Annotated in this window: 46 protein-coding genes (2 of these 46 cut by a window edge); 29 read left to right on the top strand and 17 right to left on the bottom strand. The window is 52.4% G+C overall.

Translation table 11 applies throughout. The annotated features are described in order from the left end of the window. A protein-coding gene (locus FN808_RS05755) for an NfeD family protein (protein WP_142713606.1) crosses the window boundary here: on the bottom strand, positions 1-240 show its 5' portion. Its footprint begins 225 nt before the window's first position; 240 of the gene's 465 nt are visible here — the first part of the coding sequence; it begins with the start codon at positions 238-240; the stop codon falls past the left edge of the window. A gap of 315 nt (positions 241-555) precedes the next feature. On the opposite strand from FN808_RS05755, the gene FN808_RS05750 reads away from it, so the two are divergent. Both FN808_RS05750 and FN808_RS05745 read left to right on the top strand, forming a co-directional pair. Further along, complete coding sequence (locus FN808_RS05750) at positions 556-1,152, top strand: outer membrane protein (RefSeq protein ID WP_142713605.1); 597 nt, start codon at positions 556-558, stop codon at positions 1,150-1,152. A 168-nt stretch (positions 1,153-1,320) separates the two neighbouring features. Beyond that, the gene (locus tag FN808_RS05745; RefSeq protein ID WP_142713604.1) at positions 1,321-2,247 is read left to right on the top strand and encodes a ferredoxin reductase domain-containing protein; all 927 of its coding nucleotides are present in this window, start codon (positions 1,321-1,323) and stop codon (positions 2,245-2,247) included. Positions 2,248-2,292: 45 nt separating this feature from the next. Here FN808_RS05745 and FN808_RS05740 read toward each other — a convergent pair whose 3' ends face one another. Beyond that, positions 2,293-2,871, bottom strand: a complete 579-nt coding sequence (locus FN808_RS05740) for a DUF502 domain-containing protein (protein WP_142713603.1) — start codon at positions 2,869-2,871, stop codon at positions 2,293-2,295. 147 nt (positions 2,872-3,018) lie between these two features. Between FN808_RS05740 and alaS the strand changes: the two genes are divergently transcribed. The 8 genes from alaS (at position 3,019) to rfbB (ending at position 12,651) form a co-directional block, all read left to right on the top strand. Further along, positions 3,019-5,694 carry an alanine--tRNA ligase gene (alaS, locus tag FN808_RS05735; RefSeq protein ID WP_142713602.1) on the top strand — a complete coding sequence of 892 codons (2,676 nt, stop codon included), beginning with the start codon at positions 3,019-3,021 and terminating at the stop codon, positions 5,692-5,694. A 151-nt stretch (positions 5,695-5,845) separates the two neighbouring features. Continuing rightward, entirely contained in the window at positions 5,846-6,955 is a 1,110-nt protein-coding gene (pdhA, locus tag FN808_RS05730; RefSeq protein WP_142713601.1) for a pyruvate dehydrogenase (acetyl-transferring) E1 component subunit alpha, read from the top strand. An 84-nt stretch (positions 6,956-7,039) separates the two neighbouring features. Next, the gene (locus FN808_RS05725) at positions 7,040-8,023 is read left to right on the top strand and encodes a pyruvate dehydrogenase complex E1 component subunit beta (protein ID WP_142713600.1); all 984 of its coding nucleotides are present in this window, start codon (positions 7,040-7,042) and stop codon (positions 8,021-8,023) included. Between the two features lie 30 nt (positions 8,024-8,053). Further along, positions 8,054-9,298, top strand: coding sequence for a pyruvate dehydrogenase complex dihydrolipoamide acetyltransferase (locus FN808_RS05720; protein WP_142713599.1), 1,245 nt, complete (start codon positions 8,054-8,056; stop codon positions 9,296-9,298). Between the two features lie 142 nt (positions 9,299-9,440). Further along, positions 9,441-10,151: a sugar phosphate nucleotidyltransferase gene (locus FN808_RS05715; protein ID WP_142713598.1), complete on the top strand. Its 711-nt coding sequence runs from the start codon at positions 9,441-9,443 to the stop codon at positions 10,149-10,151. Continuing rightward, a complete protein-coding gene (gene rfbD / locus FN808_RS05710; RefSeq protein WP_142713597.1) occupies positions 10,148-11,014 on the top strand; it encodes a dTDP-4-dehydrorhamnose reductase in 867 nt (288 codons plus the stop codon). The genes FN808_RS05715 and rfbD overlap by 4 nt, the downstream gene beginning before the upstream one ends. A gap of 94 nt (positions 11,015-11,108) precedes the next feature. Further along, positions 11,109-11,660 (top strand): dTDP-4-dehydrorhamnose 3,5-epimerase, encoded by a 552-nt coding sequence (gene rfbC, locus FN808_RS05705; protein WP_142713596.1) that lies wholly within the window; start codon positions 11,109-11,111, stop codon positions 11,658-11,660. Continuing rightward, a complete protein-coding gene (rfbB, locus tag FN808_RS05700) occupies positions 11,653-12,651 on the top strand; it encodes a dTDP-glucose 4,6-dehydratase (RefSeq protein WP_142713595.1) in 999 nt (332 codons plus the stop codon). The genes rfbC and rfbB overlap by 8 nt, the downstream gene beginning before the upstream one ends. 44 nt (positions 12,652-12,695) lie before the next feature. Here rfbB and FN808_RS05695 read toward each other — a convergent pair whose 3' ends face one another. The 3 genes from FN808_RS05695 to FN808_RS05685 all read right to left on the bottom strand — a co-directional run bounded on the left by FN808_RS05695 (position 12,696) and on the right by FN808_RS05685 (position 18,089). Beyond that, the gene (locus tag FN808_RS05695; protein ID WP_142713594.1) at positions 12,696-13,916 is read right to left on the bottom strand and encodes an acyl-CoA dehydrogenase; all 1,221 of its coding nucleotides are present in this window, start codon (positions 13,914-13,916) and stop codon (positions 12,696-12,698) included. Positions 13,917-14,080: 164 nt separating this feature from the next. Next, on the bottom strand, positions 14,081-15,232 hold the full coding sequence (locus FN808_RS05690) for an acyl-CoA dehydrogenase family protein (protein WP_142713593.1): 1,152 nt from the start codon (positions 15,230-15,232) through the stop codon (positions 14,081-14,083). Between the two features lie 226 nt (positions 15,233-15,458). Continuing rightward, positions 15,459-18,089 carry an FG-GAP repeat domain-containing protein gene (locus FN808_RS05685; RefSeq protein ID WP_142713592.1) on the bottom strand — a complete coding sequence of 877 codons (2,631 nt, stop codon included), beginning with the start codon at positions 18,087-18,089 and terminating at the stop codon, positions 15,459-15,461. A 493-nt stretch (positions 18,090-18,582) separates the two neighbouring features. On the opposite strand from FN808_RS05685, the gene FN808_RS05680 reads away from it, so the two are divergent. The 9 genes from FN808_RS05680 (at position 18,583) to FN808_RS05640 (ending at position 28,428) form a co-directional block, all read left to right on the top strand. Next, positions 18,583-19,170, top strand: coding sequence for a hypothetical protein (locus tag FN808_RS05680; protein WP_142713591.1), 588 nt, complete (start codon positions 18,583-18,585; stop codon positions 19,168-19,170). Between the two features lie 48 nt (positions 19,171-19,218). Further along, complete coding sequence (hflX, locus tag FN808_RS05675; RefSeq protein WP_142713590.1) at positions 19,219-20,511, top strand: GTPase HflX; 1,293 nt, start codon at positions 19,219-19,221, stop codon at positions 20,509-20,511. A 43-nt stretch (positions 20,512-20,554) separates the two neighbouring features. Next, a complete protein-coding gene (locus tag FN808_RS05670; protein ID WP_142713589.1) occupies positions 20,555-21,223 on the top strand; it encodes a CBS domain-containing protein in 669 nt (222 codons plus the stop codon). Between the two features lie 284 nt (positions 21,224-21,507). Beyond that, positions 21,508-22,206: a sulfotransferase family 2 domain-containing protein gene (locus tag FN808_RS05665; RefSeq protein ID WP_142713588.1), complete on the top strand. Its 699-nt coding sequence runs from the start codon at positions 21,508-21,510 to the stop codon at positions 22,204-22,206. A 298-nt stretch (positions 22,207-22,504) separates the two neighbouring features. Further along, the gene (locus FN808_RS05660; protein WP_142713587.1) at positions 22,505-23,575 is read left to right on the top strand and encodes a Wzz/FepE/Etk N-terminal domain-containing protein; all 1,071 of its coding nucleotides are present in this window, start codon (positions 22,505-22,507) and stop codon (positions 23,573-23,575) included. 74 nt (positions 23,576-23,649) lie between these two features. After that, positions 23,650-25,182, top strand: coding sequence for a flippase (locus FN808_RS05655; RefSeq protein ID WP_142713586.1), 1,533 nt, complete (start codon positions 23,650-23,652; stop codon positions 25,180-25,182). 43 nt (positions 25,183-25,225) lie between these two features. Then, positions 25,226-26,128 carry a glycosyltransferase family 2 protein gene (locus FN808_RS05650; protein ID WP_142713585.1) on the top strand — a complete coding sequence of 301 codons (903 nt, stop codon included), beginning with the start codon at positions 25,226-25,228 and terminating at the stop codon, positions 26,126-26,128. An 18-nt stretch (positions 26,129-26,146) separates the two neighbouring features. Then, positions 26,147-27,376, top strand: coding sequence for an O-antigen ligase family protein (locus tag FN808_RS05645; protein ID WP_142713584.1), 1,230 nt, complete (start codon positions 26,147-26,149; stop codon positions 27,374-27,376). Beyond that, on the top strand, positions 27,373-28,428 hold the full coding sequence (locus FN808_RS05640; RefSeq protein WP_142713583.1) for a glycosyltransferase family 4 protein: 1,056 nt from the start codon (positions 27,373-27,375) through the stop codon (positions 28,426-28,428). The genes FN808_RS05645 and FN808_RS05640 overlap by 4 nt, the downstream gene beginning before the upstream one ends. Before the next feature lie 75 nt (positions 28,429-28,503). On the opposite strand, the gene FN808_RS05635 is transcribed toward FN808_RS05640, so the two are convergent. From FN808_RS05635 to FN808_RS05620, 4 genes are read right to left on the bottom strand one after another with little or no spacing between them, the layout of a single operon-like run. After that, on the bottom strand, positions 28,504-29,730 hold the full coding sequence (locus FN808_RS05635; RefSeq protein WP_185958270.1) for a type IX secretion system plug protein: 1,227 nt from the start codon (positions 29,728-29,730) through the stop codon (positions 28,504-28,506). 43 nt (positions 29,731-29,773) lie between these two features. Continuing rightward, the gene (dapF, locus tag FN808_RS05630) at positions 29,774-30,616 is read right to left on the bottom strand and encodes a diaminopimelate epimerase (protein ID WP_246068285.1); all 843 of its coding nucleotides are present in this window, start codon (positions 30,614-30,616) and stop codon (positions 29,774-29,776) included. Next, positions 30,613-31,836, bottom strand: a complete 1,224-nt coding sequence (locus FN808_RS05625; protein WP_142713581.1) for a DNA polymerase III subunit — start codon at positions 31,834-31,836, stop codon at positions 30,613-30,615. Before FN808_RS05625 ends, dapF begins: the two co-directional genes overlap by 4 nt. After that, complete coding sequence (locus FN808_RS05620; protein ID WP_142713580.1) at positions 31,833-32,501, bottom strand: heme exporter protein CcmB; 669 nt, start codon at positions 32,499-32,501, stop codon at positions 31,833-31,835. The genes FN808_RS05625 and FN808_RS05620 overlap by 4 nt, the downstream gene beginning before the upstream one ends. 157 nt (positions 32,502-32,658) lie before the next feature. Between FN808_RS05620 and FN808_RS05615 the strand changes: the two genes are divergently transcribed. The 4 genes from FN808_RS05615 (at position 32,659) to folD (ending at position 36,974) form a co-directional block, all read left to right on the top strand. Continuing rightward, positions 32,659-33,129, top strand: a complete 471-nt coding sequence (locus FN808_RS05615; RefSeq protein ID WP_142713579.1) for a PTS sugar transporter subunit IIA — start codon at positions 32,659-32,661, stop codon at positions 33,127-33,129. A 97-nt stretch (positions 33,130-33,226) separates the two neighbouring features. Beyond that, positions 33,227-34,624 (top strand): D-alanyl-D-alanine carboxypeptidase/D-alanyl-D-alanine endopeptidase, encoded by a 1,398-nt coding sequence (dacB, locus tag FN808_RS05610; protein ID WP_185958269.1) that lies wholly within the window; start codon positions 33,227-33,229, stop codon positions 34,622-34,624. A gap of 5 nt (positions 34,625-34,629) precedes the next feature. Continuing rightward, entirely contained in the window at positions 34,630-36,003 is a 1,374-nt protein-coding gene (locus tag FN808_RS05605) for a sigma-54-dependent transcriptional regulator (RefSeq protein WP_142713577.1), read from the top strand. A gap of 77 nt (positions 36,004-36,080) precedes the next feature. Further along, complete coding sequence (gene folD / locus FN808_RS05600) at positions 36,081-36,974, top strand: bifunctional methylenetetrahydrofolate dehydrogenase/methenyltetrahydrofolate cyclohydrolase FolD (protein WP_142713576.1); 894 nt, start codon at positions 36,081-36,083, stop codon at positions 36,972-36,974. A 7-nt stretch (positions 36,975-36,981) separates the two neighbouring features. On the opposite strand, the gene FN808_RS05595 is transcribed toward folD, so the two are convergent. Beyond that, the gene (locus FN808_RS05595) at positions 36,982-37,272 is read right to left on the bottom strand and encodes a hypothetical protein (RefSeq protein WP_142713575.1); all 291 of its coding nucleotides are present in this window, start codon (positions 37,270-37,272) and stop codon (positions 36,982-36,984) included. Positions 37,273-37,487: 215 nt separating this feature from the next. Between FN808_RS05595 and FN808_RS05590 the strand changes: the two genes are divergently transcribed. Next, complete coding sequence (locus FN808_RS05590) at positions 37,488-37,817, top strand: hypothetical protein (protein WP_142713574.1); 330 nt, start codon at positions 37,488-37,490, stop codon at positions 37,815-37,817. Between the two features lie 156 nt (positions 37,818-37,973). After that, positions 37,974-39,452, top strand: a complete 1,479-nt coding sequence (gene guaB / locus FN808_RS05585; RefSeq protein ID WP_142713573.1) for an IMP dehydrogenase — start codon at positions 37,974-37,976, stop codon at positions 39,450-39,452. A 21-nt stretch (positions 39,453-39,473) separates the two neighbouring features. Here the strand turns inward: guaB and FN808_RS05580 are convergent, their stop codons facing one another. Together FN808_RS05580 and FN808_RS05575 are read right to left on the bottom strand one after the other, a co-directional pair. Next, a complete protein-coding gene (locus FN808_RS05580) occupies positions 39,474-40,556 on the bottom strand; it encodes an LptF/LptG family permease (RefSeq protein WP_142713572.1) in 1,083 nt (360 codons plus the stop codon). Beyond that, positions 40,549-41,988, bottom strand: a complete 1,440-nt coding sequence (locus tag FN808_RS05575) for an LptF/LptG family permease (RefSeq protein WP_142713571.1) — start codon at positions 41,986-41,988, stop codon at positions 40,549-40,551. Before FN808_RS05575 ends, FN808_RS05580 begins: the two co-directional genes overlap by 8 nt. 331 nt (positions 41,989-42,319) lie before the next feature. Here FN808_RS05575 and sov point away from each other — a divergent pair, with 331 nt between their 5' ends. Continuing rightward, positions 42,320-49,411, top strand: a complete 7,092-nt coding sequence (sov, locus tag FN808_RS05570; protein ID WP_185958268.1) for a T9SS outer membrane translocon Sov/SprA — start codon at positions 42,320-42,322, stop codon at positions 49,409-49,411. On the opposite strand, the gene lnt is transcribed toward sov, so the two are convergent. Then, positions 49,395-50,984: an apolipoprotein N-acyltransferase gene (lnt, locus tag FN808_RS05565; RefSeq protein WP_142713569.1), complete on the bottom strand. Its 1,590-nt coding sequence runs from the start codon at positions 50,982-50,984 to the stop codon at positions 49,395-49,397. The genes sov and lnt overlap by 17 nt on opposite strands. Continuing rightward, a complete protein-coding gene (gene rsmI, locus FN808_RS05560) occupies positions 50,981-51,664 on the bottom strand; it encodes a 16S rRNA (cytidine(1402)-2'-O)-methyltransferase (protein ID WP_142713568.1) in 684 nt (227 codons plus the stop codon). Before rsmI ends, lnt begins: the two co-directional genes overlap by 4 nt. A gap of 294 nt (positions 51,665-51,958) precedes the next feature. Between rsmI and FN808_RS05555 the strand changes: the two genes are divergently transcribed. The 3 genes from FN808_RS05555 (at position 51,959) to dnaJ (ending at position 54,313) form a co-directional block, all read left to right on the top strand. Continuing rightward, positions 51,959-52,351: a VOC family protein gene (locus FN808_RS05555; RefSeq protein WP_142713567.1), complete on the top strand. Its 393-nt coding sequence runs from the start codon at positions 51,959-51,961 to the stop codon at positions 52,349-52,351. Between the two features lie 182 nt (positions 52,352-52,533). Beyond that, a complete protein-coding gene (locus FN808_RS05550; protein ID WP_142713566.1) occupies positions 52,534-53,130 on the top strand; it encodes a nucleotide exchange factor GrpE in 597 nt (198 codons plus the stop codon). Positions 53,131-53,158: 28 nt separating this feature from the next. Further along, positions 53,159-54,313, top strand: coding sequence for a molecular chaperone DnaJ (gene dnaJ, locus FN808_RS05545; protein ID WP_142713565.1), 1,155 nt, complete (start codon positions 53,159-53,161; stop codon positions 54,311-54,313). Positions 54,314-54,332: 19 nt separating this feature from the next. Here the strand turns inward: dnaJ and FN808_RS05540 are convergent, their stop codons facing one another. From FN808_RS05540 to FN808_RS05530, 3 genes are all read right to left on the bottom strand, one after another. Beyond that, positions 54,333-55,199: an ATP-grasp domain-containing protein gene (locus FN808_RS05540; protein WP_142713564.1), complete on the bottom strand. Its 867-nt coding sequence runs from the start codon at positions 55,197-55,199 to the stop codon at positions 54,333-54,335. Positions 55,200-55,307: 108 nt separating this feature from the next. Next, on the bottom strand, positions 55,308-57,533 hold the full coding sequence (locus FN808_RS05535) for a carboxypeptidase-like regulatory domain-containing protein (protein WP_221929935.1): 2,226 nt from the start codon (positions 57,531-57,533) through the stop codon (positions 55,308-55,310). Between the two features lie 72 nt (positions 57,534-57,605). Further along, on the bottom strand, positions 57,606-57,671 hold the end of the coding sequence (locus tag FN808_RS05530; RefSeq protein ID WP_221929934.1) for a hypothetical protein. It continues 591 nt past the right edge of the window; only the last 66 of its 657 coding nucleotides appear in the window; its start codon lies beyond the right edge, outside the window; its stop codon occupies positions 57,606-57,608.

The raw sequence follows: 57,671 nt of genomic DNA, 5'->3' as shown, positions 1-57,671 counted from the left end.
TTCGCCGCCCCAGTATTTCATCAGCAGCGGCCGCATCACCAGGATCAGCGCCACGGAGGTGAAAAGCCAGGTGATGACCGAGGCGGCAGGGTCTGCCAGGATCCCCAGCCAGCGCAACAGCCCCACGACCAGCCCGCTGAATCCCAGGAAAAAGGATACCCCGCCCGGGACCAGGGTTTCAAGAATCATCAGTGCAAATCCCCCGATAAAAAAAATTGTCGTCAGCGTTTCACCATCCATTGCGTACTCTTCTTCTTAAACTATGTATCCAAATAATAGATAAAATTCTGACCACTGCAAACTGGGAATATTTAATAAGCTTTCCGGCATAAAACCTTTGCCGGCAGGGCACTAGTCAGCTTTTCGGAGAAGGTTCTGCCAGGATAACAGCCCGAATGCAGGTCTGCGGGGGCAGGGCCGTCCGGCAGCTGGTTTCGCAAGGTCGGGCGGGTACAATTAAAATAGCCCGGCGACGAATATCGCCTTTCCGGGGAACAATTCCTGCAGAGGGGGTAGTATAACAGAGTGAACCGCAACAAGAATAAATAGACTATTATGAAGAAGTTATTACTGCTACCATTAGTTGCATTATTATTTACTCCTTTTGCAGCGCACGCACAAAGCAGCTCAGACGCTACGATCTCCAATACCCTCGGCGTTGGACCCCGCCTGGGATACTACCAGGCCGATGACGCCGATGAAGGGAGCTTCTACGGAGGCGCCCAGATCCGGGCCCGGCTGGGCAGAATCGTCGGTCTCGAGGGGGCCATCGACTACCGTACGTCCCAGGAATATGATCTGGGAAGCTATTCGGCCGACGTGCGGCAGATCCCGGTGACGGCTTCCGCTTTGCTGTACCTGCCGGTCAGCGAGCACTTTCAGCCTTATGGTGTTGCCGGGCTGGGAGCCTACTACGACATGGTGGATTTCAGTGAGGAGGCCGAGTCAATCCCCGGCGTGGAAGACGATCACAGCGTGGATTTCGGCTATCACCTGGGATTCGGCCTGGAACTGCCTTTTAACAGGAACACGGCCCTCAATGTTGACTACCGGTACATCTTCCTGGATCCGGGCAGCGACACCTTCGGAGACGTGGAAGATGCCGACTTCAGCGGTAATGTATTGTCAGCCGGTCTGATGTTCTATTTCTAACGGCATAAGTGCATGGCACACGAAGAGATCAGCAGGGGTCGCCGGCAACGGCGGCCCCTCTTTTTTTGAATGAAATACGGCAATTCTCACTTGTTTCTTTGCGTTAAGCTTTACAACTTCATAGGCATTTAAATTAGATCTAAATAATACGATTTACCTTTTAGCCTCATGTCTGAAATAAAGCTGCCGGAAGTTGAGCTGAATATCTATACGCCCCGGGAACCTGTTGAAGCAGTTATCGTTGAGAACCGCATCTGTACCAAGGAGAGCAGTCCCAATTTTGTCCGTCATGTGACCTTTGATATTTCCGGAACCGAGCTTGAGGGCCATGTGCAGGTGGGCCAGTCGATTGGTATTCTGCCGCCGGGTGAGGACGAAAACGGCCGGCCCCATAAACTGCGGCTGTATTCGGTATCGTCCCCGACGAAGGGGGAGGACGGGCAGGCGCACCTCGTTTCGACGACGGTCAAGCGGACCATTGAAGAGTTTGACAACAACGAGCTGTACCTGGGCGTCTGCTCGAACTACCTGGCCGACCTGCAGCCCGGCGACAAGGTGAAGATGACGGGGCCCAGCGGCCGCCGGTTTCTGCTCCCGGAAAATGCCACTGATTTCAACTATGTCATGTTCGCCACCGGGACGGGCATCGCCCCCTACCGCGGGATGATCAAGGAGATGATTGAGGCGGGTATCGAGAACGATATTGTCCTGGTCTTCGGCTGTCCCTACCGCACGGATCTGCTGTATGCGGATTACTTTGAGCCCCTGGCCGAGGAATACGACAACTTTCACTACCTGCCGCATATTTCCCGGGAAGCCCGCCGTGCAGACGGTACCAAGAAGTATGTGCAGACCTGCCTCTGGGATGCGGCTGAACTGATGGATCCGCTTCTGGAAAAGGAAAATACACTCTTGTATATCTGTGGATTGAAAGGGATGGAAGCGGGTATCTACCAGGCTCTGGGACAGAAAAAGCTGAATGAATACCTCGACATCCGGGAGCCCGCAGCCGGCAAGAAGCCGGAAGACTGGGATGAAAAGGACCTGAAGCGCTATGTGAAGCCTTCCCCGCGCACCTTCGTGGAAGTCTATTAGTATAGTGAGGCGGCAGGGGCAGCCGGTAATAGCCTTCCCCGGGCCTCAGGACGGGGGGGCTTCAAGATTGGTGATGCCGCCAGAGATAACGTACTTCATGGCATCGGCGGATTCCAGCTCCAGGGGCTGTACCTTGTCGACAGGCACAAAGAAGAGGTTGCCTGAGAAGTTGTAGGAGTGCGGACAGTACACGGCAACCTTGTCGCTCATCCCGAGGTCGGAGAGGTCTTCCTGCGTAATAAAGCCCATCCGCTGGACGGGGAGGTCCCCGAACTGCACGACGACTGGCTTGTCAAATCGTTTTTTGTCTCCGACAAAGGCTTCGGTGAGGTCTTTAAGGGCGGTGTAGATAATTTTAATGATGGGTACCCGTTTCAGCAGCCCTTCAAAGTAGGTTACGAGGGGACGGGTGAAGGTGAGGGAGAAGATATAGCCGATGATGGAAATGCCCAGAAATACGGTCACGATGCCCAGACCCGGAATATCCACGCTCAGCCACCGGAACAGCAGTTCGTTGAGCACATTGTTCGACCAGATGACGGCCGAGTAGATGATGTAGGCTGTAGCACCAAGGGGGAAAACCAGGAGCAGGCCGCGAAAAAAATTATTCAGTAAGGGACGCATAAGCTGTCGGATTGATTATGGGATGGTGTCAGAAGGAGCCGCCCGAAGGACCGCTCCCAAATTTGTAGGTTATGGAGATGAGTTCAACACTATTTTTTACTATTTTCAACGTCTGTAAAATTTGCAATTAAGTAAAAATTAATTTTCATGTCTCACAAGAGCTCTGCCCAGATACGCCAGGAATTTCTGGATTTCTTTAAATCAAAACAGCACCTGCCGGTTCCCAGTGCACCGGTTGCCCCCAAGGATGATCCTACGCTGCTGTTTACCAATGCGGGGATGAACCAGTTCAAGCCCATCTTCCTGGGCGAACAGTCCGGCTATAAAAAAGAGGGCGAGACCTGGCAGCGCGTTGTGGACAGCCAGCGGTGCATCCGGGTAAGCGGCAAGCATAACGACCTCGAGGAGGTGGGCCGCGATACCTATCACCACACGCTTTTTGAGATGCTGGGAAACTGGTCGTTCGGCGACTATTTCAAGCGGGAGGCCATTCGCTGGGCCTGGGAGCTGCTGGTGGATGAATGGGGGCTTGAGCCCGACCGGCTGTATGCAACGGTATTCGGCGGCGACGAGGACGACGGCCTGCCGGTGGACGAGGAGTCGATTGAGCTCTGGAAGTCGGAGACGGGCATTGAGGAAGATCACATCCTGAAATTTGGCAAGAAGGATAATTTCTGGGAGATGGGGGAGACCGGTCCCTGTGGGCCCTGCTCTGAGGTGCATGTTGATTTGCGGCCCGACGAAGAACGCTCCGGGAAGCCGGGGGCGGAGCTGGTCAATATGGATGACCCCAAGGTCATGGAGATCTGGAATCTGGTATTTATCCAGTTCAACCGCCAGGCCGACGGCTCGCTGGAGAAGCTGCCGGCCCAGCATGTGGACACAGGGATGGGCTTCGAGCGGATGTGTGCCGTGCTGCAGCAGAAGACATCCAATTACGACACCGATCTGTTTGAGCCGCTGCTGAATAAGATCGGGGATCTTGCGGGGGTCATCTATGGCAATGAAGAGCAGGTGGATATCGCCATGCGCGTCATTGCCGATCATATCCGGGCGGTGAGTTTCTCTATTGCCGACGGGGTATCGCCGGGCAACGACGGCCGGGGATACGTGGTACGCCGCATCCTGCGCCGGGCCATCCGCTACGGCTGGGACCGGCTGGAATTGAAAGAGCCTTTTTTCCACAAGCTGGTACCGGTGCTGGCCGAGCAGTTTTCCGAGGTCTTCCCGGTATTGATTCAGCAGCAGGAATATGTGGTTAATGTCATCCGTTCGGAAGAACAGAGTTTTCTGAATACCCTGGGACAGGGCATTGAGCTTTTTGAAGAGATGACCAGGGAGAGTGATCGGATTTCGGGGGCGGAAGCCTTTAAGCTGCACGATACGTATGGCTTTCCGATCGACCTGACGCAGCTGATGGCGCGGGAGCGGGGCGTCGAGGTAGACCAGGAAGGATTCCGGCAGCTGATGCAGAAGCAGAAGGACCGCGCCCGGGCCGCGGGTACGTTTACCGTCGACCAGTCCACGCAGGAAGAATGGATCACTGTCGTCGATACGGAGGATTTTGAGTTTACGGGCTATGACGAACTTATGTCTGAAGCCCGCATTAAAGCCCTTCGCCCGGCCGGGGACCAGAAGGCTCTCATCCTGGACCGGACGCCTTTCTATGCCGAGAGCGGGGGACAGGTGGCCGACACCGGCGTGATCAGCAACGGGGATGAGCATCTCCGCGTGTTGGATGTACAGCCGTCGCCCGATGGCCATGTGCATATTGTGGACAAGCTGCCCGAGAACCCGGAGGGAACCTGGGAGGCCATGGTTGACGGCGAGCGCCGCCGCGAGATTCGCAAGCACCACTCGGCCACGCACCTGGTCCACGCGGCGCTGAAGCAGGTGCTGGGAGACCATGTGGCACAGAAGGGCTCGCTGGTGGACGAGCATCACCTGCGGTTCGACTTTTCACACTTCGAGCAGATTACCCCTGATGAACTGGCACGGATTGAAGAGATCGTCAACGACAGGATCCAGGAGAACATCGTCCGCACCGAAGAGCGCGAGGTGCCTATAGAGGAGGCCCGGGAACGCGGGGCTACGATGCTTTTCGGAGAGAAATACGGCGACAGGGTGCGGGTCATTTCGTTTGATCCGGACTATTCGATGGAACTCTGCGGGGGCACCCATGTGGATGCAACGGGTGAAATTGGTTATTTCCGTTTTGTGGGCGAGTCGTCCGCGGCGGCCGGAGTGCGGCGTATCGAAGCGAAGGTAGGAAAAAGCGCCGACCATCTGCTGCGGTCGGAGCATGAGCTTATCGGGCAGATACGGCGGGAGATCGGACAGAGCGAGGATCTTGTGCATGATATCCGTCAGCTTAAAGAAGACCGGAAATCACTGGAGCGGGAGCTGGAGCAGCTGCAGCATCAGCAAAGCCTTTCACAGCTGAATGAATTGTTTGAACGGGCCACTGAACTGGAGGGGGATATCCGGCTGGTGAGGGGCGAAATTCCCCATGCCGATATGGACCTGCTGAAGCAGCTGGGATACGAGGCCCTGGAAAAAGCCGGGGAGTCAACGGTGACCATTCTTGGAGCGCGCGACGAGGAGGAAGGCAAAGTCTATGTTGCCGCTGCTGTTAGCCGGGATCTCATCAGTGAACGAAATTTGAAAGCCGGCGACCTGGTCGGCAGGATCGGCCAACTGCTCGGCGGCGGCGGGGGCGGGCAGCCCAACCTTGCCACGGCGGGGGGGCGGAAGCCGGAAAAACTCAATGAAGTGCTGGACCGGCTGCCGTCAATCATTACTGAAGTATTGAATCAAAGCTGAATCCTCTTTCTCCTTATATATTATATGGGCAAACGTTTTTTAACGTAAACAATCTGTAATATTCGAGAATTTTCAGTATATTTTGAAACTATAATTTCAAAATATTTAATATTAATAGTTGAAGCTACACTTGTTGGCATAATTAGTTACTATGGCTGATAAAAAGAACGAAGCGCAAGAAGAAATACAGTTTACTCCATCTGGAACGGGTATTCGCACCAACGGGCAGGTTGTACCAAGCACCGAGCTGCCATCGCCCACCAGGAAAAAACATAAATCACTTGGTCTTTCTGAAGATGATGTGGTTGATATGTTTGAACAGATGTACCTGCAGCGCCGTTTTGAAGAACGGGCCATGCAGATGTATCAGAAGGGGAAGTTCGGGGGGTTCCTTCACCTCTATATGGGGCAGGAAGCCATCTCCACCGGAACCGTGTACGCCCTGAATGACGATGATGATATTATCACGGCCTATCGCGATCATGGCTGGGGACTGGTGCGCGGCGTTTCGCCGAAAGCGGGCATGGCTGAACTCTACGGAAAAGTGACGGGCTGTTCGCGCGGGAAAGGAGGATCCATGCACTTTGCCAACGCGGAAGAACATTTTTGGGGCGGTCACGGCATCGTCGGTGGCAGCATCCCGCTGGGCGGAGGCATCGCTTTTGCCAACAAATATAAGCAGAACGGCCGGGTGACGGCATCCTTCATGGGTGATGGTGCTGTGGATCAGGGGGTGTTGCATGAGACCCTGAATATGAGCCAGAACTGGGGGCTTCCCTGCATTTTTGCCATTGAAAACAACGGCTATGCCATGGGAACGGCCGTGCACCGCCACTCGGTGGGCGAGCTGGTTGACCGGGCCAAGGGCTATGGCATGAAAAGCATGGTTCTCAACGGGATGGATGTATTCACCGTCTATGAAAAGATGAAAGAGGTAGCCGAGGACGTGCGTGAGAATTCCAACCCCTGGCTTGTTGAAATTCGAACCTACCGTTACCGGGGGCACTCCATGTCGGACCCCATGAAATACCGCACCAAGGAAGAGCTCCAGGAGTATGAGAAACTGGACCCGGTGGAGCGCATCAAGAATTACCTGCTCAATGAGGATATTATCGATGAGGACAAGATCGGTGAAATCGAGGATTCGGTGGAGGATACCGTCATGGAGGCCATTGATTTTGCCGAAGAGAGCGACTTCCCTGACAAGAGCGATCTGTACCGGGATGTCTTTGTAGAGGATGACTATCCGTTCCACACCTAATAGCGGTTTCCCGGCCGGCAGATCCGGCAACAGCAATTACAACAAGGTTAGATTTAATTTTAGCAATAATTTTGACATAGAAAAATGGCTGAACTACAATTCAGAGAAGCAATACGTGCTGCCATCGATGAGGAAATGGCACAGGATGAGAACATTTTTGTAATGGGCGAGGAGGTGGCCGAATACAACGGTGCCTACAAGGTAACCGAAGGCCTGCTCGATAAATACGGCCCCAAGCGAATGATTGATACCCCCATCGCCGAGCTTGGATTCGCTGGTATCGGGGTAGGGGCCGCCATGAATGGTCTGCGTCCCATTATTGAATTTATGACCTTCAACTTTGCTGTACTGGCCGCGGACCAGATTATCAACCACGCTTCCAAGATCCGGTATATGACCGGTGGACAAATTAAGATTCCTATTGTATTTCGGGGGCCGAATGCGTCTGCCGGACAGCTGAGTGCCACCCATTCGGTTGCCTACGACTCGATGTATGCCCACTTTCCGGGGATGAAGGTGATCTACACTTCCGAGCCGGAAGATGCCAAGGGGCTGCTGAAATCGGCCATTCGCGATGAAAACCCGGTACTTTTTATGGAGTCTGAGCAGATGTACGGACTGAAGGGAGAAGTAACCGACGAAGAGGATTTCACCATCCCGATAGGCAAAGCCAAGGTCAAGCGCGAAGGCAGTGATGTTACGGTGGTGGCTCACGGCAAGATGTATCACGTGGCAACCCAGGCGGCGAAGCAACTTGAAAAGGACGGGGTGGAGATGGAGATCATTGATCCGCGAACGGTCAAGCCCCTGGATATTGAGACGATCATAACCTCCATCAAAAAGACCAACCGCTGCGTTATTGTCGACGAAGCACATCCTTTTGGCGGTCTGGCGGCCGAAGTTGGTTATTTGATCCAGCGGGAGGCTTTTGATTATTTGGATGCACCGGTGCAGCGGGTTACCTTGCCGGATACCAGTGCGCCTTTTGCTAAAAATCTTTTTGACGAATGGTTGCCCAGTGCCAATGAGGTTATTGATGCTGTGAATACCGTCACCTATCGCAAGTAATCCAAACGTACAAATTTAACATACTTACTTATGGCAATTAAGGTTGAAATGCCCAAATTGAGCGATACCATGGAAGAAGGGGTTATCGCCAAGTGGAATGTAGAGGAAGGAGATTATGTGGAGTCCGGTGATATCATCGCCGAAGTAGAGACCGACAAGGCCACGATGGAGGTTGAGGTCTTCGACTCCGGAACCATTCTGAAGATACTTGCTGGTGAAGGGGATGCGGTACCGCTGGGCCAGGTCATGGCTGTCATCGGTGAAGAAGGGGAAGATATCAGTGAGATCCTGGCGGAAGCCGAATCGGGATCTGCTGAAGCCGAAGAACCGGCCGAGAAGGAAGAAGAGGCCGCTGGGCAGGAGAAAGAGCAGGAGGAAGATTATGATCCGGTTTTGGAAGATGTGGATAAAGAGACTGCCACTGCACCGGATTCCGACGGGCGGATCAAGGCGTCGCCGCTGGCCCGTAAGATGGCCGAGGAACAGGGGATTACCCTTTCCAATGTCAAGGGAAGTGGACCGCAGGGACGCATCGTAAAATCCGATATAGAAAGCTATGAGCCCGCAAAAGCACCGTCTGCGGCTGTGGTATCGCGCGAAGACAAGGAGATCCGCGTCTCCCAGATGCGCAAAACCATCGCTCGCCGGCTCTCCGAGAGCAAGTACAACAACCCGCATTACTACGAGACGGTTTCCGTGGATATGCAGCCAGTGTGGGATGCCCGAAAACAGATTAATGAGGTCAGTGATACCAAGATAAGCTTCAACGATATTGTGGTGAAAGCCAGTGCCGCTGCCCTGCGCAAGCACCCGGAGATAAACAGTTCCTGGTACGAAGATAAAATTGTGGAACACGGGGATGTGAATATTGCCGTGGCCGTAGCCGTTGATGAAGGACTCTTGACGCCGGTGATTGACAATACCGACCAGAAGGGATTGCAGCAGATAGGTATTGAGACGAGGGAGCTTGCCGAAAAAGCTCGTAACCGCAAGCTGCAGCCGGAGGAGATGGAAGGCAGCACCTTTACCATCAGTAACCTCGGCATGTTTGGCATCGATGAGTTTACAGCCATCATTAACCCGCCCAACGCCTGTATCCTGGCGGTTGGGGCTATCAAGGAGGTACCGGTGGTCGAAGACGGCGAGGTGGTGCCCGGAAAACGGATGAAGATGACGCTCTCGAGTGATCATCGTATAGTAGACGGCGCCATGGCGGCCAAGTTTTTAAATACGCTCAAGCAGATGCTTGAAAATCCGCTGGGCATGCTCCTGTAAACGGGCTGACCCGATTTCTAAAAAAGGTTCTGGATCGAAAGATTCAGAACCTTTTTTTATACATTTATATTCCTAATTCCGTTTGCAGCTTCCTATATTATCGCACTCACAGTGCGGATAAAATTATTAAATGGTTGATGTTATGAAAGGTATTATTCTGGCCGGTGGTACGGGCTCGCGCCTGTATCCTCTTACAAAAGTTACCAACAAGCACCTGCTGCCCGTTGGGGAACAGCCGATGATTTATCACCCGATTCGGAAGCTCACGGAGGTGGGCATTAGGGAGATCCTGATTGTGACCGGTACAGATCACATGGGGGATGTGGTTAACCTGCTGGGGTCGGGCAAGGACTTCGACTGCCGTTTCACCTACAAGGTGCAGGACGAGGCCGGGGGGATTGCCCAGGCGCTTGGACTGGCAGAAAATTTTGTGGGTGATGATACGATGACGGTGATCCTGGGTGATAATATCTTTCAGTCTTCCCTTCAGCAGGCCGTCGATCATTACCCGGGCAAAGGGGCCCAGATCCTGCTCAAGGAAGTGGACGATCCCCAGCGGTTTGGCGTGGCCCGGGTGGAGGGAAATAAGATTATAGGGATTGAAGAGAAGCCGGAACATCCGAAGAGCAACCTGGCGGTAACGGGCATCTACATGTACGATGCCCGGGTGTTTGATTACATCCGAACACTTGAGCCCTCGGATCGCGGGGAACTTGAAATCACGGATGTCAACAATCACTATATTGCGGCGGGACAGATGCACTTTTCGGTTATGGAAGGATGGTGGACCGATGCAGGCACGCAAAAATCCTACAAACGGGCCAATGAACTTGTAGACAGGCAGGAAGCATGATGATCATACTGTTGGGTGCGGGCGGACAACTGGGTCGGGAATGGCAGCACTTCCTTGAACGATCCGGGGAGGAGCAATATGACTTTATTCCCTATTCCTCGTCGGATCTGGATATCACCCGTTCCGATGAGCTGGCCGCAGAACTTGAAAAACGACAGGCCGATGTTGTTATCAACTGTGCAGCCTATACGAATGTGGACGGGGCGGAAAAGGAACGGGAACGGGCCCGCAAGGTCAATGCAGGCGCAGTCAGCCAGCTGGCCGAGCTAAGTACGGTACTGGGTTTCAAGCTCATTCACTATTCCACGGATTATGTATTTCCCGGCCGGGCGGAAGATCGATCGAAGTACCCGCAGGGATATGGCGAGGATCATCCCGCAGCGCCGGTCAATTTTTACGGGCAGACGAAGTGGGAAGGCGAGCAGGCCATACGGGCCAAAAGCAGTAATTTCCTCGTGCTCCGGGTTTCCTGGCTGTGCGGGGCCTATGGGGCTAATTTCATCAAGACGATGCTAAAGCTGGGACGGGAACGCAAAGCATTGCAGGTGGTCAATGATCAGTTGGGCAGTCCCACCTTCACATCCAGCGTCGTGCAGCACAGCTGGACCTTGTTGCAGGGGGGACATACGGGCACTTTCCACAGCACATCCGGGGGGCTGTTGACCTGGTATGACCTGGCTAAGTCGGTTTTTGAGGAAGAAGAAATGGAGGTGGAGGTAGAAGCGGTCTCCTCCGATGCCTTTCCCACGGCGGCCCGGCGGCCAAGATTTTCGAAACTGAATACGGGGAAGATAGCATCTCTACCGGGCTGCGAGATCATCGACTGGAAAGAGGGACTCCGGAGAATGCTTGAACAGCTGTGACAGCCGGGGGGCGTGCTCTGCAATTAAAAAAGGAAAATCCTATATTCACAATCAGGAAATTAACACCTTAAGCAACGTCACGAGACAGGACAGCATGAACATAACCCCCACCAATATTCCCGACGTACTTCTCCTGGAACCGAAGGTATACGAGGACGAACGCGGTTTTTTTCTGGAGACCTACCGGGAAGAGCATCTGCGCTCCCGGGGAATTGATGTACATTTTGTACAGGATAACTTGTCGAAGTCACAGAAGAATACGGTACGGGGGCTGCATTACCAGATTGACCAGCAGCAGGATAAACTGCTGATGGTCATGCAGGGCACGATCCTGGATGTGGCCGTGGACCTTCGCGCGGATTCTTCATCATTTGGGGAATACACGGCCGTGAAGTTGACGGGAGAGAACAAGCATCAGCTCTTTATCCCCAAGGGGTTTGCCCACGGTTTTTCCGTACTTTCTGAGGAGGCGCTGGTCTATTACAAGTGCAGTGCCTATTATTATCCGGAGGGTGAACGGGGCCTCAGATGGAATGACCCGGAGCTGGATATCGACTGGCAGGTGGAAGATCCCATTGTTTCGGAGAAGGATCAGCAGCAGCCATTATTAGACGAAATTTCCAAGGAAGATCTTTTTTATGGATAAGCGTATTATTGTTACAGGAGGGGCGGGATTTATAGGGTCTAATCTGTTGTGTTATCTGCATGAGAGGTATCCCGAAACTAATTTTTTGAATATCGACAAGCTGAGCTATGCCTCGGATCTCTCATACCTGGGAGCGATTAAGGATTCGAACCGTTACACCTTTAAAAAACTGGACATTGTTGACCGCAACGCAGTCAGGGATATCATCCAGACCTTCAAGCCCGACGGGGTCTTTCATCTGGCCGCTGAATCGCATGTGGACAACTCCATCAAAGGCCCCGAACCGTTCATCCAGTCGAATGTCGTGGGCACCTTTAACATGTTGGAAGAGTGCCGAAGGTTCTGGCAGCAGGATGAAAAGGTGCATCGGTTCCTGCACGTCTCCACCGATGAGGTATATGGTACACTGGGTGATGAGGGAGCGTTTTCAGAGGAGACGCCCTATGCTCCCAACTCACCGTACTCTGCGTCAAAAGCGGGCAGTGATTTCATCGTCCGTTCTTATTATCACACCTACGGGATGAATGTAGTGACCACCAATTGCTCCAATAACTTCGGTCCTCACCAGCACGATGAAAAATTGATACCAACGGTCATCCGGACGGCGTTGCAGGGCAAAGACATTCCGGTTTATGGCCGGGGAGAGAATGTTCGGGACTGGTTATATGTGCTGGATCACTGTGAGGCACTCGATCTCGCCTATCAGGAGGGCAGGGCGGGAGAAACCTACGTGATTGGCGGAAACAATGAGTGGAAAAACATTGATCTGGTGCGCAAGATCTGTGACATCCTGAACGAGGAATGTCCCGGCGACTCTGTCAGCGATTATAACGAGCTCATAACCTTTGTGACGGACCGCCCGGGGCACGATTTCCGCTATGCCATCGATGCTTCAAAAATCAAACGGGAGCTGGGCTGGTCTCCTTCCGCTGCTTTTGAGGATCATCTCCGGGAGACGATACGATGGTATATTAAACGGTACCAGAAGTAGAAGTCGGCCACCGGGCTGTATTCCAGTCCGTCCCTTGCGGTTGCTTACTTCTCCGGCATGTTGTTTCCGCGGGGGACAAATGCCTGGATGTCGGTAATCTCGCGACCCAGTATGAGGCCGTGGATATCGTAGGTGCCCTCGTAGGTATTGACGGATTCAAGATTCATGACATGGTGCATTACGCGGTAGTCGCCCGTGATGCCGTTAGCCCCGTGCATATCGCGGGCTGTGCGGGCAATGTCAAGAGCCCTGCCGCAATTGTTGCGTTTTGCCAGTGAAACCATGGAGTGATGATCGCGCCCTTCATCTTTAAGTTTACCCAGCCGCCAGGCCAGCAGCTGCATCTGCGTGATATCCGTCAGCATGTTGGCAAGCTTGGTCTGCGGAAGCTGGTTGGCGCCAATGGGATAGCCGAACTGTTTGCGGTCGAGTACGTATTGCCGGGCTTTCTGGTAGCAGAATTCTGCAGCACCGACAGTGCCCCAGGCTATCCCGTAGCGGGCACTGTTGAGACAGGCAAACGGGCCTTTGAGGCCGGTGACATCGGGGAATACATTTTTTTGGGGTACAAAGACATCCTCAAATACCAGTTCTCCGGTCTCTGATGCGCGAAGTGACATCTTGTGTTTTGTGGCAGGGGCGCTGAAGCCGTCCATTTCTTTTTCGACAATGAAACCGCGGATGACGCCTTCATCGCTTTTGTTCGCCTTCGCTTTGGCCCACACGATGGCTACATCCGCGATGGGGGAGTTGGTAATCCACATTTTGGCTCCATTGAGGATCCAGCCACCGTCGGTCTTCAGGGCTGTGGTCGTCATCGCCCCGGGGTCGGAACCGTGGTCAGGTTCGGTGAGTCCGAAGCATCCGATGAGCTCGCCTTTGGCCAGGCTGGGAAGAAAGCGTTCTTTTTGCTCTTCGGTCCCAAATTTGGAAATGGGTAACATCACCAGCGACGACTGCACCGACATGAATGAACGATAGCCCGAATCTACACGCTCTACTTCACGGGCAATGAGCCCGTACGCCGTCTGGCTGACGCCGCTCCCGCCATACTCCGGGTCGATAGCGGCTCCCAGAAGACCAAGTTCTCCCATCTCTTTGGCAATGGCGGGATCAAAATATTCTTCCTGGTTGCCTTTGAGCGCTCGCGGCTCCAGCTTGCTCTGGGCGTAGTCACGGGCTGTTTCCATGATCATGCGATCTTCTTCACCGAGCTCGGATTCGAACAGGAAAGGATCATTGATGTTGAAGCTATTTCGGGCCATAGGAATCTATTTTAGAAATGTCGGTTAATGTGCTGTAACGTTAATGATTGTAAAGACGGCTAACCGCTGCACAAGCGTTAAATGGTTAAGAGTCGCGCTCCCGCAGACCGCCGAATTTTTCGTCGGGCCTGGCAATAGAACAGCTTCACTTGCCGGAACCAAACTTAATTCCAGAATTCTTTTTTCAATTCACGAGCGATGATCATCCGCTGTATTTCGGAAGTCCCCTCGCCAATGGTCATCAGCTTGGCATCGCGCAAAAAGCGTTCTGCGTGATACTCCTTGATATAGCCGTAGCCCCCATGGATCTGCACCGCCTGGTCGGCAGCCCGCACGGCCAGTTCCGAGGCAAAAAGTTTGCCCTTGGATGCAGCTTGTGTATAGGGTTTGCCCTGATCCTTAAGCCAGGCTGCACGATGAACCAGAAACCGGGCGGCATCGATTTCAGTCGCCATGTCGGCCAGCTTCGTTTCAATAGCCTGGAAGTCGCCTATGGGGGATCCGAACTGGCTGCGTTCTCCGGCGTATTTTATCGATTCCTCCAGGGCGCCGCGGGCGATGCCTACAGAAAGTGCACCGATGCCTATGCGACCGCCGTCGAGTACTTTCATCGTATCGACAAAGCCTTTTCCCAATTCTCCCAGCAGGTTTGTTTCCGGTATTCTGACATCTTCAAAATAGACCTCGGTGGTATCGCTCGAATTCATGCCCAGCTTGTCCATCTTGTGACCGGGCTGCACGCCTTCCCGGCTGCTCTCGACGATAAAAGTGCTGATACCCCTGGTGCCTTGCCCGTGATCCGTTTTGGCCAGGACAACATAAATGTCAGCCACAGAACCCTGGGTGATAAAAATCTTTGAGCCATTCAAAACCCATTGGTTGCCGTCTTTGGTGGCTGTCGTTTTCAGTCCCGAGGCATCACTGCCCGATCCGGGCTCGGTCAGACACCAGGCGGCAAGCTGCTGCCCGCGGGCAAGGGGCACAAGATATTGTTTTTTCTGTTCATCGCTGCCGGCCAGGGCGATATGGCCCGATCCGAGGGAGGTATGAGAAGCAACCGTGAGGGCGAGAGAAGCGTCCCACCGGGCCAGCTCTTCAATGGCAAGGCAAAAGCTGATATGATCTACTCCGCTGCCGCCATATTCTTCAGGATGAATCATCCCCATGAACCCCTGTTCCGCCAGCTGTTCAATGAGATCGTGCGGGAACTCTTTTTTTGCGTCTCGCTCTTTGACCCCGGGGGCCACGTACCGCTGTGTGAAATCTCTTATGCTGTCACGGATCAGCTGCTGCTCTTCTGAAAGTTTAAAGTCCATATAACAGGTCGTTTGGTGATTGAAACCGGACTACTAAACGATAGGACTTATTTCGTCAAGAGTAAAATAATAAAAAACGGAAAAACTTCGGGGAAGGCGTATCTGAAGTCTTCTTCCCGAGAGACTGAAGAGCATGGCCAAAGAGGAGGATTATGCCCGGGGAATTATTTCCCGGGCATGGAGGCTACGGAAAGGAGGGAGAATTTCCAGCAGCCTGTTTTAAGGATTAATTGCCAAAAATTGTCCAGCTCCGGATCCCCTCCTCTGTCTGGGCAATGAGTTCGGTGTAGCCGTCTTCATCTATATCAGCGACAATAGGATACTGCATGCCGGTGGAGGGGATGATATGCATGCGCTCCCCGTCGGCCGACTGCCAGGCGTAGAGACGGGCATAATTTGCCAGGGTGAGGATGTCCTTTCGGTCATCGCGGTTTATGTCAGTGACGAGGGGCGTAAATGAGGGATCGGCCGGTTGACTCATATTCCGGTTCAGCAGCAGCTGTCCCTCAGTGCTGAACACGAAGAAGGAACCATTCGAATCCATGGTGATGATCTTGGTCCCTTCCTGGGCCTGTCCATTGCTTTGGACTGTCAGCGATTCAACAACAGGGCTTCCCACCAGCGATGCTCCCGAGACATAGATGGCTTCATGGTCGGTGCTCGAGGCAGGCGTAATATCCAGTGAGTCGGCAAACAGCTGTTCCGGGCCAATGGCGTAGAGATTTCCATCGGCGGCATTGCCCAGTATTTTGTCTTCAAACAGCGTGGGAGAGCCACTCAGGGGCGCATCTGTGAAGATCGGAAAACCTGCGTGGGAAGTTCCGTCGGATCGCCAGGCGTGGGTGGCATTTCCGGAGAAGGCTACCACGGTTTTGCTCCTTCGGAATTCGCCGACTGCCGGTTGGGCATTGACCGGTGTGTTGGTGGTTACCGGCCATCCATTGATGTTTTGTCCCCGTCCGCTCAGGGCGTGCAGTTCGCGGTTGGCGGTGGCCACCAGTGCATTGGGCAGCCCGTCTCCGTCTATATCACTGATTACAAGGGGTGAAGTGATGGTCTCAGGGAGTGTAAAAGGAAATTTGGGCAGCGCTTCTCCCTCTTCGTTCCACCCGTAAATTTTATTGCCTGCAGCCAGCAAGACGACGTTCTGCTCGGTGTCATACCAGTCGTATACAACCGGGGAACCCACGGGAGTGTCTTCGCCGGTTTCGGTTTCAAATACAACCGACCCGTCGGAGGCGAGCACACGGACACGTCCGGAGGTTGTAGCAAAGATAATTTCCTGGCGGTTGCTGCCTCCGATATCGGCCAGGGCCGGCGGTCCGGAGAGTTCTCCCTGCAGCGGCACTACCCAATTTTCCTCATAGGGATTGCTGCGTTCCCCGGCGCGGTGGGTATTAAGCTGGAACTGCAGGGCTTCATTCTCCTCATCCAGGGTGGTGTAGGCGGTCAGGAAATCGAATTTGGAAAGCAGGACATTGAAATAGCTCTCGGGATACAGGAAGGATTCAAGAAAAGACCCGAAGCCGCTGTTGGCTACAAAAAGACTGCTGATCTGCTCCGGCATATCGGCCTTGATATCCCGGAAGGTGCGCTCGTAATACATGGTTCTTTTCCGTTCATTATCCGACGCTACGATTTCAGCCAGTCCCTTTCGCTTGGAGATGGCAGCAACGTCGTCGGCAATGTTGAGATAGAAGCCCGAAAAGGTCGAAAGGGGACTCCCGATGAGACGAGCCAGAGCCCTGCTCTGGATGATATAGGTGCCTTCCTGCAGCACGGCGAGCTCTTGATTCACCAGCTTGTCCAACTCATTCCGAAAAGCGGAGGGGTTGGAGAGTTTACGCAGGAAAAGGTGCTCCCCCGTTGAGAGGAAACCCGATTCAGCATACAGCACCAGGGCGAATTCTTTGCCCAGGTGACCGGCAATGGCTGCATAGCGTTCCTGTTGGTCGATGAAGAGGGAATCAGTCCGGGTCGTATCGGAAAAGGCGTCGGGCAGTTCAGGGGAGGGAGTCTGGCGGAAAAGGCCAAAAGCCGCGGCACTGGACGATATGTAGCGGTCGAGCGTGATTGCGGCATTTCCCTGGGAAATGGCGGCTACAAGGTCGGTCTTCTCTTCGTCGTTAAGCGGAATGGCGCCTGAAAACTGGTATTCCCTGTTCTGGTCTTCACCTTGTTGGCTCAGGGACAATAAAGCAGGTTCGGTGCCTTTAAAGGCATCCTTAATCCTGGGGTGGTAAATGACTCTTGCCAGCTGCCGCACCGCCTGGTCCAGCGAAGGTGTGTTCATCATTATATGCCCCGGTTCCAGCAAAAGGTCGTCGATATGGGCCCGTGGAGCCTGGCCGGTATAGGCGCGGATGGTTTCTTCAACGCCAAGGCTTGACTCCGAAATAACCAGCATGTCAGCAAGTTGGGCAGCAAAAAGATTTCGATTCTGCAGGTGCAGTTTTTTAATTGCTATATCACCGAAAGAGTACTGGTTTTGTGCAAACTCCTGGTGGTACTGTTCAGTCAGCCGGTCCAGATATTCCGAGGGAGCCTGGGTAATCCAGACGGTTTCGAGTTTATTGGAAGCCCCGGGATACAGGATAATGCCATGGACGGGGGCGGAGGCCTCCGCCGTGGAGTCTATCTCGGAAAGCAGCTGTACTGCCGAAGAGGTTATGTCATCCAGAAAGGGAGCCTGGGAAGAGCTGAGAATGGAATTCAGGGTTGCCTGTTCTCCGGGAATAATGACAAAAGGGGCATCCTCGGGGATCGCTTGGGTCCAGGGTTCGTTGTCTACGGATGAACAGGACAGGAAGATCAGAATGCTTAACAGGAAAAACGTTGCGTATTTCAGGTTATTCATGAATGGGGGTTAGTTTCTCAAAATATTATTGACAATCACGAGTTGATAGTAAAACGATTGAAGAAATCATACCAAAAATACATAGCGCCTCAAAAGTAACAATTATTAGCATAAATGAAGGCGTCAATTTTATAGTCCGCCAATGATATTCTTTCTTACCAATTTGATAAAGTGAGGTTCCTCAAACCAAGGGCTGCGGGCAGATCGCGGATGCCGTCTACCGAAATGGGTATAGATAACGAAGTGAGATGCCCGGAATTTTGTGCCGCGACTAATTTAGTACCGGGGGGGCGATAAACTGGCATCAGAGCAGTGACCCCGGTTTTTAGCAGCGTTTATAAATCTGATCAGAAAGAACATAATGCATCTCCTTTTGATGCGTTATACATAAAGCAAAAAATGATGATCATACTGGTTTATTTGTGCAACTTTGCTTTATTTAAATATAACCGATTGATATCCAGCTGCGACTGCTGAGTCAATAAGTGAACATATGGTTGAGACTGATTTACATATTATCTACTGGTTCATATTGGGGACCTTTACACTCGCGGCCGTGTTTTTGGCTTCATCGACATTGCTGAATGTTGTGCGGTTACGGAACATCCGGCTTAGTTGGAAAACGGGAAAAATTAAAGGATACCCACTTTTTGCGACTCTTTTTCTGGCAGTAACACTGGCAGCCGGGAGTTTGGCTCTTTACCGGGGAACGACAACCGAGATGGTTGCCGCAGGACTTTACAGCTGGATGGGTTTCTGTTGGTTTACTACCAGTTTTTTTGCCAGCAAACGGTTTATCACCGACCATGGGATTGTCAAGAATGTCAATGAGCCCTCACAGACGGTGGCCTGGCATCAGATACGTGATTTTGTGGAGAAAGAAACAGACGAGCACATGCACTATATTTTCATTTACTCCGCTGATGCCTATGATGAAAATTCGGAATTAATCCGTCTGGAGCTGCAAGTGCCTCACAAACGCCGGCAGGCCTTCCAGAACCTGGTGGCCCATAAGCTGGGCCATCGCATACGGTGTTACGTAAAGGATGATGACACCATTAATGTTGAACAGTTCAAGTGATCAAGCAGCAACGCACACTTAATTTATAACGTATAGAACCCTAGTCATTTGTTTGAAGAGATACAAAATTCTGATATAGTCCAGGAGCGGGCCCTTTTAGTGGGAATCTACGGTCCGGAAACACCTCGTGTACAGGCCGAGGAGTACCTGGACGAACTTGAGATGCTTACCCGTACGGCCGGTGGTATAACCGTGGACAAGGTTCTCCAGAACCGAATGCATCCCGATCCGTCCACGTATATCGGCTCTGGAAAGTTGCGGGAACTGAAACGGCGAGTGAGCGATGAGGGAATAGATACCCTGATTTTTGATGATGATCTCACGCCCACGCAGATTCGCAATATTGAAAAGGCCACCAAGGCCAAGCTGTTGGACCGCAGTGGGCTGATTCTCGATATCTTTGCCTCCCGCGCGCAGACATCGGCAGCTAAAACCCAGGTGGAACTGGCACAGTTGCAGTACCTGCTGCCGCGGCTGACCCGGTTCTGGACGCACTTGTCCCGCCAGCAAGGGGGGATTGGCACGCGCGGACCCGGTGAAACTCAGATTGAGACGGACCGCCGGCTGATCGATAAGCGCATCTCCAACCTCAAGGATAAACTGGAGAAGCTTGACCGGCAGCGGCAGACCCAGCGCAAAGGCCGCTCTGACAATGTTCGGGTCTCCCTGGTTGGTTATACCAATGCCGGCAAGTCAACGCTCATGAATGCGTTGACTGACACTGAAGTGTTGGCTGAAGATCGTCTGTTTGCAACCCTCGATTCAACGGTCCGCCGCTGTGAGATAGCAAATTATGATGTCTTGCTTTCGGATACGGTTGGTTTTATCCGAAAACTCCCGCATGATCTGATTGAAAGTTTTAAATCGACGCTGGACGAAGTACGCGAGGCTGATATTCTGCTGCACGTTGTCGATGCTTCTTCCCTGATGATTCAGGATTATATTGATGTGGTTAATGAGACACTCGATGACATGAATATAACTGACGAGCAAAAGGTGCAGCTGGTGTTCAATAAGATCGATACCATCGATCCTCAGCGCATTCGTGAGCTGAAACAACAGTACCCGGATGCGGTCTTTATATCTGCTGAACGTGGCATTGGACTGCTGAAGCTGGAGGAAAAAATCCAGAACCTTATTGAGGAGGATTTTGTTACGAAGACGATGAGCATTCCCGTAGCGAAATATGAAGGGGTTGCCTTTTTACACCGCGAGGCCAATATTCTGAAGAAAGAATACGTCGGATCGGATGTTGAAGTGACCTTCAGTATTGCAAAGTCCGATTTAATGCGGCTGAAATCTCTGCTTGAGAATATTGATACAGCGGAATCAGTTGCCTAGGTAATCTGTTTATGGAGTAAACACTATAAAAAAGAACAGGCCAATGCTGGTAAAGAAAAAACTTATAACGTCAAAATTTAAGCCGCTGAACGGTACCGATACCATTCAGACGGTTAAAGAACGGATGGACCAGGAGGGCGTGCAGACGCTGCCGGTTATTGACAGCACTACCCATACCCTGATTGGCGAGGTTTCTTACCACGCATTGGAAACGGCTGAATCCGGAAATTCCGTCTCTGATATTGATCTCCAGGATCCGATCAAGCTGTACTGGGGCCAGCATGTGTTTGAAGCAGCCCGCTTGATGCTGCAGTACGAGCGGAAGCTGTTACCGGTGGTCGATGAGGATTGGAAACTGCTTGGGGTCATCGAGAAGGATGAGGTACTGAATGTATTGCCCCGGATGCTTAACATAACGGAACCGGGTTCTGTCATTACGGTTGTGCTCGATCGTATGGACTTCTCAATTACCGAAATTGTGAATATCATGGAGCGGGAGGGGGCTAAAATTCTGGGGCTGACGGTCGAAAAGTCCGAGGAATCTGCCCAGACTATTGAGCTCTCGTTTAAGATTGACCTTCAGGATGTAAGCCGTGTTGCAGCAGCCCTCCGCCGTTACGACTATGTGATTTCCACCAACTCGGAGAACGAAATCTTTAACCAGGATCTTGAAACCCGTGCTGATGAACTGCTCAAGTTCATCGATATGTAGGGGAAGATTGCCCGTCTTCTTTTGAAACAGATAGCCCCGAAAACGGTAAGAGTAAGGGGCGGCCACCGATTTCCGTCCCCCGGATGCAGTTACAGGAGCTGTTGATTCCTCTGCTTGTATACATACATCAGTAAAATCCCGCGGGACTAGCGTATCCCAGTTTATTATCTGGTGGCTTTCGCTTATTTTCACCCAGATAAATAGTATTGGAGCGATCAATGCCCATTGTATTGATGCATATGGAATTTTAACAGCCTAAAACTATAGCGGGAAGCCGGCTTATCATGATCATATCATTGCACATGCCCAAGTGTGGAGGCACCAGTTTTAAGGAGCTTCTGCAGCGCCATTATAAATTGCGGTTTTCCAAGGACTATGACTATCCCATCCACTGGACCCCTGAGCAGCGAGAGGAAGAAACCGAAAGGGCCCGGAAACGTATCAAAAGAAATTATGAACACTTTTACCGGTACCGGTTTGTAAAGTGCATCCACGGTCATTTTCTGCCGTACAAGTATGATCATCTCTATGGCAAAAAGAATACGGTGTTTATAACCTGGCTTCGTGATCCCATAGAGCGCATCATCTCCCATTATTATTTTTGGCTCCGCACCTACGAGACGGATACACCGAAGCCCCTGCACAGGAGAGTGGTGGAGGAGGACTGGACCCTTCGACAATTTGCCTTTTCTGAGGAATTGAGGAATATGTATTCCATGTTTCTGTGGAATTTTCCTGTTGAGCGCTTTGATTTTATCGGCCTAACCGAACATTATGAGCAGGATGTCCGCTATTTTGCAGATCGTTATCTGGGGAAAGATGAGATTGCTGTTCCCCAGAAAAACCGGAGTCCCCGCGAGTCCAAACCGGGCTTTGAAGATGAAGGATTGATCAGAGAGCTGAAATCATTTCATGCTCGTGATTACGAGTTGTACAACCATGCTCTTGAACTGCGAAACGGGCGAACTGTCGGGGCATCATAAATTTAAAGCTCCTGTCGCTGACCCCCTCTTTGTATACCGGTACATTGCCCATAGCAATATATCAAGGGTTGCAGTGGCACGAAGAATAATCTTTTCAGGCACCTTAAAAATCCGTATAATTTGTGCCTATAAACCGTTAACCCCCTAAATTTAGAAAGAGGAAAGACTGAGTAAGGAGAAAAAACATAGCGATTCCGAGCCGTCTGAGGACCCTCAGTCGGGTGACCAGCTTTCCGCTAAAGAATATCGTCTCATACCTATTGATGAGGAGCGCCGGGAGGGGGAAAATGCGGTCAACATGATCGAACTGTTCCGGCTGCTGCGCGATCAACGTTCCCTGATTGCCAGGATAACGGGCGGGTTTGTTTTTCTTGGGCTCCTTATTGCGTTATTCAGCCCGGTAGAGTATACCTCCGAGGCTCTGCTGATGCCAGAGATGAAGAGCAGTGAGAGCTCCGCCGGCGATCTGCTGGAAAGCTACGGCGGGATGCTGGGGCTGGGGAGCATGGGGGGGATGGATCTGTCGAAAGAGGGAACCATCGCCCCGGAGGTATATCCCAAAATTGTGAAAAGCCTGGGCTTTCAGCACAATCTGCTAAGTCAGGATATCTATTTTTCCGAGCATGATACTACGGTCAGCGGATATACCTATTTTGAAGAAGTTCGCACCCTGTCACTATTTGAATTTTTGATCGAGTATACCATCGGCCTGCCTCGGAAGTTCATCGGCCCCTCGTCTCCAGAGCAGCTCCCGGCCTGGCTTCGCAAGGAATTTGATGAGGATGCCGTCGTGGAGTTGACCAATGATGAGCTGGAGGTGATAAAGGAGATGCAGGAGCGCATCGCCATTGAATTGGAAAGTGAGACTGGGGTACTGACTGTGGAAGCGACCATGCCGGATCCCCTTGCCGCTGCACAGGTGAATCGCAAAATGATAAACATGCTCAAGCGGTTCATTAAATCTTACAGCACCCAGAAGGCTAAAGAAGATCTGGCTTTTGCCGAAACCCAGCACCGGCAGGCACAAGAGCGTCTCAAAGAAGTGCAGGATGAACTGGCCACCTTTCTGGATCAGAACGTAAATTTGGCTACAGCGAAATCGCGGGCCCGTGAACAGCGTCTGCAGGCTGAGTTCGATCTGGCCTATAACATGTACAACAGTGTTTCGCAGCAGCTGATGGAAGCGAAGATGAAAGTGCAGGAACAAACACCGGTCTTTAAGCCTTTACAGTCGGTGAATATACCCAGGGAGAAAAGTGAACCGCAGCGAATACTCATACTCTTGCTTTCGTTTTTTGCAGGGCTTGCTGTCTCCTTTCTTTACATCGCCGGTCGGAACATCTACCGGAATGTCAGTCATAAAATTTGATGGTTCCGCCCCGGCTTGCGTTTGTCAAATCTCAATGACACTGTTTCGAAATCATTCTTAACTGCCGGCTATAAATGAAGCTATCGTCCAGTTCTTCGACCGAGGGAAAGGGTATTCTGGCTCGGAATACGCTGGTTAATGTAATGGGACGCGGCATCCCCTTGCTTTTTGCAGTAATTGCGATACCGTTTGTCATTGACGGGCTGGGAACGGAGCGCTTTGGGGTGTTAACCATCGTCTGGATTGTCATAGGCTATTTCGGTCTGTTCGATATGGGACTGGGTCGGGCCACAACCAAGTTTGTGGCCGACGAGGAAGCGCGGGGCGGGGAGCAGCTGTCGCCCATTATCATTACCTCCATTCTGCTGCTGATAGCTTTTGGGGTTGTGGGCGGTATGCTTATTACGATTGCAACTCCATACCTGGTAGAGGATCTGCTTAACATCCCGCAGGGACTTACCGGGGAAACACAAAAAGCGTTTTATATTCTAAGCGCCTCGATTCCGCTGGTACTGGGCTCGGTCGGGGCGCGGGGTGTTCTGGAGGCACAGCAGCGCTTTACCCTGGTTAATGCGGTGAAAATACCCGCCAGCACCATTAATTATGTAGGACCGCTGCTGGTTCTTCCTTTCAGCAATCAGCTGCATCATGTCGTTTTGTTGCTGGCCCTCGGACGTGCAGTCTCCTTTGTTATCTACCTGTACTACAGCTGGCAGGGACAGGAGTATATAAGTCCGTCGGAATACCCTTTTGTTCGGTGGGCCAAAGAACTGCTGAGTTTTGGGGCGTGGCTTACGATCAGCAATTTTATCAGTCCCATTATGGTATATATGGATCGTTTTATACTGGGGGCGATCCTGACAATGAGCGCCGTGGCGTATTACACTACGCCCTATGAGATGGTGACTCGCCTGGGCATCATCTCAAGCGGGTTTATGGGAGTCATGTTTCCCGCTTTCAGTGTATACTCCCTGAAGGATGATGAGAAGCTGGTTGCGCTTCATCAAAAATCAATACGCTATCTTTTTCTGGCTATGGTGCCCATTGTGACCTTCTTGATTCTTACAGCCGAGCCGCTGCTGTATTACTGGCTGGGCAGCGAGTTTGCTGAAAACAGCACCCTGGTACTGCAAATACTGGCAGCCGGGGTTCTGATTAACTCCATAGCCATGGTCCCTTCGACAGCCATTCAGGCGGTGGGCCGCCCTGATATACGGGCCAAGCTGCATATGGTGGAACTGCCGATTTACCTTGCCCTTATCTGGTTTCTCGCCCGGTCTATCGGTGTGGTGGGTGTTGCTGTAGCCTGGGTACTGCGCGTAGCTATTGATGGTGCCATGCTGCTGTATTTTTGCAACCGGCTGATCCCGTTTATGAGACACAGCCGGAAGGTGCTGTTTCGACAGCTGCTTGGTTATGTCATCCTGTTCGGATTATTGCTTACTGGCTATTATTTTATCGTTGATCGGATCTTCCTACTGGCATTTGGCGGGATGTCTGCTGTTCTGAGTTTTTTCCTGCTATGGTCTTATACGCTCAGGGAGGAGGAGCGGAATCGTATTATGAATCTTTACCACGAACTGAAAGAGCATGTTCTTAGCCGGTGAGTCCCTTCAAGGTCTACTATAATAGTTGTTACAGGATGCGTTTATGGGCTTAACAGAAACACCAGAGGTTTTTATTATTTTAGTCAACTGGAACGGCTGGCGGGATACCATTGAATGCCTGCATTCATTGGAAAAGCTGGACTATAGCCGGTTTACTCCAATTGTTGTGGATAATGGCTCGACGGATGAGTCGGTGGAGATGATCAGCAGCCGGTTCCCGGATGTAACCCTTCTTGAAAGCAGCCAAAACAGGGGCTTTGCGGGGGGGAACAACCTGGGGATTAGGCATGCGCTTGAACGGGGAGCCGAATACCTGTGGCTGCTTAATAATGATACTGTCGTTGACCCCCGGGCTCTTGCACGCCTGGTGGACCACATGGAAGAAAATCCCGATATCGGTATCTGTGGATCCAGGCTCATCTTTTACAGCCAGCGAGATACTACCCAGGCGTGGGGTGGAGGGCGGTTTAACAAGTGGCTGGGAACCATTCGGAATATTGGGCAGAATAAACCGGCGGATTCCCTGCCGTCTGCACGAGTCATTGAACAGGAGATGGATTATGTGGTAGGGGCCTCCATGATGGTATCGCGGAAATTTATTGATACCGTAGGATTGCTGAGGGAAGATTATTTTCTGTATTATGAAGAAATAGACTGGGCTATGCGCGGCAGTGACAGCTTCAGCCTGGGCTTTGCGCCCGGAAGTATCGTCTATCACAAGGAGGGGGCCTCCACCGGTGGTGAACAATTGAAGCAGGCCAGCAGGAGCAAGGTTTCCGATTACTACCAGTTAAAAAACCGGCTTAAATTCACCTATCGATTTTTTCCCTTATATTTGCCCTGTGTTTATTTATCTCTTATCTATGCAGTGATAAACAGGATCAGAAGGGCTCAGTGGGATCGGATTCCAATGGTCATTAAACTGATGTTTACTTTTAATACTTAGCCGGGAACGACCAAAGGTTTGGAGCTTCAGAGAAAATTTGTATTGGGGCTGGCACTTGTATCGCTGTTCGGTACGGTAACAAATTTCGTGTATTTCAGTCCGCTATTGACGCTTTTGGTACCGCTGGCCCTCTTTGCCCTCAACAAGGATGAGATCCAGCGGCCGGTAGCCTGGCTGTACGCTTTTGTACTGCTTTTTCTGACGGGGGTATTGCTCTATCACCCGTTATCGCTTGTTGAGTTTGGCTTTTACCGGCGTGATGGGAATTTTGTCATTTCCTATGCACCATTGCTGATTTTGCCGCTATTCAGTTTCAAATTCAAGATCCAGCGATACTTTCGGCATTTTTATCTGTTTGTGGTTGCCCTCTACGGCCTCCTCTTCCTCTATCATCTGCTGACAGCCAATATTTTCGGAGGTCTCCGGGAAGTAGTCTTTGGGGGTCTGTTTTATGCTCAGAATGCAGTGGGAGGATTCTTATCCATTGTGGGGTCACTGGGTTTTGCCTACTGGTATCACAGGCGAGGAAAAAAAGAAGGATTCTACTTTCTGCTCCTCTTTGTCATCCTGCTGGCTACCTATTCCCGGGGGTCTATCCTGGGGTTGGTTCTGGGGATAGCCGGCTGGTACTGCACCGTTACCGACCGATTCAAAACCCTTGTTCTGCTGCTGCTTGTTCCGGTATTGTTTACCGTGGGGAGCCTCATGATCGGCTATCCTTTTTACCAGGGGCAGCTTGCTGTTTCAAATAATGTGGAAGTGGAGCTGGACGAGGAGATTGGGACAAAGAATGCCAACGTACTGATCCGGCTGTTTTATGCTTTTCCACGGGCGTACTATCTATTTCAGCAATCCCCGGTTTTGGGTACGGGCGTTGGTTCCTACGACGACCAGCCTTTCGACTTCAGGGAGATCGTGCCCTATGTGCAGTATAATGCGCAGCCCAACAAGGCTCATACCGATGCCCACGCTCACCATTCGTATCTGCAGCTTCTTGCTGAGCAGGGAATCGTAGGGTTATTGCTTTTTTTGACGTTCTGGGGCTCTCTTTTCCTGTACCTGAAGAATATCAGGGACCTGCCGGTGCTGCGCGACTACCTTTTAATTGCTTTCTTCACCATCACCTTTGCGTCCTTTACCGAACACCGTATTACAGCCCCGGCCATGATGCTGCCCTTTACTATCTCACTAGGCATGCTTTTTATGCACCAAGAGACGATTAAACGAGTAAAAATAAGAGAGCTATGACAGAGACTCCGGTTGTGATCAATGGACATTTCAGAAAACAGGATGTGACGGGAGTACAGCGTTATGCCCGCGAGGTTGTCCGGGGGTTTCGACAAAAAGCATACCCCCATCGCTATGTAGAACCACCGGCGTCCATCGCGTCCAACACACTGCGACAGCTATGGATGCAAACGGTCATGCCGCTGAAGATCAGGGGCGATGAACTGCTTTGGTCGCCAACTAATATCGGCCCGGTGTTCAATGAGAACCAGGTAATCACCCTGCATGATATCTCTGACCAGCTGTATCCCCAGTGGTTTGAAGATCGCTATACCCGTTGGCGGTCCCTTATTCTGCCGCCCTTGCTGAAACGGGTAAAGGGCATCATAACCGTATCGGAATACTCCAAAAGGACAATCAACGAACAGTTTCCGCAGACAAAAGGGAAGGTACAGGTGATCTATAACGGCGTGCGAACCGATCACTTCTACCCGAGGGAACAGGAAGAAACGGATGCGTTGCGCAAGGGGTTTAACCTTCAAAAGCCGTTTATACTTACCGTTGGATCCATCGATCCGCGAAAAAATATCGATGGCATCCTTGAGGCCTGGAACAGGCTTCCGGCGGACATAACTGAAGAAGTGGAGCTGGTGATTGCCGGGGGAAGCATCCATACCTTTTCTTTCGAGGTCGATAGGGATATTGCAGAGTCCGTTCGTTTTCTGGGTTACGTATCGGATGATGTATTACCGGGTCTCTATTCAGCTGCTGAACTTTTTGTTTACCCTTCACTGTTTGAAGGCTTCGGACTGCCGGTGCTTGAGGCCATGGCGTGCGGTACGCCGGTGGTTACTTCCAATACTTCTGCTCTCAAGGAGCTGGCGCAAGGGTATGCGTTGACGGTAAACCCCCGGAAACCGGAAGAAATAGCGGGAGCTATTGATCATATGATCGGCTCTGAAGAGCTGTGTGAGGACCTGGCACACAGAGGTCAGCAATATGCACAGGGTTTTCAGTGGAATGCGGCAGCTGATAAAACGTACGAATACCTGGTGCAGAAATATCGAGAGTAAGCGGGCGTCCGCAGAGAACTTCTGCTGCAGGGATGGGGCCGGTTTTGACCGGGTAGCCTGGCTGGAAGAGGGAGCCTACTGAGTAATGATCTTCTCGACCGTGAGGAGACGGTCAAAATTCCGGTCGGGGTCTTTAAAATAGACGAAGCCCCGGTAGGTCTGCCGCGGCGGCGATAGCCTTCGGATTGGTGCCAGGTCTTCAACCATCTGCCGGGTTGCGCGAATATATTTATACGTATACACCCCTTGCTTTATGAGGGCGGTTCCCTTCCAGAGGCCTGTTGAAGCGTCGTAGCGCATCGCATTGTCAGGAGAGATCATCCAATTGTTGAAATCGCCCACCACATAGAGATCATCATCGGGTGACACAGAATCCGCTGTTTCCAGGGAGAAATGTACCCGGGCATAGCGGGCGTTTCGATCAGTTGCTGTCGGGTCGGGAGTTGAAGCCGGATATGCCCGGCTGTCCAGGTATTGAAGGTCTTTTCGGAGAAGAAGGGCAGGAGGGTGCTCGTCCGGGCGGTATTCCATAATTTGTCTTCCATCCGCTTCAAAGGATCGAATATCGAGCAGCCGGCTGGCATAATTGGCGGGGAAAGCCTCATCCTGCATGAGATAGCCGGAAACCTGCCCGGGGGCGGAAGTGCTTGGGGCGCCGGCCGCGCGACTTCGTCCCCAGAACTGGTTTTGTACGTACTGGATGGACAGGTCAAACCGGGGGAATTCCACAAAGCCGGGGTACCGGTAGGTACTGAAGAGCTGGTGAAGAACCTGTCCGTCTGTGCGCTGGGCAAACAGGGTTTCTACCCTCATTTGAAGGTCCCCTTCCTTCTCAGTCACGAAAAAGGGCATGGAAAAGAGCAGGTTGTTTCCCTGGTGGTCATAAACCCTGAGCAGGTAGTTTCCGCTTGCGCTGGGAGCCATCCGTTCGTTGGGAAAGCGGTATTCCAGTCGGCGGTAGGGGGGATTCCGGCTAAAGCTTTGGTTGGATTCCTGGATATAGCTGTACGAAAAGCCGTCAAGGTAGGCAGAAGGTGAAAGGGGACTTGGATGCCAGCTGCGGCTGTAATGAACCATCTCGACGCGGAATTGACGGTTCTGTCGACTCAGATCATCAAAAGTGAGAATCAGCTGTTCGCTGGTATTCAGGAGCAGGATGGGTGGGGCGCCGGGGGAGCCCACGGGATGAAGGCGCACGCTCTGAATATCAGGGGGCGGGGGCTGCTGTTCGGCAAGAGAGAAAGGCTGCCGCAGGCCGGCTTCTGGCACCGCCTGTGGGGCCTCGGAGCTTGATTGGGGCACGGCGCAGCCTGCAAGGCCTCCCCAAATAAAGAAGAGCAGTAGCCTAAATAAAATAGGAGCCTTCGAATACAAAATGGGCCGGTCCTTCCAGTTCAAGGTTGGAGTAGGTAAGCGTCTGGGGATTGTATTTAAAGTAGATGCGCAGCACGCCTCCCTCGGTGATTACCTCATAGGGCTGCCTGGGCCGAGTCGGCTTCTCCAGGTGATGCCAGGCCAGGGCCGAAGCTATTGCACCTGTTCCGCAGGCGAGCGTAAGGTTTTCGACGCCGCGTTCATAGGTCTGCAGCCTGAGTTTGCTTTCATGGATTCCGCTGATAAAATTTACGTTGGTGCCCCTGGGCTGGAAGGCGGAATGGTAGCGAAGCGTTTCCCCGTCTTCGCGCAGATGATCTTTTTGCTGAAGGGTATCGCTGTCAACGGCGACAACAACATGCTCGGTACCGGTATTCAGTTCCCACATCTTCCGGTTGTTGACCATGATCTCATTTACAGATGTTTCCACGGGGAAGGAAATTCGCACCTCATGGTCACCGGTAACAATTGCCCGGTAGAGCCTGTCATGGACATTGAAGGTATGCTCCTCGCCAAAACCAAGGGTCCGGGCGAAGAGGGCAATACACCGGGCGCCGTTGCCGCACATGCCGGCATCACTTCCGTCGGGGTTGCGATAAAACATTGTATAGTCCGCCTCGTCCTGTTCGGCGCGGCACAGCGCCAGCAGGCCATCGGAGCCGACGCCGTATTTTCGGTCACAGAGTTTGGGGGTAAGCTCGATGAGCGTGTTCTGTGAAAACAGCTGTTTCGTGTTATTTACCACCACAAAATCATTGCCGGCACCCTGCATTTTGGTAAAGGGGATGGTTTGTCTGTTATCGTTTGTCATCATTCAGAAAAAGCAGGTAGATGGTTGTGGGGTTCGCTGGCTGGAATTGGCAGGTCCCGGTCACGCATGAGGTTGGAAAAACGGAAAGCCAGAACAGTAAAAATAATTTTTCCCTGCACATATTGATAGATCATCGGCTTACACCGGTTGACCTCTTCAATCATATCCTGCAGGCGCGCCTGGCCGAGGGTTTCACAAAAGTTGCGAATTACCTCCAGCTGGTCAGCGTTGGTAATGAGGCTCTTGTTTTGGGTGGCCCGGAAGACCAGCAGATCTCGCAAGAAGACTTCCAGCACATTCAGGATAGCAATCTGTCCTTCGATATTTTCCCTGCTTTGCCAGTCCTGAGCCATCGCCGAAATTTTTACGGCATCTTGTACATAAGCCGCCCGGAGGTAATCCACAATCTCTTTTCGGAGGCTCTTGAGCTGATCGACATCAAAAAACCGGGTCAGGGCGTAATTGCCGCCGGATACCCTTGCCAGGTAGGCGGCATCTTTTTCAGACAGCCCCTCGTAGGTGATCAGGGCTTGTTCTATTTCACGGGTCTTGAGGGCTGAAAGCTGGATATGCTGGCAGCGTGATAGGATGGTGGGAAGCAGTGCTTCCGTATGGCTGGTAGTAAGAAAAAAAATCAGGTCTTCGGAGGGTTCTTCCAGCAACTTCAGAAAGGCGTTTGCCGCTTCCTTGCGCATATGCTCAATGTCGGTTAGCATAATGATCGTTTTGCGTCCTTCATTGGGCTTTAGCCGTGCTGCTTTCCGGATGTGATCGCGAAAATAGTCGATGGGATAGAATGCCTGCAGGTTTTTGGAGCTGGCATCATCGGTCAGCGATGGACGCAGGCTGAAATCCACGACTTCGTACGGGTCGTCGCGCAGCATTTCGAGGCGGGGACGCAATTCCTTTTCAATATTCTTATTCCTGACGGCACTGCTGGGAACCGGCAAAAAAACGTGAATATCGGGATGGGTAAACCAGGATGATTTTTTTGAAAAGGCCTGCTCTCCGAGGCTGGTCAGGTTGTCCACGCCATTGATAAGTTCTGCAAAAGCCAGTGCGAAGGCTTTTTTTCCAATACCGGGCGATCCTGAAAACAGATAGGCATGACTGATACGTCCCGATTGCAGAATGCGTTTGATCTGTTTGCGGGCAAACGACTGGCCGACCAGTCGCTGGTCTCCAAAGTCAAAACTAAGATTGCTGTATGCTGTGGTGGTCATTCTTCCCAAATATAGTCAAAAAGTAAGATACCGGCTGTAATGGTGGTGCCAATATAACCTATAAGGGCCCAGAAATCATTCAGATAGTCCCCGGAAAGGCCCTTGATCAGCGCTGCTTCCGTCAGTTGCACTAAAATGAGTATCAGCGGAAACAGCAAGGGAATACTCAACACCGAGAAGATGGCTCCCTTGCGGTCGGCTTGCGATACAATGGCGCCAAGCATGGTGGCTACGCTTGCAAGGCCGGCTGTTCCAAGTATCAAAACTAACAAAAAAGCGCCGGGGTCGGCAATGGTTATTCCCAGCAAAAAAATGTAGGCCAGGAAGGTGGCGCCGTTCACGGACAAGGTAAACAGGTAGTTGAAGCACAGTTTGCCCAGGAAAACGTCGGGCGCACGGCTGTGGAGGCGCAGCAGATTGAACGTTCGCTTGTCCGTCTCCATCACAAAAGAGCGCGAGAGGCTGGAGAGGGCCGCAAAAAGAATGACAATCCAGACGAGGGCACTCTGGGCCGTGGAAGGCAGTTGGTCGGCATTCAGGGCGAATAGAATAAGCAGCAGTGAAGCCCCTACGAACGCCAGCACGGTATTCATGGCATAGCGCGAGCGCAGCTCGGTCTGCAGATCTTTGATCAATATGGCGGCAATTCCCTGTAAAAAATTCATCAGCAAAGTTTACAAAAAATGTAGTGAAGTAGTAAGTCGATCCTTCTCTGATCTCAAAATTTATTGTAGATTAGCTGGTTAATGGAGTTGTATCGGAAGCTAAACGATGAGTATATTTGGGCTGCATATGAAATAGATAAATTTAGTCATTTTTCGCATGAATATTTTCAGCTTGTTAGATACCCAAACTGTTTTGCCCAATCTGGAAGCCAGTACCAAAGCTGAAATATTGGACAAGATGGTGGCTTCACTGAAGGGAAAGGTATCGGACGAAGAAGCTGGGAAAATTTTGGAAGCGGTTATCGAGCGTGAAAATATTATGTCTACGGGGGTAGGGAAGGGATTGGCTATACCGCATGCCAAAACCTCGGTGATTGAGCAGACTTACGCTGCATTTGCGGTGCTCAGTGAACCTGTGGATTACAATGCTGTCGATGACAAGCCGGTCAACATGGTTTTTCTGCTGGTGGGACCGCAGTCGAGCAACAGCATGCATATTAAGATGCTGAGCCGTATTTCGCGGCTGATGAACGACAGTAATTTCCGTCAGCGGCTCCAGGCATGTACGACATCAGAAGAGATCATTGAACAATTCAGAAAAGAGGAGCAGCTTTCTTTCAGCGGATGATTGAATTCTAATTAATCATATTTCTATGTTTGTTAAACATACGATCTGCACAGCGTTGACTGTGTTAATAGTGCTCTTGAGCCTGCAAACGGGGGTCATGGCTCAGGATACTGCCTTTTCATCAGAAATTGTGAAAACAATTGAAAACAGCCGGGCTTTTGATGCCTTCTGGTCGGTGATTGTCCGTGATTCTACCGGTAAGATCCTGGAGGGATACAATTATAACAAAATTGTGCGGCCGGCTTCCAACTTCAAATTGCTGAGCTCGGCCATGGTACTGAATGAACTGGGGCCCGATTACCGGTATTCCACCAAGTTGTATGGGCTGGGCAGGCAGGAGGGCGACACCTGGGAAGGCGATATTATTGTACGTGGAAGCGGGGATCCTTCCATCAGTGGAAAATTCTACAACGAAGACCGTTTTTATGTATTTGAAAAATTCTACCAGGCCCTTGATTCCCTGGGCATCCGCAAAATTCGCGGTTCGCTGGTTGGCAACGATTCCTATTTTGACCAGCAGACCTACCCGGAAGGCTGGAGCTGGGAAGATCTCACCTTTTATTACGGTGTTGAAATCAATGCCCTTTCCTTTAACGAGAATGCCGTCGACCTGCGTGTCTATGCCCGGAATGATATCGGGGAGAAGCCGGATATCGAGTGGTTCCCCTTTGATACCGATTACGTGGATTTTGTCAATGAACAGGTCATTACGCCGTCCTATTCGGAATATGATGAGTCGTACCAGCGTATAATGGGCACCAACACCATACTGCTGGAGAGTACCCTGCCCAGGAATTATATTGAAAAGGAGTCGCTGTCGATTCTGGATGCGCCCCGCTTTTTTATAGATACATTTGAAAAGTATCTGGAACAGGGCAAGATCACCTTTTCGATGCCCATGATGGTGGAGAGTCACAATCGAAGTTGGGAGGGGTCGCGGTATACCGTCCTGGCAGAGCATCAGTCCGTTCCGCTTGGGAAGCTGCTGCAGGAAATGAATAAAGAAAGCAATAATTTCTATGCAGAGATGTTGCTTAAGACTGCTGCTGCCGAACACTACAACACACAGGGCAGCACCGAGCTGGGGCTAAGCCTGATCGAAACTTTTGCCATGGATATGGGTATTGATGTAGAGGACCTGGAGATGAACGACGGATCGGGCCTGGCATCTTCCACCCTGATTACCACCGAGGGACTGAGCAAATTGCTGGTCGAAATGCGTAACAATTCCCACTTTGCGGTCTATAAACAAAGCCTGGCGGTGGCGGGCCGTGACGGGACGCTCGAATATCGCTTTAAGAATTCGCCTGTCGAAGGTAAATTGTATGGAAAGACGGGTTATATTTCAGGAGTGCGTGCTTTGAGTGGATACCTGGAATCGGCATCGGGCCAGCCCCTGATAGTAAGTGTCGTGACCAACAATTATACCGAGCCCACTTCTTATATTGATGAGCTGCAGGAAGATATTGTACAGAAAATTTATTACAAATACTGAATTTAATGTCGAATAGGAAACTGACAATACTGGTAACGGATGATGAAGAAAGCATCCGCAATTCACTTCGCGATATACTCGAGTTTGAGGATTATCGCGTGCTGGAAGCAGAAAATGGGGAACAGGTCTTCGGGGTACTGGCTGAAGAGCCGGTAGATCTTATGCTCCTGGATATCAAAATGAAGGGCATCGATGGCATGGAGGTGCTCACCAGGCTCAAGGAGGAGCAGTATCAGTTTCCGGTTATCATGATTTCAGGGCACGGAAATATTGAGATTGCGGTGGAGGCGACCAAGAAGGGAGCCTTTGATTTTATCCAGAAACCCCCCGACCTGAACCGGCTGCTGGTGAGTGTGCGCAATGCCCTTGATCAGCACCGGCTGACCGAAGAAAACAAAACCATGCGCTCCCGGCTGCCCCAGGTACCTGAAATTATTGGTGAAAGCCGCGCCATCAAAAAGATCAAGGAAACCATCGACAAGGTGGCCCAGACAAATTCGAGGGTCATGGTAACCGGCGAGAATGGAACCGGCAAGGAGCTTGTAGCCCGGTGGATTCATGAGAAAAGCCAGCGCAGCAACGAGGCGTTTGTGGAGGTGAATTGCGCTGCTATTCCGGCCGACTTGCTCGAAAGTGAACTTTTCGGGCACGAGAAAGGTGCTTTTACCGGCGCCAGCAGCCAGCGTATTGGTAAGTTTGAACAAGCCGATGGTGGCACCCTCTTTTTGGATGAAGTGGGGGATATGAGTGCAAAAGCGCAGGCCAAGGTGCTGCGGGCCCTGCAGGAGAATGCCATCATCCGCGTGGGGGGAACCGAGAAGATTGCTGTGGATGTACGGGTGATTGCAGCTACCAACAAGGATCTGCTCGAAGAGATTGACAGCGGCGGGTTCCGCGAAGATCTGTATCATCGGCTGAATGTGATTCCTATTCATGTGCCCCCGCTGCGCGAGCGGCGCGAGGATATCCCGGCACTGGCCAAGCGATGGCTCGAGCATCTTGCCGAAAAGGATATCATGTTTTCCGGTATCTCCTTTACAGATGAGGCGCTCGAAGCATTAAAAAAACAGCAGTGGTCGGGCAATGTGAGGGAGCTGCAAAATGCGGTTGAACGGCTCGGCTTGCTGGCTGAAGACGCTACGATCCGGGAGCAGGATATCAATGAATTGACGCTCACAGGCACCCGCAAGCCGCAGGGAGCTGACAGCCTGCTTGACAGTTCCAGCACTTTTCAGGGTTTTAAAGAAGCCTCAGAACGATTATTTTTGCTGCGAAAATTGGATGAAAATGACTGGAACATCTCCCAGACAGCCGAAGCGATTGATATCCAGCGCAGCCACATGTACAACAAGATGAAAAAATATAACATTGAACGGTAGTGGTTTCACTTCATGCCGCTACCGGGTGCAGCCGAGCACGGTTACAGACGAATTGAAAACAGAGATCATATTTCTATATGTCCGCTAAAATTATTGATGGTAAGAAAGTAGCAGCAATAACGAGAGACGAGGTTCGCGAGGATGTTGAAGAGTGGGTAGAGGCCGGTCATCGCCCCCCTTTTTTACAGGTCATCCTGGTGGGCAACGACCCGGCTTCCAATGTATATGTTGGCGCCAAGACACGGGCCTGCAAAGAAGTGGGGATTGAAACCGATACCCGTCAGCTTCCGGATACGGTCTCGGCCAAGGAACTGAAGAAGACCATTCATCAGTATAATCAGGATGATGCCGTGGACGGAATCCTGGTGCAGCTTCCCCTGCCCTCGCATTTGTCGTCGCACGATGTGATCGAGGCGATTGATCATCGCAAAGATATTGACGGCTTTCATCCGATGAATGTCGGACGCCTGACGATCGGGCAGCCGAGCTTTCGTTCCTGTACGCCGGCAGGCATATTCGAACTGTTCAAATACTACAGCATCCCCACCAAGAGCAAACATGCCGTTGTGGTCGGCGCCAGCGACATTGTAGGACGCCCCATCGCTACCATGCTTTCAAAAGAAGAGGCGGGAGGAAAGGCTACCACCACCATCTGCCACAAGTACACCAAGGATCTGACTGCGCATACCATCTCGGCCGATATTCTGGTGGTTGCTGCGGGTCAGCCCAATTTGATCCGGGGAGAGATGGTTAAGGAAGGCGTTGTCGTTATCGATGTGGGCATCAACCGTGTGGCGGACGAAACCAGGGAAAAAGGGTATAGCCTGGTAGGTGACTGCCACTTTGAAAGCGTTAAAGAGAAGGCAAGCTGGATTACTCCGGTTCCCGGCGGCGTAGGTCCCATGACCGTGGCTATGCTGATGAAGAACACGCTGTTGGCCGCCAAGAAGTCTATCTATCCCGAGTCATAGGGCGTAATTACAAACACTGATCCGGCTTATCCGGATCAAGGTGACAGGTGTCGGACTGGAGGCTTTGACTCAGCTTGAGTTCCCGGTGCAGGGTTTCCAGAACGTCTTCGATTTCGCCCGGAGCGGTCCATACCTGATGTCCGTCGCTGAGAACCGGAAGATCCTTCCTTTTTATATGTTCCGGCAGGGGGTCGCCCTGATCAGCACACACGAGCCTGTGAGCTACAACCATTTCTTTCATCTTCCGTTCTATGCGTTCCGTAAAGGTATCTTGCGCAGCTCTATAGAATGTCAGCATGACGTACCTCCGATTATAAAGGGCTCAGTACCGATAACACCGGGCGCGGTGGCCGGGTTCCCTGTATCGGTTACAGGTATCGAGCAGCAAATGGCAAACCGAGGAATAAGGGCGTTTATGACAACCGGGAAATGAATATAAACAGGGGTGACATAACGCTGTCACTCATGCTGATTATGTTTGAATTGAAGATTAATTAAACAGAGAAATCAGTTATGAATGCAGCAGTCAATACACCGAAAAAACAAGCCGTAAATAACCTGGAGCCCGTTCTTTGCAGAGTCCTCAGAGAAGCTGAAGAAGAGCACCGGCAGTTGCAGCAGATGTTCGAGCTGATGGGGTGGGGCGACCTTCCGGATATGCTTAAAATGGAAATCAAGGAGGATGTATCCGCCATGGTGGATGAGTTGAAGGGGCATTACTCCAGCTGCGATCCCCATGTGGGCCGTCGCCGTCAGCGGGTGGTACACTGGGTAAACAGCTACAGTGATGGCATCTGTTCCCTGGATACAGCAGTCCAGGCGCTGCGGGTTCGAAGTTTGTAACGCTGCGAGTATAATAAAAGAGAGGGCCTCTTGGGCTGCAGCTGAGTGTGGTCGACCTCGTTTTAGCATTTTTTTCCAAATCTGTTAAGCAGGTCGTCCACATTTTTTTTATCTTTGCCCAAACCTGAATCCCAATAGTTGCAGACCCCTTCAATCATGCAAAACTCCTCTCCTTTTGATCGGATTACACGGCAAGGCTTAACTTATGATGATGTACTGTTGGTGCCGGCTTTTTCCCAGACTCTTCCCCGCGATGCAGACACGAGTATAGCCCTTACCGATGATGTCACGCTCAATGTGCCTGTCATCAGCGCCGCCATGGATACCGTTTCCGAGTATCGGCTGGCTATTGCACTGGCCCGCGAGGGGGGCATCGCCATGCTGCACAAAAACATGTCGATTGAAGACCAGGCGGATCAGGTTCGCATGGTCAAGCGCAGTGAAAGTGGGATGATTGTCGATCCGGTAACGTTGGGAAAAAAATCGACGGTGCGGAAAGCGCGTTCGCTGATGAAAAAGCACAAGATCGGGGGGATTCCCATTGTTGAAGAGGATAACACGCTGATCGGTATTGTGACCAACCGGGATCTACGGTTTGAACACTATGTGGACAAAAAGCTGAGTACCATCATGACCAGCGAAAACCTTATTACGGCCCGCGAGGGGACGACCCTGGAGGAAGCCGAAAAGCTTTTGCAAAAACACAAAGTGGAGAAGCTGCCCATCGTCGATGAAAATTCGAAACTCGTGGGGCTTATTACGTTCAAGGATATTGAAAAGAAAATGAACTTCCCCAATGCCTGCAAGGACGATATGGGTCGCCTGCGGGTGGGAGCCGCGGTTGGGGTTACGGCCGATACGCTGGATCGCGTGGAGGCGCTGGTTAAATCAGGAGTGGATATTATTACTATTGATACGGCTCACGGACATTCTGCCGGAGTGCTGGAGATGGTCAAGAAGGTGAAGAAGGCTTATCCCGATCTGAACCTGATCGCCGGGAATATCGCTACCAGAAATGCGGCCAAGGCCCTGGCCGATGCCGGTGCCGATGTATTGAAGGTAGGAGTGGGACCGGGATCCATATGTACCACAAGGGTTGTGACCGGTGTCGGTGTACCACAGCTCAGTGCTGTCATGGAAGTGGCTGATTTTGCCCGGGAAGCGGGAGTGGGGCTGATCGCCGACGGCGGCATCAAGCAGACGGGAGACATCCCCAAAGCCATCGCGGGTGGTGCTGATGCCGTGATGATGGGCTCTATGTTTGCCGGTGTGGATGAGAGCCCGGGTGAGACCATCATTTATGAATCTCGCAAATACAAATCGTATCGTGGTATGGGAAGCATCGGGGCCATGGAGAAGGGATCCAAGGACCGTTACTTCCAGGATGTGGAAGACAACATCAATAAGCTGGTGCCCGAGGGGATCGAGGGACGCGTGCCCTACAAGGGGTATCTCAGTGAAGTGGTGTATCAGATGGTCGGTGGACTCCGGGCCGCCATGGGCTATGCGGGAGCCGCTACGATCGATGACCTGCAGAAAGCGGAATTTGTACAAATTTCGGCGGCCGCCTACAAGGAAAGCCATCCGCATTCAGTGCAGATTACGAAAGAGTCGCCCAATTATTCCGTCAGCTAGTAAAATAAATGAGGCTGCTGCTCATTTTCGGGCATTGTATAATATGCCAAGACCGAGGAGCAGAAAAAAGAGATGGGGGATAAGAGCGGCCACAATGGGGGGGATATCTCCGGTACCCCCGAAAGGCTCGATGACTTTCATCATGGCCAGGTAGAGAAAACTGACGCCCAGCCCGGACGCAATGTAAAAGCCCTTCCCGCCTTTCCTGCGCACAGAGGCCAGCGAAAAGCCAACGATGATAACTACGATGACAGAAAAAGGATAGGCATATCGGCCATATAGCTGCACCTTGGGGGATTCCACATTACCAGCACCACTTCGTTCTATAGACTGGATATAATCGCGTGCCTTGGGGTAGGTAAGCTGGTAGATATCGGAGGTTGTGCGTGCCAGATCCCGCGGGTAAATATTGAGCGTAGTGTCCATGGAGTCGATATAAACATGCTGATAGCCCCGGGGGGTCATAATGCGTTTGTCAATATTTTCGAGTTTCCACAGCTGCTGTTCTTCGCTCCAGATCATCCGTTGAATATACATGGTCTGGGAAATGCTGTCGCCGGCAAAAGTCGTGGCGTCAATGCGGTGACCTATATTTTCTTCCGCATTGTAAAATCCGATTTTGAAAATTGTCTGGTCCGACTCTTGCCGAAACAGCTGATTCCCGTCCACTTTTTCCGATTTACCCTGCAGGTATTCCGACTCGAAGGCTATCCTCTTCTTATTGGCATCCGGGATCACAAAGCCATCCATATAGCTGGTGATGCCGGTTATGATAAAGCCGAAGATAAGGTAGGGCACAAGCAGGCGGTACAGACTGACCCCGGCTGCCTTCAGAGCGATAATTTCGAGTCGTTCGGTCATCTGTCCCGTCAGGTACAGGCAGGCGATAAAGACCGCAACGGGGATGATGAGCCGAATGATTTCAGGAATATAATTTAAATAATAGACTCCGAAAATTTCAGCAAAGGTAGCCCCCTTGTCCGTAAAATCTTCGCTGTTTTCAGAAAAGTCGAAAATAATGAATATGATGATGAGCATCAGCAGCATAAAAAGGGTGATCCCGAAAAGCCGGCTGATGATATATCGGTCAATCTTTTTAATCACTATTGCGCCAGAGGTTTGAGAATTTAAACGATGTCGATATTCGGATGACCAGGTATAGACCGATGAGTCCGAGGATGACATTGGAATACCACATGCCGGTGGCCGGACTTATGAACATCCGATCGGCCAATTTCTCTCCCTGGATGATGGAAATCCAGTAAAAGGTCAGGAATACAGCGCCTATGAGAGCGGCATACCCCAGATTCCCCCTCCTGGTGAACATTCCTATGGGAGCCCCCAGGAGAACAAAGATGATACAGGCCATGGGGATCGCAAACTTTTTATGGATCTCTACCATGTAGCGGGCAATCTTATTAATGCGCCATTCGGTATCAGTGGTCACTTCTTCCAGCAGCGACTGGTAGCTGCGCAGCTTCGCGAGGGTTATGTCGTGCAGGGTACGCTGCTGGGATTCAGAATCGAGACTGTTCAGAACGATATACTGGCTTGAGTACGACGGTGTGGCCAGAGAGTCGACCTGACTGCTGAACCGCCGGGCAGTGCTGGATTGCTCGGGAATTTTATCCGTGGTGGGGACGAAATAATTTGTATTGTCAAGAACCAGCTGCTTGTGGTCGGCGACTTCCCTGTTGAGGGAATCCACGAGGGCCTGCATCGCCTGGATATTCATAGTTCGGTCATTGCGCGAGCGATCCTGCGGGTTGGACCGGGAGAAGGAGAGATCCGAGAGGTCGAAGCTGATTCGGTACCGGTCGAAAGCCGTTTCTTCAAGCACGGTTATTTTCTTCCCGTCCTTCCGGCGGTCAAGGTAGCGCAGGATCGAGCCATCCTCGAGAAAGAGCGTCATCGTCTGTCCCTGGTTCTGGCTCTCAAGATGTCCCTTCTGGGCCTTAATAAAAGCTTCTTTCCGGTTATTATTGGGCTGCTGGTAAATCGTTACATCACGCAGGGAATCCGACTCGTTTGTCATATCCTTGACCAGGAAGGTATAGCCGTCAATACCGTCGTAGAACTCGCCCGGTTTAAGGTCAAAGCCGGGCTTTTTGAGACGGATATCAATAAACAGGGAACGGGCCCGCTGGTTGGCATCGGGCAGTACATCATTGGAAAACCAGACCAGGAAGACGGAAAGGAGAACCCCGACCACCAGCACCGGGTTTACCAGGTGGATGGGATTGACGCCCGCCGCTTTGAGGGCAGCCAGTTCGTTAAGCTCAGTGATCTTTCCGAAAGCCATCAGGCAGGATACCAGCACAGCCATGGGCACTGCCAGGACCACCATGGAAGCCAGGTTCGTAATTATCAGTTCGATAATGATACCCATGGGCAGTCCTTTGCCAACCAGCATGTCGATATACAGGATCAGAAACTGCATCAGCAGCAAGAACATCAGTGTGAAGAAACAAAACACAAAAGGCCCGACATGCCGCTTCAGGACATCAAGTTGTAGTTTATTGGGTAATAATCGCATAGGATGAATTCTATTGAACAAGCCTTAAATTACGCCTATACTCCATCTTTACAAAATAGGATGATGTCCCAATTCAGGTACGGTGGTTTCTACTTTCAGGAAAAAAGTTTAACATTTATCATTCGTATCAACGGACACTGTTACTCATAAATTGCTGAAAGGGGGCTGCGTATAGCATAGCGTTACAAGTTTTTTTGACGGTTCAACAGAAATATATTGAAAACTATACGTGAGGCTTAACGCAGAAATATTCTGTACAGCGCTGTTCCTTTTTTGCTTTGCAAGCATGCCTGCGGGCTTTTGCCAGGAGAGGGAAGCTGGCCCGCCGGTGATGCCGGCTGTTAAGGATACCCTGCCGCGTCTGTTCCCGCCCGCGCCCATTTCCTATCCTTTTGAGCAGCACCGGCCCCGCCTCTTCTATGTCCGGTTGCCTGAAGAGCAGATTTATATTCAGCGCGACTCCATGGGGACCTACCGAAGCCAGCGGCTGCTGTTTCAGATGCCGCTGGCTTCACCGCTGGTCATGGATTTCAGGGATTATGCCGAGCGGTACAAGCAGTATTCCATACAGCAGAACTGGGATATGCTGATTCGTGAGCGGGAGGCTGAAGCGTCAGAGGCCGGGCTGCTGGATTTCAGGGTCGACGTGCCGGGTGGGGAGGAATCGACGTTTACGACCATTTTCGGGAAACCGGAGGTGAACCTGCGCATCAACGGAACGGCCAACTTGAATGTGGGAGCCTCCATACAGAAAACCGAGAACCCCAGCATCCCGCCGGACCGGCAGCGACAAATTGATCCCACCTTCGAGCAGAGTCTGCAGCTGAACATTCAGGGTACCATCGGCGACAAGCTTTCCATCCAGACCGACTGGGATACTGAGCGGGCGTTCGATTTTATGAACCGCGTCAATATACGATATGAAGGATACGAAGATGAAATTCTGCAGCACCTGGAAATGGGGAATGTGTCGATGCAGACGGGTAACTCCCTCATCCGGGGCGGAAGCGCTCTCTTCGGAGTCAAGTCGATCGTGCAACTGGGATCACTCAAACTCACCTCGGTGCTCTCTCAGCAGGAAGGAGAGGAGCGAACAGAAACCATTACCGGTGGAGCCCAGGAGAAAGAGCTGGCTATCCGGCCGGTGGATTACGAGGATGACCGTCACTTTTTCATGGACTTTTATACCCGTCAGCAGTTTGAAGAGAATGTTTCCAATCCCCAGCAGCTCGGACAGGCCCTTCAGCTGACAGAAGTCAACGTATGGGCCCTCCGGGAAACCTCGCAGTCGGTGGAAGGGGAACGTCAGGCTATCGCCCTCAGCGACCTCGGCGTGGTACAAAATGCGGACAGCAGTTTCTCCGCTCCCAGTGAACAGGAAGACATCTTTTCGCAGGGGCTGCTGGATCAGTACAGGGATCCCTCCCTGGGCGTTTCCGCCGGCGATTTCGGGGTGGATCCCGCTTCCTTTGTAGAAGGCTATTTTATTCCCCTGCAGGAAGGGGTCGACTACGAACTCAATCGCTACCTGGGCTATATCTCGCTCAAACGTAACCTTGGCTCACGACAGGCACTAGCCATCTCTTTCAAGTATGTCAATCCACAGACCGGTCAAACCGTGAGTATCGGTGATGTGAGCCCCGGTGGGGGGAACCGTATCTACCTGAAGCTCATTCGTCCGCAAACGGTGACAACGACCAACCCCCTGTGGGACCTTATGATGAAAAATATCTATGCGATAGGGGCTTCCAACCTGACCCCCGACGGGCTTGAACTGGATGTGAAGTATACCGAACAGAATATTCCGAGCAGTTCCCTGCCCTCCCGCAGTTCCATCCTGTTGCAGGATCTGGGACTCGACCGGGTGGATCAGCAGGGAGCGCTAAACCCCGATAACAGGATTGACTTCAGCACCAGCGTTCTGGACCCCGGTACAGGCAGGATCCTCTTTCCCTATCTGCAGCCGTTCGGCAACCGTATTGAGGAGCTCCTGAGTGAAAGCGGGCTGTCTCCCCCGGAGATTGGATCCATAGCCTTTGAAGAACTGTATGCCGAACGCAAAGAGAATGCCAGCCAGAATTCCAAAAACAATTTCTATCTTATCGAAGGACAAGCCAAGGGCGCCCTGTCGGCCAGCTACAGCCTCGGCTACTCGCTGGTCGAGGGATCTGTCAGGGTCTTTGCCAACGGGCAGGAACTCCAGGAGGGCACCGACTATGCCGTGGATTACTCTATCGGGAGCATTACCATACTGAATGAGCGGTACCTGCAGCGTGGGCAGCAGATAAAGATTGAATATGAAAATAACCAGCTGGCCCAGATCGGGCAGAAAAATTTCACCGGCCTGCGTGCCGAGTATAATATCCTGGATAATTTTAACATCGGAACTACCTATTTCAAGCTGAAAGAGAAGCCCCTGCAGGATAAAATACGCATTGGGAATGAACCGGTCAGTAACGCGGTTCTCGGGCTGGATGCAAACGCTTATTTTGACCTCCCCTGGCTGACACGCCTCGTTGACCGTGTTCCTCTGCTGCAAACCAAGGAACCTTCGGCTATTCGGCTGAACGGGGAATTTGCACAGCTTCGACCGGGGGTCTCCCGGACTGCTGCCGTAAACGATGCCATCAGTGATAACCGGCTGTTCAGGGATGAGGAACGGGGACTTTCGTTCATTGACGATTTTGAAGGCTCGGAAATAGGTCTCAGTTTTATGAATCCATCGCAGTGGAACCTCGCTTCGGCCCCGGCCGCGGTGCCGGGCTATGAAGCTGACGAGGTCTACTTCACCGAAAACGCTCCGGCCAGCCCGTCAAACACGATTACGGACAAGATTGCGCGCTCCGACCTGCGCAGTACCTTTGCCTGGTATACCATTCCCCAGAATATCGAGGATATCCTGGAGGGAGTAGAGCGTACCCCTGAGTCACAGCGGGTAAAGGTTACGGACGTCTTCCCGAACAGGGATGTACTGACGGAAGAAAACTTCATTCGCACCCTGGATCTCTATTATGATCCCACCGAACGTGGGCCTTACAACTACAACAGGGATTTGCGGAATATTCTTCAGGACGAGCCAGAGCGAACCTGGGGGGGAATGACGACCACCCTTCCCGCGGGGCAGGAGGATCTCACCCAGAACAATATAGAATTTTTAGAATTCTGGGTGCAATCCGTATTACCGGGAGGGCGGGCCCCCACGGTACAGGACTTGGAGGATTATGAAGGGACCATCTATGTTGATGTGGGCGTGGTTTCCGAAGATGTGATTCCCAATTTTAAAACGAACACCGAGGATGGATTAGTCCGGCGGCCGAATGACTTGCAACAGGATAACATCAGCAATGATCCCCGTTCCTATATTCCTGTTCCACCGCCTCCCCCGGAGGGACAGTTCTCGAATGAGCGAAGGGCGCTGGAGGATGTGGGGCTCGACGGAGCGCCAAATACTGAAGGTATTGACAACAAGAATGAACAGACTCTCTTTGCCAACTTCCTGGACGCCATGAGCGGCACGTACGGGGAAGGAAGTTCTGCATTCGACGCCATTGAGGCAGATCCCTCCAATGATGACTATGTATTTTACGGCGAGCGTGAGCTCGACGGAAGGCCCCTGAACGAACGTTTCCATCGCATGTACGGCTATCACGACGGGAATACTCCGCCCAATACCGGCGACAAGCAGGCGGTGACCAACAGGCCGGATACCGAGGGCTTGATTACGCCCTCCATCGTTGAGCAGAACAATGCTTATTTTCAGTATGAGGTTGACTGGAACCCTGCAACTGTTGATGAGGCGGAGGTTGGAGCCGCGGGCGGATACATCGTAGATAAGATTGACGGGCCCAATCAGCACGAACGCTGGTACCAGGTACGGATTCCGCTTGAAGACTGGATTCGCAAGGTGGGGAATATCGAAAATTTCCAGAATGTGTCGTACATCAGGCTTTGGCTCTCGGGCTATGAAAAACCGTTTACCCTTCGGTTTGCTACCTTTGAACTGGTGGGGAGCCAGTGGCGCAACGCCGATAATGTTGATCAGGAGCAGGGACCGGTACAGGGAGAGCTGGATATCTCATCTGTAAATATTGAAGAGAATAGCCAGCGACGTCCAATACCCTATCGCCAGCCGGAGGGGGCCATTCGCGCGACGAACCGTGGGCGCCAGCGCCAGACCATTGCGAATGAGCAGTCCATCGCCATGGGTATTCAGAACCTGGGGCCCGGTGAGCTGAAGATGATGAAACGGGTGTACCCCGGCGGGCTTAACATGATTCATTATTCAAACGTGCGGATGTATGTGCACGGCGAGGGCTATGACCATCGGGGCGATGCCGAGCTGGTGGTTCGGTACGGGACCGATCTGACCAACAACTATTATGAATACCGACAGCCCATTTCGCCGTCGGACCCCGACTATCCCTACAGCCAGAAGCCGTCGAGTGAACTGAGCAGTGGAGTGCTGTACCGGGAGGCGGAGGAAGTCTGGCTGTATGAAGAAAACAGCATGAATATATTATTGCGGGCTTTCAATGAGCTCAAGCAGCTGCGTAACCAGCAGGAGGGTAATCCCTCGGACCGCTACGAGCGGGCTGATATTCTCACCGAGGCCCCTCCCGGGGCGGTGATTGCTATAAAGGGCAATCCGTCGCTGGACCGCGTCGGTGAAATAGGAATAGGCATCCAGAATCCCTTTAACCCTCAGAACCCGTCGGGAGGCGGGGTTCCTTTGCTGAACGGGCAGTTCTGGGTGAATGAACTGCGCGTGTCGGGCTTTGATAACCAGTCGGGATGGGCGGCAAATGCAAAGGCGGAGATACAGGTGGCGGATTTTGCCTCCGTCAACGCCAATTTAAATCGCGAGACGGATGGCTTCGGTGCCCTGAACTCCAGGCTGGGCCAGCGCAGGTTGTCGGACGTCCTTGCCTACGATGTAAACTCCACCGTTAACATGCATAAATTCCTGCCTGCCCGCTATGGCTGGAATATCCCAGTTACCTTTTCGACCAGGCAATCGAATTCCACGCCGCGTTATCTGCCAAACCAGGGCGATATCCGGTTGACAGACTTCAAGAATGCAGTGCAATCCCGATCTGAACTGACGGATATGCAGAAAGAGCGACTGATCAGCCAGCAGATCTTTGAGAGCCAGACTGCCGTGGAGAGTTATTCCGTGAACATGTCCAACGTCACAAAAACGCGGTCCCAGTCCAACCTGGCAAAATATACCCTGGATAATACGACGTTCAACTACGTGTATAATACGACCGATCGAAGAAATCCGCAATACAGCCGGCAGGACAACTGGAACTACAGCGGATCGCTCCGGTACAATATGAACTTCAGGAGCACCCGCCTGTTCAGACCTTTTGATTTTCTGGGCGAAGTACCGCTGCTACACCCGCTGGCGGGCATCAAGTTCGGTTATACGCCGGCTTCTGTCAATGCTTCCTTCGGCATCGACCGCGAATATACCGAGCAGCTGCGGCGGTCACTCACCGGACGACTTGAAAATACGCTGCAGCAGTCGCACAGCTTTACCTATGATACCGAATTCGGGCTTGGCTATAATCTTACGCCCTCTATCAAGACCACCTTTCAGACACGAACGGTGTTTGACCTTTCACGGGCCGGTGTGGATCATATGCCTTCGGTTACGGATTCGGCCCGGTATGTTTTGCGTCCCAGTTTTGACGTGCTGCAGGATCTGGTTTTTGACTCTTTATCTTCGCGCAGGAGCAATTACCAGGAAGCTTATACTGCCGGCTGGCAACCGAATTTTAACCGCATAAGCGCTATCGACTGGGCAAGCTACTCGGCCAATTACGGGGGCGGGTACCAGTGGCGGAATAGTCCTGCCGGCTCGGAGCTGGGGGCGAACCTCTCCAATAATCTGTCTCTGAATCAGTCAGTGGATTTTGATCTTCAGAACCTGCTGGAGCGGATGCCCTGGTACCGAAATCTGACCGGAGATGACCCCGGTTATCCCGCCCGTGATACCGGGAAGGCGGACACTTCCACAGCGGACCGTAACAGCGAGCTGCGGTCTGTCGCTGAGAAAGGACTGCAGGCCCTGCTCAGCATACAGTCGATCGATGTTACATTCAGTATTTCCAAAAGTTCTATGCAGAGCGGCTATGCCGGTAATTCGCAGCTATTCCATATGGTAAGCCCTTCAGATCGCGGGTTTTCGCCGCCCTTTTCGTATCGTACTGGTTTCAGCGACCGCATTGGGTTCTCGCGGCTGATTGACAACCCGGGCAACAGCAGTATTCAGCTGCCCTCCAACCGTAACCTGTCCGATGACCTCACGATCGGGGCTCAGTTCCGCCCATTTGAGAATCTCAGCATCGATTTCACCTGGAATACGCAGTGGAACAAAACCAATACCCAGTCGATAACACTGAATCCCGATGAAAGTTTTAACACCGTACGCACGGAAAGCGGGCGTATCAGTTCGAGTATTTGGGCATTCGGGGCCGGATACGGCACTTTTTTCCGTGAACAGCTGCAAACCGCCTTTGAGGACATCAACGCTCAAAGCAGGGTCATTTCCGATGAAACAGGTAACCGGGATGGGCAGTCGGTACTGGGCAAGCGTTCGCTGCAGGCCGACTTCCGCAAGGCGTACCTGGGTATAGGAAGCAAGGCGGTAGGGGATCGTAACTTTACGCCCTTTCCGCTTCCGGGATGGCGCCTGACCTGGTCGGGGCTGGAATCCTTTTTTCCTCTGATAGGCAACAGCATGACCCGTGCTTCGGTCACGCATACGTACACTGGTCTGTACCGCCTGGGCTGGGTATATAACGCCAACCGGGATCTGCTTCCCGATATTTCGCTGGGAAATTATACGATCCAAAACAGGCGACCGGAATATGAAGCCAACACCGTCAATATTGAACAACGATTCAGTCCTCTGCTGGGGTTGAATATCACTTGGGAATCCAATTTGCGTTCCAGCCTGCAGTATGAATACAGCAAGCTGGCCAGCCTGGCCCTCTCCAACTCCACGGTCATTGAACGGCTATCCCGCGGGCTACGCTTTACCTTTGCCTATACGTTGCGGGATTTCAAGATTCCTTTATTTTCCCGCATTGAGAACGCAGTAGACTTTACGATCAACGGAAGCTACATTGAGGATGAAGAGAAAAAATATGTGCTTGATTCCGATCTGGGCAATGCCCTGGAAGGAGGCACAGGTGATTTTGGACAGGACCTCGATCAGTATGACTTTTCGCGAAGCTTTACCGGGGGACAATCACGAATCAACGGATCAGCCGTGATAGGATACCAGTTTTCACAGACGATACAGGCTAATTTCGAGTATGCCTTCAGCCGTTTAATCCCCAAGTCGTCGAATATATATGCCCGTACGGACCATGACCTCCGGTTTAATGTTGTCGTATCTATTCGGTCGGACTGACAGCCCCCTTCAGCAGCGTGAGGTACAGGAATCCGCCCAATAGAAACAGCAGTAATCCCGCAGGCAGCCAGTCGCCGAAGCGCGCATAAAGCGTCTGGCTCCGGAGCACCGGCACCTCATAACGGAAGGCAGTGGTCTTGCCATAGTCCGTTTCCACTTTGACCGATCCATCGGGGGCGATGATGCCGGATATGCCGTTGTTGGCACTGCGTACAATCCAGCGATCGAATTCGATCGCGCGCAGCCGGGCATAGGCAAAATGTTGCGAGTGCCCGCTGGTATTGCCCCACCACCCGTCGTTGGTGATGATGGTGAGATAGCCTGCCTCCTGCTGTACAAAATTGCGGATCCAGCTTGGATAAACTGAGTCGTAACAGATCAGGGCCGGCGTTCTTGATTCACGGATGGAAAACTGGTTGGCCTGCTCTCCCTTGCCATACCCCTGTATGTGATGCCAGTTGACCCAGCCGAAGATATCTATGGCCTCCAGGAAGTGAACGAATGGGATCCGTTCTACGATGGGTACCAGGTTGTGCTTGCGGTAGACCTCCAGCGGCCGATCCGGTTGAAAACCAAGGGCGGCATTGAAGGGCAGGTAGGGCTGCTGATTGCTCCCCCCATAGGTGAGCTCGGGGGCCTGCCCGGAAGGATAGAATTTATAATAGGTTGAGCCCGTGATGAGGGTGGCTCCCCATTCTTTCACTTTCCGGGAGAGCAGCTGCCTGGTTGGACCGGACGTGCCGCCGAAGCTTTCACGGTTGGAGACGTCTGCCTGGATGGCATTTTCCGGCCAGACGATGAGCCGGGTGTCGTCGGTGTGCAGGGAATCGCTGAGTCTCAGCAGGTGATCGTTGGCACGGGCGGCTGAGGCATGACCGCCATAGGGATGGTAGGAATCAAAATTGGGTTGTACCACGACCACCTCGTGCGTCGTTGTGGCGTCGGGGGCCGGCGCAGTCCAGAGCATGGCCAGGGAGAGCAGGGGAAAGGCCGAAAACGCAATGCCGGAACCGGTGGCAAGCAGCCTGCTGCTATGTCGCATCGCCTGGTAAGCCAGGCCGGCAGTGAACAGTATCCAGAAAGAGATACCCCAGTACCCGGTGATGGAAATATACTGCACGAGTCCAGGTACGTTCGCCCAGGCATTGGCTGCCGTAAGCCAGGGCCAGGACAGGTCCCAGTGGTGGTGAAGGTATTCAAAACTTATCCAGCTGGCGGTCTGGAGGAGGGCCGTAAGCCACGGTGAGAGCCCGGACCGCTGGAATTTGTACTGCAGCATCACCGGCAGTGTCATAACCGCAGAATTTGCCAGAATAGCGGCCACACCGCCCGCCAGCGTTGCAAGCATCAGCCAGTAGGTGGCGATGAGGTTCCAGACAACAAAGCCGGGATACACCCAGAATGCCGCGTCCCGGGCAGAGGTCGACAGGTCAACAATTCGGAAGATGCATAAAAAGGCCGGGAAGATTAGCAAGGGAAGGGGAAAGGGCGGGTAGCTTAGCCCCAGCAGAAGTCCGGCGGCGAGGGTTAGTGTACCTTTGCTGTTCCAGAGGTATGTGAATGCCTGGTTCATTCGCTGTAGTCTTTTGGTGCGATGACAACGACAATTTCTCCTTTGATCTCGTCTCGCAGTTCAAAGCGGTCGTATACGGATTTCACAGAACCGCGAATGATCTCTTCAAACTTCTTAGTCAGTTCCCGGCAGACAGCAATCATGCGCTGATCGCCCATATAATTTCGGAGCTCTGTCAATAGTTTTATCAACCGGTGGGGACTCTCGTAGAGCACCACACTTCGTTCTTCTTCGATCAGCCTCTTGAGCTGTTTCTGGCGCCCTTTCCTGGGGGGGAGGAACCCTTCGAATACATATTTGTCGCAGGGCAGGCCGCTGGCCACCAGGGCCGTCGTGGCTGCATCGGGCCCCGGGATCACGGAAACCGAATGGCCGGCCTGGTGTGCGGCGCGAACCGCCAGAAAGCCGGGATCGGAAATGCCGGGCATGCCTGCATCCGAAATGAGGGCGACCTGCTGGCGGGCATCCAGAATATTTATCAGGTGGTTGACCTTTTGATGTTCGTTGTGCTGGTGAAAGGCAAAAGTGGGCGTGTTGATGCCCAGGTGGTTGAGCAGTACACCCGAGGTGCGAGTGTCTTCACAGGCGATATAGGAAACCGATTCCAGCACTTCAGCCGCTCGTTCTGAAATGTCTTTTAGATTTCCAATAGGGGTTGCAACAATGTAGAGGGTGCTCAAAACGAAAAATAAACTTGATTTGGAGGTCAGGGGGCGACTATCCTGCCGCCTGAATTAACGCGCGTATATATTAATAAATTATGATGGAGGTTGTTATGTTAAAATGATAAAAGATAAGGGAATTCGTCTTATCTTTTGACGTAATCTGAGCCGGCTGGCAGGAGAGAGGCACAGCACCGTCTGGCAGTGCCCGCAGGTCTGTGGGTGAAGTTTAGCTGCAAAAAGGCTATACTAAGCTGCCCCGACAGACAGGGTCAGTATAACCGTCAACCAACAGTGAACAGAGCATTAATTATGACAGATTTTAGTCCATCAGGCATTAATCACATAACCATTCGAGTAAATGACATTGAGCGTGCAGAAGAATTCTACGGCGATGTCCTGGGATTTGAGCTTGTCCGCAAGATGGGGAAAAGCATGGCGGTCTATCGCATAGGAAGCGAGGATACCCTGGTGCTGGTTGAAGCGGAGACAAGCTATGACCCCTCCTCGCGCGATTACCGGGTTGATCATTTCGGATTCTTCCTGGACTCACCCGAGCAGGTGGATGAAATGGCAGAATACCTGCGGGAGAAGGAAGTGACGGTGCTCAGTGGTCCAGCCAACCGAAAACGGGGTCGTTTTGTCTTTGCCTCCGATCCTGATGGCAATATGATTGAGTTTTTCTATGAAGAGGACGAAGATTAAGGGACCTATCAATATAATTCGTATTTTATAAAAATACTGACAGTCTGGATCGTTTTTTCCGCCGGAGCGGGGGGGCTGCGTAACTTTGTCAGCAGAAAACGAGGGCTGTTTGGATGGCATGTTATTTGCATATAACCATCCCGAAAGAATAAAATGGTGTTTAACAGATAGATTTATTACAAATGAGCGAATCAAAAGAACAAGAAATTAACGAACAGACCGCTGAAGAGCAGAAACAGCAAGCGGCGGAAGAGGTACACGAACAGGATAACGGCTACGAGGGACTGGAGGCCGAGGAGCTGCGGGAATTGCTGGTGGCCCGCGAGCAAAAGATTGAGGAATTGGAAAAGGAGCTTTCAGAAACCAAAAATATGCACCTGCGCAAGGCCGCGGAGCTGGAGAACTATCGCAAGCGGGTGCAGCGCGAGCGTGGCCAAATCTATGAAACCGCCAAGGCCAATGCACTGGAGGATTTTCTCGACGTCAATGACGACCTGCGGCGGACGCTCAAGGCGGCCGAAGACCTCGATGTCAACGATACATTCATGGATGGTGTTCTGATGGTAGCCAACAAGTTCGAGGAGATTCTTAAAAAGTACGATGTGGAGCGTATCGACGAAGTGGGTGTGCCGTTCAACGTGGATTACCACGATGCCATGATGCGCCATAAAGCTGAGGATGAGGAGGTCGGCAGTGACGTCGTTCTTGAAGTTGTAGAAAACGGATACCGCATGGGCGACCGGACCATCCGCCATGCCAAAGTAATTGTAAGTGAATAATTTGATTTAAGGTTAAGTACGTTTTTTCATGTCTAAGAAAGACTATTACGATATACTCGGAGTAAGTAAGGATGCGTCGGAATCCGAAATTAAGAAGGCTTACCGGAAACGGGCCATGAAATTTCACCCCGACCGCAATACGGACGATCCGGAAGCAGAACAGAAGTTCAAGGAAGCCTCGGAAGCCTATGAGGTATTGAGCGATTCCCAGAAGCGACAGCGATACGACCAGTTTGGTCACCAGGGGGTCAATGGAGGTTTCGGCGGCCGTGGAGGCGCCGGGTTCGAGGATATGGGCTTCGAGGATATCTTCAGCCGATTCAGTGATATCTTCGGTGGAGGCGACCCCTTCGGCGGGGGACAATCGCGCGGCCGCCGTTCGCCCGGTCAGCCGGGGTCGGATATGAAACTCCGTATTGAACTGAACCTGGAAGAGATCGCTTTTGGAACCGAGAAGAAGCTCAAGGTCAAGAAGCAGATCAAGTGCGATGCCTGCAACGGTATCGGTGCAGAGACCGAAGACGACTTTGAAACCTGCAGTACCTGCAATGGCATGGGACAAGTGCGGCAGGTGCGCAAAACCATGCTGGGACAGATGGTGAATGTCCAGCCGTGTCCCGAGTGCCGGGGCGAGGGCCGCATTATCAAGAAGAAGTGCTCTAAGTGCCATGGAGAAGGCCGATACCGGGGCGAGGAGACTGTCAAGGTGCGAGTGCCTTCCGGCGTCTCCGAAGGAAATTATATCACTATGCGCGGCAAGGGGAACGCCGGCAAGCGCGGGGGTGAAGCCGGAGATCTGGTTGTGCTTATCGAAGAAAAAGAGCATGAATATTTTGAGCGCGACGGCAACGATATCTATTATGACCTGGTGCTGAGTGTCCCCGATGCGATTCTGGGCACAGAAGTGAAGGTGCCTACGCTCAAAGGGCAGGCCAAGATCAAGATTGAAGAAGGCATACAGCCCGGGAAGCTATTGCGCATGAAGGAAAAAGGTATTCACGGGCTGAAGCGATCGGGCATCGGCGACCAGTATGTACGTGTGAATGTCTATATTCCGAAGAATCTCACATCAGAAGAGCGAAAGCATATTGAAGCCCTGAAGGAGAGCGATCATTTCGAGGCTTCCAATAAAGAAGACGACGGCAAGGGTTTCTTCTCCAAGATCAAGGACGTCTTTGCTTAATCCCGAAGACTTGATACTCTTAATTCATCCACTCGTCGAAGACCCTGGCAAACCGTTCGGGTGATTCCGGGTCCATGTTGAAATAGAGGGAGGGTTCGATGAGCTCCAGCTCCATGAGGGCGAAGGTGTTTTGTGCAGTACGCACCAGGTCAATGCGGGTGTACAGCGGATCCGGGTGAATGAGCTCGAGAATCTCCTGGCCCGTTGCCAGCAGTTTCTTTTCGGGCTCCACCAGCTGAAGCCGGCCGCCGTGTTCTTCCTGTACGCGAAAGTCATCCTTTTTCGGTGTCTTCAGAATGGTATGGCTGTAGCTGTCGCCAAAATAGAAGAGCGAGAATTCCCCTTCCGAGAGTATGTTCGGCATGAACGGCTGTACGATAAAGGGGCGATCGGCAAATATTGCTGTCAGTTTCTCAGCATAGTCGGCCTTGTCCTCCCTGGTCAGCCGGTACGTGTCATCCGCTCCTGCACTGATGGTGGGCTTGATGATGATCTCATCAGTTCCCAGCTCCTCAAAAAAAAGCTCCCATTCCTGCCGGTCGAATTTGGCTCGCCAGAGGCTCGGTACGATCTCAATGCCCTGCTGTTCGAGATCCCGGAGGTAGGTCTTGTCGATATTCCACTCCACCAGCTCCAGCTTGTTCTCAAGACGGGCGGATGAGCGGTTGATGTCCTCGAGGGTCTTGAAAAAGGCGTTCGGGTCTTGCTGGTAATCCCACGGGCTGCGGATGATGACTGCCTCAAACTGGTTCCAGTCGACCTGTTCGGCACGCCATGAAATTTCCCGCACCTGCCAACCCCGCCGGGCGAGCGGTTCATTTAAAAGGTGATCATAACATACAAAATCCTCAAGGCTGTCCATGGACAGGAACGCGCACTTCTTCATCAATCTTGCGATATGATTAAGTGATTACAGGTTATTCAGGGTAACTCCCTGAAATGAAAAGTAAATAACATTTATTCGCAAGAGAGTAAAGACCTTTCCGGCTTTCCGTCAGTGGGCCAGGGGGTCAGGGCGCATCTGGAACTTGTACACCTTGCTGGTTGTCCCTTTGCCGCCCTCCATGTGAAAAGGCGCCCGGGTGCTGACCGTCGCCCAGATCCCGCGTCCTTTCCAGCCGGCATCTGGATCGTCAATGCGGCCGTCCATCCACTTGGTGTAAAAGCCCATGGGATAGGGCACGCGCAGGACCACCCACTCACCGTCCTTCAGTACCAGCAGTCCCTCCGACTCATTGCCGGTATTGATGGGTATATTTTCGCCCAGGCCCAGTGTATTGAACTGGTCCACCCAGGTATAATAGCTGGATTCTGCGCTGCCGGAACCGTCTACGCCCTTAACCTGGGGCAGGGGTTCAGTATAGAAGGTCCAGCCCTCGGGGCAGTGCTGTCCTGTCGCTTGCGGGCCATTGAGCGGGCCCTTGCACTTCTCGCGGTCGAAGCTGGCCATATGTCCGCTTGCCAGGGCCACCCAGGCCACACCGTTGCGATCGATATCCATGCCGCGGGGGGAGAAGCCCTCAACCGGCTTGCCCTCCTCGTTGAGGGGGAGCTCATAAAGCTCCGCCAGGGCCGTCTCCGATGGATTGTCGCCGGGCACAAGTCTGACGATTGCCCCGGGATAGCCCAGCGAGGAGCCCCAGACTGAACCGTCCGGGGCCGGTGCTACGGCATACAGCCCGTTGGTGATGCGCTTGTCCATGGTGGAATCGACGGGCTCGCCGGGGTCTACGTACTCGTCGCGCCGGCCGTTCCCGTTGGTGTCGAGGATGATCGGCGTCCATCCCTGGGAGGCCTGTTCGTCACGGGTTTCGAGGAACTGCTCTGTATCCAGCCAGCCCACCACTTCACCGCCCCCGCTCGTCCACAGCGTGTTGTTCTCGTCTTCGGCGAACATCAGGTGGTGGGTGCTGAAACAGGTGCTGATAGTGGTATATTCGTCACTTTCCGGATCATAGACACCGAGATGCCGGTAAGCCCCATCGACGGGAAATACCCGGGCTGAGGGGTGGTCCGATCCTTCCCGGCAGAAGTCGGGATTGGCAGGGGGACGCACGGCGGCGGTAATCCATACGCGGCCTTCGCCGTCGATCATGGGATTGTGGACATTGGCCTTGCTGTCCCACAGCACCTCTTCTCCCCAGTAGGGCGAAGGCTTCAGTACCGAGGCTGCGGCGGCCGCCTCGGTCTCCGGGTTGCGTACGATCAGGGGTACCCGGCTGCTATCGTTTGATTCGGGGTTCAGCACGGGCAGGTAATCAGCGCTGAGTTCCAGGGCGCCGTAGAGGGGTCCATTGGCGTTGACGGTGGGATCTCGCCGGTCGGTGGACACCAGGTCGTGCAGGTACGCCTTCGGGTCGGCCCAGTCCCACTGCGTGATGACGACATTGCGTTCCAGGCCCTCAGGACGCGGCGGCTGCTCAGGTACGGCACCCTCGGCAATACGATCAGTCCAGTCGGCAAACATCTCGAGGGTGGCTTCACGCCCCAGCCGATGGATGCTGGAAATCATGGAGCCGCCGGCCTGCCCCGACTGCACCCGGCGTTCCCAGGCATCTTCGGTGGAGGCGAAGGTATCGGCCGCGAAAGACTCGTGAAATTCCCGTGTTCCCCGGCTGCCCAGCTGATGGCAGGCCATGCAGTTGCCCGACTTGATATTACGGACAAAGTCGGCCTGGGTTTTGAGGTTGGGAGAAAGGCCGTTGCCGTCGGGGCCGCTGCCCGGGAATTCCTCTTCACCGGGCATTTCGATGAGCGAAAACCAGTAGCCGGCCGGGTAGTACTGCGCCGCAGCCTGCTGGTCGGGTGCCTTTGTCGCTTCCAGGTTCAGCTGCCGCCCGGGCGTGGCCTCCTGTTTGGGTGAATCCACCAGCCCGTAGCCGCGCACCCAGACGTGGTAGTTGGCGTCGGGGAGATCGGGAATGAGGTAGCGCCCCTCCTCATTGGTGACTACAATCCGGGCAAAGCGGGTGGGCAGGTCATACGTCTCGGCGATGACCCAGACGCCCGCTTCCGGACCGTCCGGACCTGTCACCACGCCGCCCAGGTCATCGCTGTTTACCTGGATCGGTTTGGATTCGGCAGCGGGGTCGCAGGCAATCAGTCCCGTGAGCAACACCACTGCAGCAAGCACGGCTAATAACTGCTTCGGTAGCTGAAAGGCGTTTTCATTATGAGTTGGTGCATCGTCTGGGAATGAAAAAGAGGGATACGGTTGCATAACAGTTGGTTTTTTAGCTGTGGAGAATATGTGGCAAAATTGGCCGCCGGCCGCTGAAGGCTCCTGTTTTGGTTAATTGATGGCGAAGCAGTAGAACAGGCCATTGCCGCCGGTGCCCTGGAGGTCCTGCTGGCTGCA

Source organism: Fodinibius sediminis (assembly GCF_900182555.1).
In the GTDB taxonomy this organism is placed as follows: domain Bacteria; phylum Bacteroidota; class Rhodothermia; order Balneolales; family Balneolaceae; genus Fodinibius; species Fodinibius sediminis.
This window is presented reverse-complemented; position numbering and strand designations above follow the sequence as displayed.

Bases quoted from the DNA above. Each gene is read 5' to 3' on its own strand.
- FN808_RS05605 (WP_142713577.1), top strand. From the start codon at position 34,630: ATGTCGAATAGGAAACTGACAATACTGGTAACGGATGATGAAGAAAGC.
- alaS (WP_142713602.1), top strand. From the start codon at position 3,019: ATGTCTCACAAGAGCTCTGCCCAGATACGCCAGGAATTTCTGGATTTC.
- folD (WP_142713576.1), top strand. From the start codon at position 36,081: ATGTCCGCTAAAATTATTGATGGTAAGAAAGTAGCAGCAATAACGAGA.
- FN808_RS05640 (WP_142713583.1), top strand. From the start codon at position 27,373: ATGACAGAGACTCCGGTTGTGATCAATGGACATTTCAGAAAACAGGAT.
- FN808_RS05720 (WP_142713599.1), top strand. From the start codon at position 8,054: ATGGCAATTAAGGTTGAAATGCCCAAATTGAGCGATACCATGGAAGAA.
- FN808_RS05550 (WP_142713566.1), top strand. From the start codon at position 52,534: ATGAGCGAATCAAAAGAACAAGAAATTAACGAACAGACCGCTGAAGAG.
- FN808_RS05745 (WP_142713604.1), top strand. From the start codon at position 1,321: ATGTCTGAAATAAAGCTGCCGGAAGTTGAGCTGAATATCTATACGCCC.
- FN808_RS05750 (WP_142713605.1), top strand. From the start codon at position 556: ATGAAGAAGTTATTACTGCTACCATTAGTTGCATTATTATTTACTCCT.
- FN808_RS05740 (WP_142713603.1), bottom strand. From the start codon at position 2,871: ATGCGTCCCTTACTGAATAATTTTTTTCGCGGCCTGCTCCTGGTTTTC.
- FN808_RS05650 (WP_142713585.1), top strand. From the start codon at position 25,226: ATGGGCTTAACAGAAACACCAGAGGTTTTTATTATTTTAGTCAACTGG.
- dapF (WP_246068285.1), bottom strand. From the start codon at position 30,616: ATGATGACAAACGATAACAGACAAACCATCCCCTTTACCAAAATGCAG.
- FN808_RS05665 (WP_142713588.1), top strand. From the start codon at position 21,508: ATGATCATATCATTGCACATGCCCAAGTGTGGAGGCACCAGTTTTAAG.
- dnaJ (WP_142713565.1), top strand. From the start codon at position 53,159: ATGTCTAAGAAAGACTATTACGATATACTCGGAGTAAGTAAGGATGCG.
- FN808_RS05660 (WP_142713587.1), top strand. From the start codon at position 22,505: ATGATCGAACTGTTCCGGCTGCTGCGCGATCAACGTTCCCTGATTGCC.
- FN808_RS05595 (WP_142713575.1), bottom strand. From the start codon at position 37,272: ATGCTGACATTCTATAGAGCTGCGCAAGATACCTTTACGGAACGCATA.
- FN808_RS05655 (WP_142713586.1), top strand. From the start codon at position 23,650: ATGAAGCTATCGTCCAGTTCTTCGACCGAGGGAAAGGGTATTCTGGCT.
- FN808_RS05680 (WP_142713591.1), top strand. From the start codon at position 18,583: ATGGTTGAGACTGATTTACATATTATCTACTGGTTCATATTGGGGACC.
- rfbC (WP_142713596.1), top strand. From the start codon at position 11,109: ATGAACATAACCCCCACCAATATTCCCGACGTACTTCTCCTGGAACCG.
- FN808_RS05625 (WP_142713581.1), bottom strand. From the start codon at position 31,836: ATGACCACCACAGCATACAGCAATCTTAGTTTTGACTTTGGAGACCAG.
- FN808_RS05535 (WP_221929935.1), bottom strand. From the start codon at position 57,533: ATGCAACCGTATCCCTCTTTTTCATTCCCAGACGATGCACCAACTCAT.
- FN808_RS05620 (WP_142713580.1), bottom strand. From the start codon at position 32,501: ATGAATTTTTTACAGGGAATTGCCGCCATATTGATCAAAGATCTGCAG.
- FN808_RS05555 (WP_142713567.1), top strand. From the start codon at position 51,959: ATGACAGATTTTAGTCCATCAGGCATTAATCACATAACCATTCGAGTA.
- FN808_RS05540 (WP_142713564.1), bottom strand. From the start codon at position 55,199: ATGAAGAAGTGCGCGTTCCTGTCCATGGACAGCCTTGAGGATTTTGTA.
- pdhA (WP_142713601.1), top strand. From the start codon at position 5,846: ATGGCTGATAAAAAGAACGAAGCGCAAGAAGAAATACAGTTTACTCCA.
- rfbD (WP_142713597.1), top strand. From the start codon at position 10,148: ATGATGATCATACTGTTGGGTGCGGGCGGACAACTGGGTCGGGAATGG.
- FN808_RS05670 (WP_142713589.1), top strand. From the start codon at position 20,555: ATGCTGGTAAAGAAAAAACTTATAACGTCAAAATTTAAGCCGCTGAAC.
- dacB (WP_185958269.1), top strand. From the start codon at position 33,227: ATGGCTCAGGATACTGCCTTTTCATCAGAAATTGTGAAAACAATTGAA.
- FN808_RS05575 (WP_142713571.1), bottom strand. From the start codon at position 41,988: ATGCGATTATTACCCAATAAACTACAACTTGATGTCCTGAAGCGGCAT.
- sov (WP_185958268.1), top strand. From the start codon at position 42,320: ATGCCGGCTGTTAAGGATACCCTGCCGCGTCTGTTCCCGCCCGCGCCC.
- FN808_RS05715 (WP_142713598.1), top strand. From the start codon at position 9,441: ATGAAAGGTATTATTCTGGCCGGTGGTACGGGCTCGCGCCTGTATCCT.
- FN808_RS05685 (WP_142713592.1), bottom strand. From the start codon at position 18,089: ATGAATAACCTGAAATACGCAACGTTTTTCCTGTTAAGCATTCTGATC.
- rfbB (WP_142713595.1), top strand. From the start codon at position 11,653: ATGGATAAGCGTATTATTGTTACAGGAGGGGCGGGATTTATAGGGTCT.
- lnt (WP_142713569.1), bottom strand. From the start codon at position 50,984: ATGAACCAGGCATTCACATACCTCTGGAACAGCAAAGGTACACTAACC.
- guaB (WP_142713573.1), top strand. From the start codon at position 37,974: ATGCAAAACTCCTCTCCTTTTGATCGGATTACACGGCAAGGCTTAACT.
- FN808_RS05695 (WP_142713594.1), bottom strand. From the start codon at position 13,916: ATGGCCCGAAATAGCTTCAACATCAATGATCCTTTCCTGTTCGAATCC.
- FN808_RS05615 (WP_142713579.1), top strand. From the start codon at position 32,659: ATGAATATTTTCAGCTTGTTAGATACCCAAACTGTTTTGCCCAATCTG.
- FN808_RS05725 (WP_142713600.1), top strand. From the start codon at position 7,040: ATGGCTGAACTACAATTCAGAGAAGCAATACGTGCTGCCATCGATGAG.
- FN808_RS05690 (WP_142713593.1), bottom strand. From the start codon at position 15,232: ATGGACTTTAAACTTTCAGAAGAGCAGCAGCTGATCCGTGACAGCATA.
- FN808_RS05590 (WP_142713574.1), top strand. From the start codon at position 37,488: ATGAATGCAGCAGTCAATACACCGAAAAAACAAGCCGTAAATAACCTG.